At 63.5% G+C, this 57,109-nt stretch carries 57 protein-coding genes and 1 other RNA gene (2 of these 58 cut by a window edge); 17 read left to right on the top strand and 41 right to left on the bottom strand.

Annotated elements, in window-relative coordinates; all coding sequences use genetic code 11:
- The 6 genes from CKO35_RS04480 to zapD form a co-directional block, all read left to right on the top strand.
- Positions 1-633 carry the final stretch of a sigma-54-dependent transcriptional regulator gene (locus CKO35_RS04480; protein ID WP_200173055.1) on the top strand. Its footprint begins 726 nt before the window's first position, so the window shows 633 of its 1,359 coding nt (coding positions 727-1,359); its start codon lies off the left edge, out of view; it ends in the stop codon at positions 631-633.
- Between the two features lie 145 nt (positions 634-778).
- Positions 779-2,491 carry a type IV-A pilus assembly ATPase PilB gene (gene pilB / locus CKO35_RS04475; protein ID WP_200173053.1) on the top strand — a complete coding sequence of 571 codons (1,713 nt, stop codon included), beginning with the start codon at positions 779-781 and terminating at the stop codon, positions 2,489-2,491.
- A gap of 3 nt (positions 2,492-2,494) precedes the next feature.
- Positions 2,495-3,703 carry a type II secretion system F family protein gene (locus CKO35_RS04470; protein WP_200173051.1) on the top strand — a complete coding sequence of 403 codons (1,209 nt, stop codon included), beginning with the start codon at positions 2,495-2,497 and terminating at the stop codon, positions 3,701-3,703.
- Positions 3,700-4,578: a prepilin peptidase gene (locus CKO35_RS04465; protein ID WP_200173049.1), complete on the top strand. Its 879-nt coding sequence runs from the start codon at positions 3,700-3,702 to the stop codon at positions 4,576-4,578. The genes CKO35_RS04470 and CKO35_RS04465 overlap by 4 nt, the downstream gene beginning before the upstream one ends.
- A 6-nt stretch (positions 4,579-4,584) precedes the next feature.
- Positions 4,585-5,187 (top strand): dephospho-CoA kinase, encoded by a 603-nt coding sequence (gene coaE, locus CKO35_RS04460; RefSeq protein WP_200173047.1) that lies wholly within the window; start codon positions 4,585-4,587, stop codon positions 5,185-5,187.
- Between the two features lie 45 nt (positions 5,188-5,232).
- Positions 5,233-6,075 carry a cell division protein ZapD gene (gene zapD, locus CKO35_RS04455; protein WP_200173045.1) on the top strand — a complete coding sequence of 281 codons (843 nt, stop codon included), beginning with the start codon at positions 5,233-5,235 and terminating at the stop codon, positions 6,073-6,075.
- 61 nt (positions 6,076-6,136) lie between these two features.
- On the opposite strand, the gene CKO35_RS04450 is transcribed toward zapD, so the two are convergent.
- The 5 genes from CKO35_RS04450 to CKO35_RS04430 form a co-directional block, all read right to left on the bottom strand.
- Positions 6,137-6,601, bottom strand: a complete 465-nt coding sequence (locus CKO35_RS04450; protein WP_200173043.1) for a hypothetical protein — start codon at positions 6,599-6,601, stop codon at positions 6,137-6,139.
- Between the two features lie 22 nt (positions 6,602-6,623).
- The gene (locus tag CKO35_RS04445) at positions 6,624-7,622 is read right to left on the bottom strand and encodes a Nudix family hydrolase (RefSeq protein ID WP_200173041.1); all 999 of its coding nucleotides are present in this window, start codon (positions 7,620-7,622) and stop codon (positions 6,624-6,626) included.
- Positions 7,623-7,628: 6 nt separating this feature from the next.
- The gene (argJ, locus tag CKO35_RS04440; protein WP_200173039.1) at positions 7,629-8,843 is read right to left on the bottom strand and encodes a bifunctional glutamate N-acetyltransferase/amino-acid acetyltransferase ArgJ; all 1,215 of its coding nucleotides are present in this window, start codon (positions 8,841-8,843) and stop codon (positions 7,629-7,631) included.
- 6 nt (positions 8,844-8,849) lie between these two features.
- Complete coding sequence (gene secA, locus CKO35_RS04435) at positions 8,850-11,645, bottom strand: preprotein translocase subunit SecA (protein ID WP_200173037.1); 2,796 nt, start codon at positions 11,643-11,645, stop codon at positions 8,850-8,852.
- An 84-nt stretch (positions 11,646-11,729) separates the two neighbouring features.
- Positions 11,730-12,650, bottom strand: coding sequence for a M23 family metallopeptidase (locus CKO35_RS04430; protein ID WP_200173035.1), 921 nt, complete (start codon positions 12,648-12,650; stop codon positions 11,730-11,732).
- A gap of 187 nt (positions 12,651-12,837) precedes the next feature.
- On the opposite strand from CKO35_RS04430, the gene CKO35_RS04425 reads away from it, so the two are divergent.
- Complete coding sequence (locus CKO35_RS04425; protein WP_200173033.1) at positions 12,838-13,269, top strand: DciA family protein; 432 nt, start codon at positions 12,838-12,840, stop codon at positions 13,267-13,269.
- On the opposite strand, the gene lpxC is transcribed toward CKO35_RS04425, so the two are convergent.
- The 19 genes from lpxC to rsmI all read right to left on the bottom strand — a co-directional run bounded on the left by lpxC (position 13,259) and on the right by rsmI (position 33,915).
- Complete coding sequence (gene lpxC, locus CKO35_RS04420; protein ID WP_200173031.1) at positions 13,259-14,173, bottom strand: UDP-3-O-acyl-N-acetylglucosamine deacetylase; 915 nt, start codon at positions 14,171-14,173, stop codon at positions 13,259-13,261. The genes CKO35_RS04425 and lpxC overlap by 11 nt on opposite strands.
- A 231-nt stretch (positions 14,174-14,404) precedes the next feature.
- The gene (gene ftsZ, locus CKO35_RS04415; RefSeq protein WP_200173030.1) at positions 14,405-15,598 is read right to left on the bottom strand and encodes a cell division protein FtsZ; all 1,194 of its coding nucleotides are present in this window, start codon (positions 15,596-15,598) and stop codon (positions 14,405-14,407) included.
- Between the two features lie 130 nt (positions 15,599-15,728).
- Positions 15,729-16,964: a cell division protein FtsA gene (gene ftsA / locus CKO35_RS04410; RefSeq protein ID WP_200173028.1), complete on the bottom strand. Its 1,236-nt coding sequence runs from the start codon at positions 16,962-16,964 to the stop codon at positions 15,729-15,731.
- Positions 16,965-17,080: 116 nt separating this feature from the next.
- Positions 17,081-17,842 carry a cell division protein FtsQ/DivIB gene (locus CKO35_RS04405; protein ID WP_242467013.1) on the bottom strand — a complete coding sequence of 254 codons (762 nt, stop codon included), beginning with the start codon at positions 17,840-17,842 and terminating at the stop codon, positions 17,081-17,083.
- 22 nt (positions 17,843-17,864) lie between these two features.
- A complete protein-coding gene (locus CKO35_RS04400; RefSeq protein ID WP_200173026.1) occupies positions 17,865-18,800 on the bottom strand; it encodes a D-alanine--D-alanine ligase in 936 nt (311 codons plus the stop codon).
- Positions 18,797-19,711, bottom strand: coding sequence for a UDP-N-acetylmuramate dehydrogenase (murB, locus tag CKO35_RS04395; RefSeq protein ID WP_200173024.1), 915 nt, complete (start codon positions 19,709-19,711; stop codon positions 18,797-18,799). Before murB ends, CKO35_RS04400 begins: the two co-directional genes overlap by 4 nt.
- On the bottom strand, positions 19,708-21,138 hold the full coding sequence (murC, locus tag CKO35_RS04390; protein WP_200173023.1) for a UDP-N-acetylmuramate--L-alanine ligase: 1,431 nt from the start codon (positions 21,136-21,138) through the stop codon (positions 19,708-19,710). The genes murB and murC overlap by 4 nt, the downstream gene beginning before the upstream one ends.
- On the bottom strand, positions 21,135-22,223 hold the full coding sequence (murG, locus tag CKO35_RS04385) for an undecaprenyldiphospho-muramoylpentapeptide beta-N-acetylglucosaminyltransferase (RefSeq protein WP_200173021.1): 1,089 nt from the start codon (positions 22,221-22,223) through the stop codon (positions 21,135-21,137). Before murG ends, murC begins: the two co-directional genes overlap by 4 nt.
- A complete protein-coding gene (ftsW, locus tag CKO35_RS04380; protein WP_200173019.1) occupies positions 22,220-23,422 on the bottom strand; it encodes a putative lipid II flippase FtsW in 1,203 nt (400 codons plus the stop codon). The genes murG and ftsW overlap by 4 nt, the downstream gene beginning before the upstream one ends.
- Positions 23,419-24,750, bottom strand: coding sequence for a UDP-N-acetylmuramoyl-L-alanine--D-glutamate ligase (murD, locus tag CKO35_RS04375; RefSeq protein WP_200173017.1), 1,332 nt, complete (start codon positions 24,748-24,750; stop codon positions 23,419-23,421). The genes ftsW and murD overlap by 4 nt, the downstream gene beginning before the upstream one ends.
- Positions 24,751-24,764: 14 nt before the next feature.
- Positions 24,765-25,847 (bottom strand): phospho-N-acetylmuramoyl-pentapeptide-transferase, encoded by a 1,083-nt coding sequence (mraY, locus tag CKO35_RS04370; protein ID WP_200173015.1) that lies wholly within the window; start codon positions 25,845-25,847, stop codon positions 24,765-24,767.
- Positions 25,828-27,210: a UDP-N-acetylmuramoyl-tripeptide--D-alanyl-D-alanine ligase gene (locus CKO35_RS04365; RefSeq protein WP_200173013.1), complete on the bottom strand. Its 1,383-nt coding sequence runs from the start codon at positions 27,208-27,210 to the stop codon at positions 25,828-25,830. The genes mraY and CKO35_RS04365 overlap by 20 nt, the downstream gene beginning before the upstream one ends.
- Positions 27,207-28,715 carry a UDP-N-acetylmuramoyl-L-alanyl-D-glutamate--2,6-diaminopimelate ligase gene (locus CKO35_RS04360; RefSeq protein WP_200173012.1) on the bottom strand — a complete coding sequence of 503 codons (1,509 nt, stop codon included), beginning with the start codon at positions 28,713-28,715 and terminating at the stop codon, positions 27,207-27,209. Before CKO35_RS04360 ends, CKO35_RS04365 begins: the two co-directional genes overlap by 4 nt.
- On the bottom strand, positions 28,712-30,427 hold the full coding sequence (locus tag CKO35_RS04355; RefSeq protein ID WP_200173011.1) for a peptidoglycan D,D-transpeptidase FtsI family protein: 1,716 nt from the start codon (positions 30,425-30,427) through the stop codon (positions 28,712-28,714). The genes CKO35_RS04360 and CKO35_RS04355 overlap by 4 nt, the downstream gene beginning before the upstream one ends.
- Before the next feature lie 3 nt (positions 30,428-30,430).
- A complete protein-coding gene (gene ftsL / locus CKO35_RS04350; protein ID WP_200173010.1) occupies positions 30,431-30,700 on the bottom strand; it encodes a cell division protein FtsL in 270 nt (89 codons plus the stop codon).
- A complete protein-coding gene (rsmH, locus tag CKO35_RS04345) occupies positions 30,697-31,644 on the bottom strand; it encodes a 16S rRNA (cytosine(1402)-N(4))-methyltransferase RsmH (RefSeq protein WP_200173009.1) in 948 nt (315 codons plus the stop codon). The genes ftsL and rsmH overlap by 4 nt, the downstream gene beginning before the upstream one ends.
- A complete protein-coding gene (mraZ, locus tag CKO35_RS04340; protein WP_200173008.1) occupies positions 31,641-32,093 on the bottom strand; it encodes a division/cell wall cluster transcriptional repressor MraZ in 453 nt (150 codons plus the stop codon). The genes rsmH and mraZ overlap by 4 nt, the downstream gene beginning before the upstream one ends.
- 394 nt (positions 32,094-32,487) lie before the next feature.
- Positions 32,488-32,838, bottom strand: an RNA gene (gene rnpB, locus CKO35_RS04335) — RNase P RNA component class A.
- A 234-nt stretch (positions 32,839-33,072) separates the two neighbouring features.
- Positions 33,073-33,915 carry a 16S rRNA (cytidine(1402)-2'-O)-methyltransferase gene (rsmI, locus tag CKO35_RS04330; protein ID WP_200173007.1) on the bottom strand — a complete coding sequence of 281 codons (843 nt, stop codon included), beginning with the start codon at positions 33,913-33,915 and terminating at the stop codon, positions 33,073-33,075.
- A gap of 95 nt (positions 33,916-34,010) precedes the next feature.
- Here rsmI and CKO35_RS04325 point away from each other — a divergent pair, with 95 nt between their 5' ends.
- The 4 genes from CKO35_RS04325 to CKO35_RS04310 are packed head-to-tail and all read left to right on the top strand — an operon-like array spanning position 34,011 to position 38,275.
- Positions 34,011-35,867: a penicillin-binding protein activator gene (locus CKO35_RS04325; protein ID WP_200173006.1), complete on the top strand. Its 1,857-nt coding sequence runs from the start codon at positions 34,011-34,013 to the stop codon at positions 35,865-35,867.
- Positions 35,864-36,214, top strand: a complete 351-nt coding sequence (locus CKO35_RS04320) for a YraN family protein (RefSeq protein WP_200173005.1) — start codon at positions 35,864-35,866, stop codon at positions 36,212-36,214. Before CKO35_RS04325 ends, CKO35_RS04320 begins: the two co-directional genes overlap by 4 nt.
- 13 nt (positions 36,215-36,227) lie before the next feature.
- A complete protein-coding gene (locus tag CKO35_RS04315; RefSeq protein ID WP_200173004.1) occupies positions 36,228-36,818 on the top strand; it encodes a phosphoheptose isomerase in 591 nt (196 codons plus the stop codon).
- A 14-nt stretch (positions 36,819-36,832) separates the two neighbouring features.
- Positions 36,833-38,275, top strand: coding sequence for an FAD-binding oxidoreductase (locus CKO35_RS04310; RefSeq protein WP_200173003.1), 1,443 nt, complete (start codon positions 36,833-36,835; stop codon positions 38,273-38,275).
- On the opposite strand, the gene CKO35_RS04305 is transcribed toward CKO35_RS04310, so the two are convergent.
- The 6 genes from CKO35_RS04305 to CKO35_RS04280 form a co-directional block, all read right to left on the bottom strand.
- Entirely contained in the window at positions 38,268-38,672 is a 405-nt protein-coding gene (locus CKO35_RS04305) for a ClpXP protease specificity-enhancing factor (RefSeq protein ID WP_200173002.1), read from the bottom strand. The genes CKO35_RS04310 and CKO35_RS04305 overlap by 8 nt on opposite strands.
- Before the next feature lie 51 nt (positions 38,673-38,723).
- A complete protein-coding gene (locus CKO35_RS04300) occupies positions 38,724-39,347 on the bottom strand; it encodes a glutathione S-transferase N-terminal domain-containing protein (RefSeq protein WP_200173001.1) in 624 nt (207 codons plus the stop codon).
- Positions 39,348-39,432: 85 nt separating this feature from the next.
- Positions 39,433-40,167: a cytochrome c1 gene (locus CKO35_RS04295; RefSeq protein ID WP_200173000.1), complete on the bottom strand. Its 735-nt coding sequence runs from the start codon at positions 40,165-40,167 to the stop codon at positions 39,433-39,435.
- Entirely contained in the window at positions 40,167-41,549 is a 1,383-nt protein-coding gene (locus tag CKO35_RS04290) for a cytochrome b (RefSeq protein ID WP_200172999.1), read from the bottom strand. The genes CKO35_RS04295 and CKO35_RS04290 overlap by 1 nt, the downstream gene beginning before the upstream one ends.
- Positions 41,546-42,148 (bottom strand): ubiquinol-cytochrome c reductase iron-sulfur subunit, encoded by a 603-nt coding sequence (petA, locus tag CKO35_RS04285; RefSeq protein ID WP_200172998.1) that lies wholly within the window; start codon positions 42,146-42,148, stop codon positions 41,546-41,548. Before petA ends, CKO35_RS04290 begins: the two co-directional genes overlap by 4 nt.
- A gap of 189 nt (positions 42,149-42,337) precedes the next feature.
- Positions 42,338-43,087, bottom strand: a complete 750-nt coding sequence (locus CKO35_RS04280; protein WP_200172997.1) for a Nif3-like dinuclear metal center hexameric protein — start codon at positions 43,085-43,087, stop codon at positions 42,338-42,340.
- A gap of 65 nt (positions 43,088-43,152) precedes the next feature.
- Between CKO35_RS04280 and CKO35_RS04275 the strand changes: the two genes are divergently transcribed.
- Positions 43,153-44,313 (top strand): Do family serine endopeptidase, encoded by a 1,161-nt coding sequence (locus CKO35_RS04275; RefSeq protein WP_200172996.1) that lies wholly within the window; start codon positions 43,153-43,155, stop codon positions 44,311-44,313.
- Positions 44,314-44,357: 44 nt separating this feature from the next.
- On the opposite strand, the gene hisC is transcribed toward CKO35_RS04275, so the two are convergent.
- The 11 genes from hisC to CKO35_RS04220 form a co-directional block, all read right to left on the bottom strand.
- Positions 44,358-45,455 (bottom strand): histidinol-phosphate transaminase, encoded by a 1,098-nt coding sequence (gene hisC / locus CKO35_RS04270; RefSeq protein ID WP_200172995.1) that lies wholly within the window; start codon positions 45,453-45,455, stop codon positions 44,358-44,360.
- Positions 45,456-45,486: 31 nt separating this feature from the next.
- Positions 45,487-46,803, bottom strand: coding sequence for a histidinol dehydrogenase (gene hisD / locus CKO35_RS04265; protein ID WP_200172993.1), 1,317 nt, complete (start codon positions 46,801-46,803; stop codon positions 45,487-45,489).
- 99 nt (positions 46,804-46,902) lie between these two features.
- A complete protein-coding gene (locus tag CKO35_RS04260) occupies positions 46,903-47,958 on the bottom strand; it encodes a 3-deoxy-7-phosphoheptulonate synthase (RefSeq protein WP_200172991.1) in 1,056 nt (351 codons plus the stop codon).
- 140 nt (positions 47,959-48,098) lie between these two features.
- Positions 48,099-48,740, bottom strand: coding sequence for an ATP phosphoribosyltransferase (hisG, locus tag CKO35_RS04255; protein WP_200172989.1), 642 nt, complete (start codon positions 48,738-48,740; stop codon positions 48,099-48,101).
- 5 nt (positions 48,741-48,745) lie between these two features.
- Positions 48,746-50,005, bottom strand: a complete 1,260-nt coding sequence (gene murA / locus CKO35_RS04250; RefSeq protein ID WP_200172987.1) for a UDP-N-acetylglucosamine 1-carboxyvinyltransferase — start codon at positions 50,003-50,005, stop codon at positions 48,746-48,748.
- A 50-nt stretch (positions 50,006-50,055) separates the two neighbouring features.
- A complete protein-coding gene (locus CKO35_RS04245; RefSeq protein ID WP_200172985.1) occupies positions 50,056-50,358 on the bottom strand; it encodes an STAS domain-containing protein in 303 nt (100 codons plus the stop codon).
- Positions 50,355-51,008 (bottom strand): MlaC/ttg2D family ABC transporter substrate-binding protein, encoded by a 654-nt coding sequence (locus tag CKO35_RS04240; protein ID WP_242467012.1) that lies wholly within the window; start codon positions 51,006-51,008, stop codon positions 50,355-50,357. The genes CKO35_RS04245 and CKO35_RS04240 overlap by 4 nt, the downstream gene beginning before the upstream one ends.
- A gap of 17 nt (positions 51,009-51,025) precedes the next feature.
- Positions 51,026-51,484, bottom strand: coding sequence for an outer membrane lipid asymmetry maintenance protein MlaD (gene mlaD / locus CKO35_RS04235; RefSeq protein ID WP_200172980.1), 459 nt, complete (start codon positions 51,482-51,484; stop codon positions 51,026-51,028).
- A gap of 15 nt (positions 51,485-51,499) precedes the next feature.
- Positions 51,500-52,279 (bottom strand): lipid asymmetry maintenance ABC transporter permease subunit MlaE, encoded by a 780-nt coding sequence (gene mlaE, locus CKO35_RS04230; protein WP_200172978.1) that lies wholly within the window; start codon positions 52,277-52,279, stop codon positions 51,500-51,502.
- Positions 52,279-53,070, bottom strand: a complete 792-nt coding sequence (locus tag CKO35_RS04225; protein WP_200173127.1) for an ATP-binding cassette domain-containing protein — start codon at positions 53,068-53,070, stop codon at positions 52,279-52,281. The genes mlaE and CKO35_RS04225 overlap by 1 nt, the downstream gene beginning before the upstream one ends.
- A 104-nt stretch (positions 53,071-53,174) precedes the next feature.
- Positions 53,175-53,768 carry a DUF72 domain-containing protein gene (locus CKO35_RS04220; RefSeq protein WP_200172976.1) on the bottom strand — a complete coding sequence of 198 codons (594 nt, stop codon included), beginning with the start codon at positions 53,766-53,768 and terminating at the stop codon, positions 53,175-53,177.
- 38 nt (positions 53,769-53,806) lie between these two features.
- On the opposite strand from CKO35_RS04220, the gene CKO35_RS04215 reads away from it, so the two are divergent.
- The 5 genes from CKO35_RS04215 to lptA all read left to right on the top strand — a co-directional run.
- On the top strand, positions 53,807-54,799 hold the full coding sequence (locus CKO35_RS04215) for a calcium/sodium antiporter (protein WP_200172974.1): 993 nt from the start codon (positions 53,807-53,809) through the stop codon (positions 54,797-54,799).
- Positions 54,800-54,861: 62 nt separating this feature from the next.
- On the top strand, positions 54,862-55,839 hold the full coding sequence (locus CKO35_RS04210) for a KpsF/GutQ family sugar-phosphate isomerase (RefSeq protein ID WP_200172972.1): 978 nt from the start codon (positions 54,862-54,864) through the stop codon (positions 55,837-55,839).
- Between the two features lie 33 nt (positions 55,840-55,872).
- Positions 55,873-56,400 carry a KdsC family phosphatase gene (locus tag CKO35_RS04205; RefSeq protein WP_200172970.1) on the top strand — a complete coding sequence of 176 codons (528 nt, stop codon included), beginning with the start codon at positions 55,873-55,875 and terminating at the stop codon, positions 56,398-56,400.
- Positions 56,397-56,960, top strand: coding sequence for an LPS export ABC transporter periplasmic protein LptC (gene lptC, locus CKO35_RS04200; RefSeq protein WP_200172968.1), 564 nt, complete (start codon positions 56,397-56,399; stop codon positions 56,958-56,960). The genes CKO35_RS04205 and lptC overlap by 4 nt, the downstream gene beginning before the upstream one ends.
- Positions 56,947-57,109, top strand: partial view of a lipopolysaccharide transport periplasmic protein LptA gene (gene lptA, locus CKO35_RS04195; protein ID WP_242467010.1) — the 5' end (the start) only. The gene runs 356 nt beyond the window's last position; 163 of the gene's 519 nt are visible here — the first part of the coding sequence; its start codon is at positions 56,947-56,949; its stop codon lies off the right edge, out of view. Before lptC ends, lptA begins: the two co-directional genes overlap by 14 nt.

The raw sequence follows: 57,109 nt of genomic DNA, 5'->3' as shown, positions 1-57,109 counted from the left end.
GCGGAATTGCCCCTGCACATGCAGGTCAAACTGCTGCGCGCCATTCAGGAGCGGGCCATCAAACCCATCGGCGCCGCTCACGAGATCGCACTGGACGTCCGCATCCTGTCCGCGTCCCACAAGGATCTGAGCCGGGAAGTCAGGGCGGGACGTTTCCGCCAGGATCTTTTCTATCGTCTCAATGTGATCGAATTACGGGTCCCCCCCCTGAGGGAACGTCGGGCGGACCTGCCGCTGCTGGCGGAACACATCCTGTCCAGGCTGGCGGAACACTGGGGGGAAACGCCCAGGCGGATCAGTCCCGACGCCATGCAGGCCCTGATGAATTACGACTACCCGGGCAACGTCAGGGAACTGGAAAATATCCTGGAAAGGGCGACGACCCTTTGCGAAAGCGGCACCATCAGGACAGAGGACCTCCAGCTTCCCGTCTCCGCCGGCCCACCCACGCAACAGCCCCCCGCTCCCCTGGAGCAGCAACCCCTGGAGCAGCACCTGGAACATCAGGAAAAGCAGGCGATCCTGGCGGCACTGGAACAGGCCGGTGGCAACCGGACTGCCGCCGCCCGCCTGCTGGGGCTGAGCTTCAGGCAGATGCGTTACAGACTCAAGAAACTGGGGCTGGACAGCTGAACAGCGCCCGGGATTCGGAACCACACCACCTGCCCAGACACGGCAAACGGAACCACCCACCAAATCTGCCATACTCTCTGTTGACTTGGTTACCACACCAACTAACATGCGGTAGAAAGGCCCCATTCAAAACGCCAGAGCCCCCATGTCCACAACTGCCGCCACCATACCATTGAGCGGGCTTGCCCGACGTCTGGTTCAAGACGGATTGCTCAACGAAGCCGACGCCAACAAGGCGCTTGACCAGTCTCGCAAGAAACGTGTTCCCCTGGTTGCCTATCTGGTGACGGAAAAGATCGTGGATGCCAGAAGCCTGGCCCAGGCCGCGGCGGAGGAATTCGGTACACCGCTATTCGATCTGGACTTCCTGGACAAGGAATACCTGCCCACCAAGCTGGTGGATGAGAAACTCATCCGTCAACACCAGGCCCTGCCCATCTTCCGGCGGGGCAATCGCCTGTTTGTCGGCATGTCCGACCCCATGAACATCAGCGCCCTGGACGAGATCAAGTTCAACACCGGCATCCCCACCGAGGCGGTGTTGGTGGAGCATGACAAACTGTCCAGGCTGATTGAGGAACGCCTCAACGACAGCGCATCCATGATGGAAGGTCTCATGGACGCGGACCTGGACAACCTGGAGATCGCGGACACCGAGGATCGCGGCCAGGAGGTCTCGGAATCCGAGGTGGACGATACCCCGGTGGTTCGCTTCGTCAACAAGGTACTGCTGGACGCCATCAACCGCAAGGCCTCGGACATCCACTTCGAACCCTATGAAAAGGACTTCCGGGTCCGTTTCCGCATGGACGGAGTCCTGGACGAGATTGCCCATCCCCCGGTGAACCTGGCCCCCCGGATCATTGCCCGCATCAAGGTGATGTCCCGCATGGACATCTCCGAGCGCCGCGTCCCCCAGGACGGGCGTATCAAGATGCAGCTTTCCAAGAACCGGGCCATCGACTTTCGCGTGAATACCTGCCCGACCCTCTACGGTGAAAAGGTGGTGCTGCGGATTCTCGATCCCAGCAGCGCCTTTCTGGGCATTGATGCCCTTGGCTACGAAGAGCATCAGAAGGCGCTCTACCTCAACGCCCTGAGCAAACCCTACGGCATGATACTGGTCACCGGTCCCACCGGGTCCGGCAAGACCGTGTCCCTGTATACGGGGTTGGGCATCCTCAATACGCCGGACCGGAACATCTCCACTGCCGAAGATCCGGCCGAGATCAACATGCCGGGCATCAACCAGGTCAATGTGAATCCGCGGGTGGGTCTCACCTTCGCCTCCGCCCTGAGAGCCTTTCTCAGACAGGATCCGGACATCATCATGGTGGGAGAGATCCGCGACCTGGAAACGGCAGAAATCGCCATCAAGGCAGCCCAGACGGGCCACCTGGTGCTGTCCACCCTGCATACCAACGATGCCCCCCAGACCCTGACTCGCCTGGCCAACATGGGCGTACCACCCTATAACATTGCCTCGTCCATCCTGCTCATCATCGCCCAGCGCCTGGCCAGGCGTCTGTGCAATCACTGCAAATCGCCCGTGGACGTCCCCCGGGACGCACTGCTCCAGGAAGGATTCACTGAAGAAGAAGTCACAAAGGGCTTCAAGATCTTCAAGCCGGTCGGGTGCGACCAGTGCACCAACGGCTACCGGGGGCGGGTGGGCATCTACCAGGTTCTCCCCATCTCTGAAACCATGCAGCGAATCATCCTCGAGGGTGGCAACTCCATGCAACTGGCGGAGCAGGCCAGGACGGAAGGGGTCGATGACCTCAGAAGGGCCGGATTACTCAAGGTCAAGGCCGGCGTCACCAGCCTTGAAGAAGTCAATCGTGTCACAAAGGACTAAATCATGGCCGAAGTAACGACGGTGTTCGTCTGGGAAGGTGTGGACAAGAAAGGAGTCCGCGTCAAGGGAGAGACCACCGCAGCCAACGAAAACCTGGCCAAGGCCGATCTGCGCCGCCAGGGCATCAATCCCCTCAAGGTCCGGAAAAAACCCAAGCCCCTGTTTGGCGGCAAAAAAAAGATCGTGCCCAAGGACATCGCCATCTTCCTGCGCCAGATGTCCACCATGATGAGTGCCGGCGTACCCCTGGTACAGTCGTTCGAGATCGTCGGCCGGGGCCATGAAAACCCCTCCATGCAGGAACTGATCCTCAAGATCAAGGCGGATGTGGAAGGCGGATCCACCTTCGCCAATGCCCTGTCCAAGCATCCGCTCTATTTCGATGATCTTGTCGTCAACCTGGTTGGGGCCGGTGAACAGTCAGGGGCCCTCGAAACCCTGCTGGACCGGATCGCCACCTACAAGGAGAAGACCGAATCCCTCAAGGCCAAGATCAAGAAGGCCATGTTCTATCCCGCGGCCGTGATCGTGGTGGCCTTCATCGTCACTGCCATTCTGCTGATCTTCGTGGTACCCCAGTTTCAGGATCTTTTCCAGGGCTTTGGTGCCGACCTGCCGGTGTTCACCCAGTTCGTCATCAAGATTTCCGAGTTTTTCCAGGGCTACTGGTGGGCCATCTTCGGCGGCATCGGCGCATCAGTGGTCGGATTCACTCAGGCCAAGCGGCGCTTCCCCGCGTTTCGCCGACAACTGGACCTGCTCTCCCTGCGCATACCCGTGATCGGAGATCTGCTGCGCAAGGCTGCCATCGCCCGCTTTGCCCGCACCCTCTCCACCATGTTCTCCGCCGGCGTGCCCCTGGTGGAGGCCATGGACTCCGTGGCCGGCGCCACGGGCAATGCCCTCTTCTCCGAAGCCACCCTGCGCATGCGTGACGAAACCGCTGCCGGCACCCAGCTTCAGCAGGCCATGAGACACTCCGGCGTTTTTCCCAACATGGTGGTGCAGATGGTGGCCATTGGTGAAGAATCCGGCTCCCTGGACGAAATGCTGGGCAAGGTGGCCGATTTCTATGAAGAGGAAGTGGACAACATGGTCGACGGCCTCTCCAGCCTCATGGAGCCGATGATCATGGCCTTCCTGGGCATCGTGGTCGGTGGCCTGGTGATTGCCATGTACCTCCCCATCTTCCAGCTTGGAGCCGTGGTGTGACGGACCTTCTCTCATCGAGCCCGTCCCTGCTGCTCACCCTCACCGGGCTTTTCAGCCTCCTGGTGGGCAGCTTTCTCAACGTGGTCATCCACCGACTGCCGGTCATGATGGAACGTCAGTGGCAGAGCGAGGCCCGAGCCTGGCTGCAGTCACGAGACACAGGCATGGACGAGGATGAAGCCTCCAGGCAACCATACAACCTGGTGGTTCCACGTTCCGCCTGCCCTGCCTGCGGGCACCGGATCACGGCGCTGGAAAACATCCCCCTGATCAGTTACCTGTTCCTCAAGGGAAAATGCGCCCAATGCGGCACCCGCATCTCCATCCAGTACCCCCTGGTGGAAGCGGCGACGGCACTGTTATCCATGGCGGTGGTCTGGTATTTCGGCTTCACCTGGACGGCAGCGGCAGCCCTGCTGCTGACCTGGGCCCTGATTGCCCTGACCGTAATCGACCTGCGCACCACCCTGCTCCCGGACATGATCACCCTCCCCCTGCTCTGGCTGGGGCTGGTTCTCAACCTTGACGGCATGTTCACGGACACCACCAGCAGCCTGCTGGGGGCGGTCTTCGGGTACCTGAGCCTCTGGCTGATCTACCACGCCTTCAGGCTCCTCACGGGCAAGGAAGGCATGGGCTATGGTGATTTCAAGCTTTTTGCCGCACTGGGAGCCTGGCTTGGCTGGCAGATGCTGCCACTCATCATACTGCTGTCCTCCCTGGTTGGGGCCATTGTCGGCATCGCGCTCATAGCCCTGCTGGGGCGGGACCGCGACCTGCCCATTCCCTTTGGCCCCTATCTGGCCGCTGCGGGCTGGATTGCGCTGATCTGGGGAGATACCATCGTACAGACCTATCTTCGATTCCTCGGCTGACCTGCCATGCTCACCATCGGACTGACGGGCGGCATCGGCAGCGGAAAAAGCAGCGTATCGAGACTGTTTGAAGAACGGGGGGTCACGGTCATCGATTCGGATATCATTGCCAGGCATGTGGTGGCACCGGGGTCGCCCGGACTGACCGCCGTGGTGGAGGCTTTCGGTACCGGAATCCTGAGAAAGGACGGCACCCTGGACCGGGCCGCCATGCGCGACATGGTGTTCCGGAACAGCCAAACCCGTCACAGACTGGAAAGCCTGCTCCACCCTATGATCTGGGCTGAAATTGATCTCGAAAAATCAAAGGCCGGGACGCCCTATTGTATGCTGGTCATACCTTTACTGGTGGAATCAGGGGGGGCAAGGGGGCGTGTTGACCGCGTCCTTGTGGTGGACTGCGCCGCTTCCACCCAACTGGAACGGGCCGGTCGTCGGGACGGAGCATCCCCTCTGCAGATTCAGGCCATCATGGATGCCCAGGCCACCAGGGAACAGCGTCTGGCGGCGGCGGACGACGTCATCGACAACGAGGGGGCCATGGACACACTGCCTGCCCAGGTGGAGGCCCTGCACCAGCGTTATCTCCGGATGGCAATCCCATGCTGATGCCTGGCACCGAAGTCACCGGTATCATCCTACCAAGGTGGTAACATGTTCGTTCATTTCGGCCGCAGATCGGAAAATAATGAATACGTGGTTCACACTCCCCCGGCAACCGCATCGGTGAAGGGCGCCATCCATTATGAACAGCCCCTGCATGAGCGCATGCGTCTCTTCATGCGCCTTGAAGTACTCATGCAGCGCCTTGATCACAGCCTTCAGCACGATGAGGGGCCGGACACCCACTGCAGCCTGCTGACCCTGATCGAGATGATGAATCTCACCAATCGAGTCGACGTGAAACGCGAATTGATCAAGGAACTGGAACGGCAGATCACCAACCTGAACCGGCTAAGCACCGAGCCGGGAGTAGATCAACGACGACTGAACACGGTCATCGACAAGCATCGCGGACTCATCGACGGCATCCATGGCCTGAATGGCCAGCTTGATCAGCAGGTGAAAGGCAACGATTTCTTCAACAGCATTCGTCAACGGACGGCCATTCCGGGCGGAACCTGTGATTTTGATCTGCCCGCCTATCATTACTGGCTGGCCCGATCCGCCGGCGAACGTCGGCAACTGTTGCTGGAATGGTCCCAGCCATTCTCGGATATCCAGGAATCCGTCAGCGTCATCCTTCAACTTATCCGCAACGCGGGTGCTCCCCGCGCCCTGACGGCGAGCCGTGGCTTTTATGAACATAACCTGGATACCAGCCAACCCTGGCAGATGATCCGCATCACACTCCCCCTGAATGCCCCCTACTATCCGGAAATCAGCGCGGGACGCCAGCGTTTTTCCGTGAGATTCCTGCGCGCGGGTGATTTGAAGACCCGCTCGGTCCAGTGTGATGATGATGTTCAGTTCACACTCACCTGCTGTGCGCTATAAACCGCAGAGTGACCGCGGCCTCCCCGGTCACCCCCTGGCAAAATCAGGGGAGCAGGAAGATTCACCCTCTGCGCAACAGTACGGGGATCCGTAGCTCATAGGGCTGGCCCTGCAGACGAATACGCACCTTTGCAACCCAGTCCATACGGCCGGACATGCATACCGGCAATACCGACTCGGCCACCCACCCCCCTGTGGCCAGTGTTGTGAATTCAAACCGGTGCACCCCCATCTCCATCCCTGGCATGATATAGGACACATCCAGGGCTTCCATGGGCGCAGCGCCATCCAGGCGCAGATCAAAAGGCGCCAGGGGCGGAATGCGATCCGGCCCCCAGACACGGACCTGGGTTCCCGCCACCATCATCAGACATCCCTGGGCGTCCAGCTCGCAGCCGGCGGGCGCCTCGATCACCACCGCCTCTACGTCCATGGGGACCAGCAAGGGTCTGAGCCAGTGCTCGCCCAGCAGGTAACCAGCTCCCAGCATCACGGGGATCAGAAGCACACTCAGCCAACGCGCCATGACAAGCCCTTCCTTTCGGGTATCACCCGCCTTGAGTACGATCACCCCGGCCAGCCAGCGCGCCGGGCATCTCTCCACGCCAGAGTCCGCGGATCGAGGCAATTCCCTGCCCTCCATGGCGGAGGGCCATTGGAATGTCATCCAGTTTCATCCCGCCCAGAGCATAGGCAGGTCGGCCGACCTGCCGGGCAATTTCCGCGAAACGGTACCAGCCCAGCGTGGGCGCGCCGGGATGGGTTGGCGTCGACGCCACCGGAGAGATGACCACATAATCGGCGCCGATTCGGGCAGCCTTGCGGGCATCCCGCAGATCATGCACCGAAGCGCCCACCAGGGCATGGGAGCCCGCCCCTTCGGGACGCCGTTCGAGACTGGCCAGGCGATAGCCATTGAGGTGCACACCGTCGGCCCCCATGGACATGGCCAGTTCCGGCTCCCCATTCAGCACAACCCTGACACCATGGGAGCGACACAAGGGGACCGCCGAGGCGGCCAGAGAGGCAAAATCCCCTTGGCTCAGACGAGGTGCGCGTAACTGCAGCAGCTGAATTCCGCCGGCCAACAGGGTCTTTTCCAACCCCTTCAGCAAGGTTTCCGGGCATCGCAGGTCCGGGGTGATCAACAGGCGGTCCGGCAGGGTCAGGGCCTGGATGATGGCACGATTGGCGGCAGGGAATTCCAGGGTGTGCAGCAGACCGGACGGCATCCAGCGCAAAGGCTGCCCCTCCATGCCACGAGGTTCACCCTCGAAACGGTCCACTCTCATCACCTCAAGACAGACCCTCCTGTCCGGATATTGGTAAGACAGGGTGATCAGGGGGCGATAATCCAGGGGCGTGATATCCAGTTCCTCCCGGAGTTCACGATGCAACGCGGCCTCCAGGGTCTCTCCCGGCTCGATCTTGCCGCCAGGAAACTCCCAGAGACCGCCCTGATGCACGTGTTCGGGACGGCGGGCAATCAGATACTCGCCGCGATCATTGGCGATGGCGGCCACCGCCACCCGGAGCGGCCCGGTCATGCGCCCTCAGGATCGATATTCAGCGTTGATACGGACGTAATCGTAGGAAAAATCACAGGTATAGACCTCGGCCTCGGCATCGCCCCTTCCCCCCAGGTCGATATGGATGGGGATCTCGGCTTCCGCCATCACCCGGCGCCCCTGGGACTCTTCATATCCAGAGGCCCTGCCACCCGAGGCGACAATGCACACATCTCCCAGATGGATGCTCACCCGGTCCACATCAAGCCCCTCAACACCGGACCTGCCCACGGCCGCCAGAATCCTCCCCCAGTTGGGATCCGAGGCAAACAGGGCGGTCTTGACGAGTGGTGAGAGGGCGACGGTAAAACCCACGCTGCGGGCTTCTTCCATATCCCGTGCCCCGCTAACGCGCACCGTGATGAACTTGGTCGCGCCTTCCCCGTCACGGACGATGGCGTGGGCCAGGTGACGGCATATCCGCAGCAGCGCCTGCTCGAACAGGCGCTGGTCTTCCCCGGAATCCACTGCCACACCGGACGCACCGGTGGCGGCCAGTACGCAGGCATCATTGGTGGAAGTGTCTCCGTCCACGGTAATGGCATTGAAACTGGCCCGGCTGCAACGCAGCAGCATGGCTTGCAGCAATCCCTTGTCCACCTTGGCATCGGTGGCCAGGAAAGCCAGCATGGTGGCCATGTCGGGGTGGATCATGCCGGAGCCCTTGGCGATCCCGGTGATCGTCACCTCGCCACCGGAAAGACGCAGCCGTTCCGAAGCACCCTTGCCCACCGTGTCGGTGGTCATGATGGCCCGCATGGCCGCCATCCAGCCCTGCTCGTGCAAGGCTGCCACGGCCTCGGGCAGGGCTGCGGAGATGCGTTCCACCGGCAGGGGCTCCCCGATCACCCCGGTGGAAAACGGCAGTACCTGGGCAATTCTGACATTGGTGCAACCGGCCACCGCGCCGCAACTCAGATAGGCGGCCTCCATGCCCTGGGCGCCGGTACCCGCGTTGGCATTGCCCGCATTGATCAGCAGGTAGCGGGGGGGGCCCTGAAGCATGTGTTGCCGGGCCACCTGCACCGGTGCGGCACAGAAGGCGTTCCGGGTGAAGACGGCGGCGCAGGTACTTCCCGCGGCCAGTTCCATCAGCACAAGGTCATTGCGCCCCTTGTAACGGATACCGGCCGCCACGGCACTGAGTCGGACGCCTGAAACAGGGGTCAGTTCAACGGGTTCGGGCAGATTCACCGCCATTGATGATTACTCCAGTCTGCCGTGGCAGTGCTTGTACTTCTTGCCGGAACCACACCAGCAAGGATCATTTCGACCCAGCTTGGGACCTTCCCGGCGATAGGGCTCCTGATCCGAGTCCTCCGGCGTGGCCCGGGGGTCTTCCTCGCTGGACAGAGGGCTGTCCGGCTGATCATGCTTGAATTCCATACTGGCCGGCTTGGCGCTGCTGCGTGCCTGGGCCTCCAGCGTCTCCACATCATCGGGGGACTGTACCTGCAGGCGCATGAGCATGGAAATGACATCATGCTTGATGCGCTCCAGCAGACTCTCGAACATGGCGAAGGCTTCGCGCTTGTACTCCTGCTTGGGATTGCGCTGGGCATAACCCCGCAGGCCGATGCCTTGGCGCAGGTAGTCCATGGATGCCAGATGTTCTTTCCAGTGACTGTCCAGTACCTGCAGCATCACATCTTTTTCAATGCGCTGCATCAGCTCCGGACCGACCACGGCGCGCTTGGCATCCAGCGCCCCGCTCACTTCATTCTGCAGACGTTCGCGCAGGGATTCCTCGTGCAGGTCGTCGTCCTGGTCCAGCCAGCCGGCGATGTCCAGCTTCAGGCCGAACTCGGTCTCCATGGACTGGGTCAGGCCGGGGATATCCCACTGCTCGTCGATGGAGCCCGGGGGAATGTAGCGACTGATGGCCTGGTCCACCACATCCTCGCGCACGGCGCGAATGGTATCGGAAATCTCCTGGGAATCCAGCAGCTCGCGCCGCTGCTCATAGACCACCCGGCGCTGGTCATTGGCCACATCATCGTATTCCAGCAGATTCTTGCGGATATCGAAGTTGTGTCCTTCCACCTTGCGCTGGGCATTCTCGATGGCCTTGGTCACCCAGGCATTCTCGATCGCCTCTCCCTCCTGCATGCCCAGTTTCTGCATGATCATCTTCACCCGATCAGAGGCGAAGATGCGCATGAGATTGTCTTCAAGGGAGAGAAAGAACCGGCTCGAACCCGGGTCGCCCTGGCGACCGGCACGTCCACGGAGCTGGTTGTCGATCCGCCGGGATTCATGGCGCTCGGAACCTATGATGTGAAGCCCACCCATCTCAAGCACCTGAGCATGGCGCTGCTTCCACTCGGATCGGATCCTCTCCATCTGTACCGGGTCGGGATTCGGACCCAGGGCTTCCAGCTCCGCGTCCAGACTGCCGCCAAGCACGATGTCGGTACCACGGCCGGCCATGTTGGTGGCGATGGTTACGGCGCCGGGGCGGCCGGCCTGAGCGACGATATGGGCCTCCCGCTCATGCTGCTTGGCATTGAGGACTTCATGGCTGATCTTGGCCTTCTTGAGCATCTCGGAAAGGGTCTCCGAGGCTTCCACTGAGGCGGTGCCCACCAGGACCGGCTGCCCCCGTTCCCGGCAATGCTGGACGTCTTCCATGATGGCCTTGTACTTCTCCTTCTGGGTCATGTAGACCAGATCCTGCATGTCGTTGCGGACCATGGGCTTGTTGGTGGGAATCACCACCACCTCCAGGCCGTAGATATGCTGAAACTCGTAGGCTTCAGTATCGGCGGTCCCGGTCATGCCCGAGAGCTTGCGGTACAGCCGGAAGTAGTTCTGGAAGGTGATGGAGGCCAGGGTCTGGTTCTCGTTCTGGATCGGCACCCCCTCCTTGGCCTCCACGGCCTGATGCAGACCCTCCGACCACCGCCGTCCGGCCATCACGCGCCCGGTGAACTCATCAATGATCAGTACCTGCTTGTCCCGCACCAGGTAATGTACGTCGCGCTGGAAGATGGCGTGAGCCCGCAGGGCGGCGTTGAGATGGTGCAGCAGGGGGATGCTCGCGGCGTCATAGAGGGACTGACCTTCCTTGAGCAGACCGGCCTCCTGCAGCAACTGCTCGGCCCGTTCCTGTCCATCTTCGGACAGGAACACCTGCTTGACCTTTTCATCGACAAAATAATCGCCTTCACCCTCTTCTTCATCCTGGCGCTTCAGCTTGGGGACGATGTCCTTCATGCGCAGATAAAGATCGGAGTTTTCCCCGGTGGGACCGGAGATGATCAGGGGCGTGCGGGCCTCGTCAATGAGAATGGAATCCACCTCGTCCACAATGGCATAGGCCAGATCACGCTGAACCCGATCCTCGGCCCGGAAAGCCATGTTGTCGCGCAGGTAATCGAAACCGAATTCATTGTTGGTGCCATAGGTGATATCCGCGGCATAGGCCTCCCGCCGGGTGACCGGGCGAAGATGGGCATACCCTTCTCCGTCTCCATCAAACTCCGGGTCATAAAGAAAGGAGTGCTTGGCGCCCTTGGCACCCGAGGAATTGACCACCCCCACAGTCAGTCCCAGACCATGATACAGGCGCCCCATCCAGACGGCGTCGCGGCGGGCAAGATAGTCGTTGACCGTGATCACATGAACGCCTTTGGCGGGCAGGGCATTCAGATAGGCGGACAGGGTGGCTACCAGTGTCTTGCCCTCGCCGGTACGCATCTCCGCGATACGCCCGTCATTGAGCACCATGCCACCGATGAGCTGAACGTCGAAATGACGCATTCCCATGATCCGGCGTCCAGCCTCCCGTACAACCGCAAAGGCCTCCGGCAGCAGATCTTCCAGGGAATCTCCCTTGCCCAGGCGGTCGCGGAATTCGCCGGTCCGTGCACGAAGCCGGTCATCCGTGAGGGCCTGGAGATCGGCTTCCAGTTCGTTGATCCGTCCAACCTGCTTGCGGTATTGCTTGACCAGGCGATCGTTACGGCTACCGAAGATCTTTCTGACGAGGCTTGTGACCATGAAGGGTTCTGCGCTGGGTTGCTGAACTTGAGGGCTGTCATCATACCCCATCCAAGCCATGGGCGCAGTGGGGTACCACGACACCTAGCCGGAGGAGGATATGAATCGATGGGGGTTCACATGCCGGCCATCCTTGAGCACTTCAAAATGCACATGGGTTCCGGTGGCGCGCCCGGTGGAACCCATCCTGGCGATCACCTGCCCCTTGCGGACCGCTTCCCCAACGGAGACCAGCATCTCCTTATTGTGGGCGTAGCGGGTGACATAGCCGTTACCGTGATCGATCTCCACCAGCTTGCCGAAGGCATCCCGGCGATCCGCAAAAATGACGATCCCTCCGGCGACGGCGATGATGTCGGAACCCGGACGCCCGGCAAAATCCACTCCCCGGTGAAACACCTGACGCCCGGTGAAAGGATCGGTACGAGCACCGTAACCCGAGGACATCCAGCCAGTGACGACAGGACGTCCGGTCGGGGTCACCTCATCCGCCAGCTGACCGGAAAGGATGAGGCGGCTCAGCAGGCGCAACTGGGATTCGCGGTCATCCATCTGCCGTGCAAGCTCGTCAAGTCGCTCAAGCAGATGAAAGGAAGGCGCATCGACAAGCACTTCCTCGGGCCCCCCCACCCCCGGCAGAGTGCCGAAATCGAACTCACCATCTTCCAGGTCCGCCATCTTCACCAGCTTGTTCCCCAACGCATCCAGGCGCGTCATCTGCGCCTGCAGCTGGGCCACTCGCAGGGTCAGCGTCTGAATACCCGCTTCAGTGGCATCTCTTGCATACTCCAGCTGATCGCGCTGCTCCCTGAGCGCCTCACTCCAGTGGGCCAACCCCGGTGGCTCGCCAGGATCATGAAGATACCTTCCCGCCTGATAACCAGCGCCCATGAACAACCCACCGCAGACAGCAAAAACCGCCAGGGGAACGGCAAGGTGATACCAACGTGACACCTGGAGGCGCCGCGTCCCTCCCCCGTTGGAAGACAGGAAAATGATATTCATGCTGACCTGGCCTGTATTTTGTTATGATCCCGACCAGCGCCGGAAATCGCCGACGTCCAGTACCCGTCCTTCATGAGAAGCCGATCATAATCCAACCACAGGCCTTGTGGGAAATCCGTATATCCCGCCAATGTGGTTACAGGCAGTCTTGCAGCATGCCGTCCCCGGCCAGGAGACCTGTCCGTTCATGCGCCGCCCCAGAGTCCTGCTTGACCCCGCGCTCCTGACGCGGGCCCGAATGCTGGAAAACCTGACCTGGAGCGTCAGGAACCTGTTGCCCCCGGGACCACGGGAGCACTGCTGGGTCAGCGGCATGGAAGATGGTGCCCTCACCCTGGTGACGGACTCCGGGGCGTGGGCCACCCAACTGCGCTATCTGAAGCGGGAAATTCTCAAACAGATCCAGGCCCACCACGGCCTGCACCCCCGATCCATCCAGATCCGGGTATGTCCCGCCCTGAGCGACGCCCGCAAGGAAAACCGCCCACGGCAGGCAAACGCCCTCTCAAACCGGGCTCGTGAATCCCTGCTGAGCGCAGCCAACACCGTGGAAGACACAGAATTACGTCAGGCGCTGCGCCGCCTGGCGGCGCGAAGCAAGACCTCCCTCAGACAGTAGCCGCAGCGTGAGCATAGGAGATGGGCAGCAACTCGCCCTCATCCTCGAAAGTCACGATTTCAAAGGCATCTTCAAGGGTGATCAACTTGCGGATCAGCTTGTTGTTGAGCGCATGACCTGACTTATAGCCGGTAAAGGCACCGATAAGGCTATGACCAAGCTGGTAGACGTCACCGATGGCGTCCAGGATCTTGTGCTTGACGAACTCATCCTCATAGCGCAGACCATCTTCATTAAGGACCCGATAATCATCAAGAACCACCGCGTTATCCAGACTGCCGCCCAGGGCAAGCCGACGACTGCGCAGAGCCTCGATCTCGCGCATGAAACCGAAGGTACGGGCGCGGCTGACTTCCTTGACAAAGGACGTGGTGGAAAAGTCCAGTTCGGCGGACTGAACCCCGCCACTGAAAATGGGGTGTTTGAAATCGATGGAGAAACCCACCTTGAACCCATTGAAGGGTTCCAGCCTGGCCCACTTGTCATCCTCCCGGACTTCCACCGGCTGTCTGATGCGGATAAAACGCTTGGGGGCGTTCTGCTCGACGATTCCGGCGGACTGGATGAGAAACACGAAAGGCCCGGCGCTACCATCCATGATGGGCACTTCGGGCGCACTGACATCCACATACAGGTTATCGATCCCCAACCCCGCCACGGCCGAAAGCAGGTGTTCCACCGTGGACACCCGCACATCACCCTTCACCATGGTGGTGGACAGGCAGGTATCGCCCACATTTTCGGGATGGGCCTTGATCTCCACCACCGGATCCAGGTCCACGCGGCGAAAAACCACCCCGGCATTGACCGGTGCCGGACGCAACATCAGATAGATCTTTTCACCGGTATGGAGTCCGACGCCGGTAGCACGAATGGTGTTCTTGAGCGTGCGCTGCTTGATCAACTTGATAATCCTCTGAGCCGGTGACGCACCGGGATTGGGCATTATGCGTACCGTATCAGAACGGCCCCAGCCTCCCTGAAATGCCCGGCATGACAAAATAGCCGGTTATTATGCCACTGGATGCGTCAAGTTGCATGTCCTGACACCAGCCCCTCCTTCCGGACGGCATCTGACGATAAAGGGGCGAAGCACACACCAGTGCATGCGGCTCCGCCCTTCACCACCCCATGATCAGTCGGCCTGTTTGCGCAGGAATGCGGGGATATCCAGGTAATCCATATTGGGATTGCCGGACATATCGTAGGCCGCATTGCCCTGCTGTTTGCGCATCACCGCCGGCCGATCCAGCTTGTCGTAATCCACCATGTCCAGTTCGCTGCCGTGCCCATGATGGGCACCCAGGGCCGTCTGACGTGACTCCACCAGCTTCACCGCCGGCTTTTCACGGGTCGGACGGGCAGCCTGGCCGGGCGTTCCCAGACCTGTGGCCACCAGGGTCACGCGCAGTTCGTCGTTCATCTCCGGATCGATGACGGTACCCACCACCACAGTGGCATCCTCAGAGGCAAACTCCTTGACCGCCGCGCCCACTTCCTCGAACTCGCCGATGGACATGTCCATGCCGGCGGTCACATTCACCAGGATGCCCCGGGCACCGGCAATGTTCACATCCTCCAGCAACGGACTGGAAATGGCGGCCTCGGCGGCGACACGGGCCCTGTCACCACCGGAGGCGGAACCGGTACCCATCATGGCCATGCCCATCTCGGACATCACGGTGCGCACATCCGCAAAGTCAACGTTGATCAGGCCGGGGCGGGTGATGAGTTCGGCGATCCCCTGCACCGCCCCCAACAACACGTCGTTGGCGGCCTTGAAGGCATCCAGCAGGGTTACGTTCTTGCCCAGTACCGACAGGAGCTTGTCATTGGGAATGGTGATAAGAGAGTCCACATACTTGGCCAGGTTTTCCATCCCCGATTGCGCCACCTGCATACGCTTCTTGCCTTCGAAGGGAAAGGGCTTGGTGACCACGGCCACGGTGAGAATGCCCATTTCCTTGGCGATCTGGGCCACCACCGGCGCGGCCCCGGTACCCGTGCCGCCGCCCATGCCGGCGGTAATGAAGACCATGTCGGCACCGTCGATCACTTCCTGGATCCGCTCCCGGTCTTCCAGGGCGGCCTCACGCCCCACGGCAGGATCGGCCCCGGCACCGAGGCCCTTGGTGATATGGGAGCCCAGTTGCAGCAGGGTCTTGGCATCCACCCGCTTGAGGGCCTGGGCATCCGTGTTCGCCACCACGAAGTCCACGCCCTCAATGGAGGCATTGACCATGTGCTGAACGGCATTGCCGCCACCGCCACCGACACCGATGACCTTGATGACCGCGCTTTGCGGATAGGTATCCATCAGTTCAAACATATCCAATTCCTCCTAAAAACCACAATGTTCGTTAAAAAGACCGTAACCTTCCGAATTCAGATCACCCGATTCATCCACGCCCGCGTATTCTTTCTGTATCCATCGCCACGAAGTCCGACATGAGCCTGTCCTATAGATTGCCCTGAAACCAGCTCTTCATCCGCCCCCAGACGGATTTCATCCCCCCACCACGGACTCCTTCGGTCATGGCCTGATAACGACTTTGATGACCGAACAGCAACAGCCCCACTCCGGTGGAATGCATGGGGTTCCTGACCGCATCCACCAGACCGGTGACGTACTGGGGCAACCCCAGACGCACGGGCATGTGAAAGACCTCTTCCGCCAGTTCCGCCACGCCTTCCATCTTCGAAGACCCACCGGTCAGCACCACGCCCGCGGCCACCATTTCCTCACAACCGGACCGGCGCAGTTCCGCCTGGACCAGGGACATGAGTTCCTCGTAGCGGGGCTCCACCACCCCGGCCAGGATCTGCCGGGAGAGACGGCGGGGGGGACGGTCACCCACGCCAGGCACCTCGATGCTTTCCTCCGGATTGGCCAGCTGACGCAGGGCACAGGCATACTTGATCTTGATGTCCTCCGCGTACTGGGTGGGCGTCCGCAGGGCCACGGCGATATCATTGGTCACCTGATCACCGGCGATGGGAATCACCGCGGTGTGGCGGATCGCACCGTCGGTAAAGACGGCAATATCGGTGGTCCCGCCACCGATATCCACCAGACACACTCCCAATTCCTTCTCATCCTCGGTGAGTACGGCATAGCTGGAGGCCAGTTGCTCCAGGATGATGTCATCCACCTCCAGCCCACACCGTCTGACGCACTTGATGATGTTCTGGGCCGCGGACACCGCGCCTGTGACCAGGTGAACCTTGGCCTCAAGGCGTACGCCCGACATGCCGATGGGCTCGCGGATACCTTCCTGCTCATCAATGATGAACTCCTGGGGCAGCACATGAAGGATGCGCTGATCCGCCGGGATAGCCACCGCCCTGGCGGCATCAATCACCCGCTCCACATCCGCCGTATTGACTTCCTTGTCCTTGATGGCCACCACACCGGTGGAATTGAGGCTCTTCACATGACTGCCGGCAATCCCGGTGAAGACCGAGTGAATCTGGCAGCCGGCCATCAGCTCCGCTTCCTCGATGGCACGCTGGATGGATTGCACAGTGGATTCGATATTGACCACCACGCCCTTTTTCAACCCACGGGAAGGATGGGAACCGATACCGACAATCTCGATACCCCCCTCGTCATTCACTTCACCGACGATGGCCTCCACCTTGGAGGTGCCGATATCAAGGCCGACTATCATTCCCTTATCGGATCGCTTAGACATAACCCTTCATCTCCACCACGACGCAATCAGGGTGGTTTCACCACACTGCCGGTACCGGGAAAACAACGCCGGACTCATTACTTCTTTCATTTGCCTTGCCTGCATGACAGACCGTCTCATTTGACATCACCTTCGCCGGACTGCCAGGCCACGGCGATGCCGTTGGTGTAACGCATGTCGATTCGCCGGATGGGCTCGTCCCGATGCTCCTCCAGGCGCGGATACATGCGCACCAGCCGGTCCAGGCGATCCGCGTCCATCCCCCGGCCCATGAGGACCTGCCCCCCGTCCTCCAGCTGGATCACCCAGGAGCGCCGGGCATCCTCCTTGATGCCGGAAACTTCCAGGCCCACATCCGCCAGCCTGGCCTGTACCGCCAGGAATCGTTCCATGAGTTGCCGCTGACGGCCCTCCCGGCCCTCCAGGAACGGCAGACCCTCGGGGGCTTCCGACAACTCCGGGCGGAACAGTTCCCCATACTGGTTCACCAGGGCATCGCTGCCCCAGCGTGCCACCGGGACCTGCTCCTCGATCCGGATCACGATCCGGTCCGGCCATTCCCGGCGCACCCACACCCCACGTACCCAGGGAAGTGCCTTGACCGACCTCTCCACCTGACGCAGATCCAGGTTGAAGAAGCCCCCCCGCACATGGGGCGCGATGGCCGCGGACAGGGTCTCCGGCACCATATGACGCAACTCGCCCTCCACTTCCACGCTGCGGATGGGCAGGGTATCGGGCTCCATCAAATGGGCTACCCCTCCTTGGCCAGCGACGGCAAGCATCATGACAGCTGCCACCAGCAGCAGGGATCGCAGGGCGCGGCGCAAGCGTGCCTCCCGCCACCAGGGCGGCCGCTGCACCCTTCGCCTAGCCATCGCTCTGCCCATACGCACCCCATTACCGCGCCCCCGGAATCAGGGACGTGGCCAGAATCTTCATTACCAGGGCCTGAAAATCCAGCCCGGCGACACGGGCCGCCATGGGCACCAGACTGTGATCGGTCATGCCCGGCACCGTATTGACCTCAATCACCCAGGCCTTGCCCCCGGCATCCATCATCAGATCCACCCGGCCCCAGCCCCGCCCGGACACACCCTCGAAGGCGGCCAGGGCCAGGGCCTGCACGGCGGCCTCGGCCTCGGGGTCCAGTCCGCAGGGACAGTGATAGCGGGTATCCCCGGCTGCGTACTTGGCCTCGTAATCATAAAAGGACCGGGGAGTTTCCAGGCGGATCAGGGGCAACGGCTCACCGTCCAGAATGGCCGCGGTGAATTCCCTGCCCGTGATCCAGCGTTCGGCGAATACCGGCCCGCCACAGGCGGCGGCGACTTCAAAGGCAGCCGGCAGATCCTCCACCCGGTTGACCCGGGACATGCCGATGCTCGACCCCTCCAGGGCAGGCTTGACGATCAGGGGCAGACCCAGGGCTTCCACCACCGCCACCGGATCGAACCCGGATTCCAGCACCCGGTAATCCGGCGTCGGCAGACCGGCCCCGCGCCAGAGGCGCTTGCTCATGAGCTTGTTCATGCCCACGGCCGAACCGGCCACGCCGGTGCCCGTATAGGGGATGCCCAGCAGTTCCAGGGCGCCCTGGATGACGCCATCCTCGCCGCCCCGTCCGTGCAGGATGATGAACGCCCGGTCATAATCACCGCAGGCCAGGATCTCCAGCACATCCCGTCCCACATCGATGCCATGGGCATCCACGCCGGACGACAGCAATGCTCGCAGCACGGCCTGGCCGCTGCGCAGGGAAACCTCCCGCTCCGCGGACCCACCGCCCATGAGTACCGCCACCCTGCCGAAATCGGCCTGATTCGACTGCGTCATGACGCCACCTCGTTGAGGGTTTCACCCACGATGCGGACCTCGGGAACCAGCGTGACCCCGAAACGGGACTGGATTTCGGTCTGCACCCGGATCATCAGGGCCTCCATGTCCGCGGCCCGGGCATTCCCCGTATTGATGATGAAATTGGCATGTCTTTCCGAGATCATGGCTCCGCCGACCTGCATCCCCTTGAGACCCGCCAACTCGATCAACCGGGCCGCATGGTCCCCTTCAGGATTGCGAAATACCGAGCCACAGGATGGTTGCCCGATGGGCTGGGTCCGGTTGCGCCGGGACAGCAGGTCCTTGACCCGCCGGCGGGATTCTTCACCATCACCGGGGGCGAAAGCCAGGACCGCTTCCACAAACCAGCCTTCCCGGCTACCCTGCACATGGCGATAGCCCACCTCGTAATCCCCCCGTGTGTGAACATGCAGGCACCCCCGCCGGTCGACGGTGGTGACCTGTTCCACGTGAGACCAGGTATCGTCACCCCAGGCCCCGGCATTCATGGCCAGGGCCCCACCCAGGGCACCGGGGATACCGGCAAGAAATTCGCCGCCGGCAAGATCGTGCTCGGCACAGAAACGGGACAGTTTGGCGCAACTCACGCCCGCCCCGACCCGCGCCCGGTATCCCGACAGACCGTGCAGGGTATCCAGCACACCCGCATAGGCAATCACCGTCCCGCGGATACCACCATCGCGCACCAGGATATTGCTGCCCAGACCAAGCCAGAACAGGGGCTCGTCCGCCCGCAGGCCGGACAGGAACAGCACCAGGTCATCCAGATCCGCCGGACGATACCAACGGTCCGCCGGACCACCCACCCGCCAGGAGGTATGCCTGGCCATGGCTTCATTGATGCGCAGTTCCCCGCGCAGATGACCGGGACGACGGGCAACGATCATGGCCCCTCCCCGACACCGGCCAGTGCCGTCGGCAGACTGGCCGCCAATGCCCCCACATTACCCGCGCCCTGGGTCAGCAGGACATCCCCCTCCCGCAAGACACCCCGCAGGGCGTCCACCAGACGCTCGGGGGCATCCACGAACACGGGATCCACCCTTCCCCGGGTACGGATCGCCCGGGCCAGGGTACGGCCATCGGCGCCGGGAATGGGGTCCTCGCCCGCCGCATAGACATCCAGTAGCACCAGCACATCGGGCTCGGACAGTACCTCGGCAAAATCCTCGAACAGATCCCGGGTACGGGTGTAGCGGTGGGGCTGAAAGGCCAGCACCAGACGCCGGCCCGGCCAGGCGGATCGGGCCGCAGCAATGGTGGCAGCCACTTCAGTGGGATGGTGGCCATAGTCATCCACCAGCATCACCTCGCCCGCCGGGGCGGGCAGACGGCCGTAAACCTGGAAACGCCGGCCGATGCCCTGAAATGCCTGCAACCCCCGCTGTATGGCACCGTCGTCCACCCCCAGCTCGTGGGCCACGGCCACCGCCGCCAGGGCATTGAGTACATTGTGGCGTCCCGGCAGGTTCAGGGTCACCGGCAAGGCCCGATCACGGCCCGGCAGGTACAGGTCGAAGTGGGTGAGGGTGCCGTCGGGGCGTAGCTCACGGGCCTTGACGTCGGCCGGATGATCGATGCCGTAAGTGAGCATGGGGCGGCCGATGCGAGTGATCAGATCGCGGATTTCCGGGTCATCCGCGCACAGCACCGCCAGGCCGTAGAAAGGCAAGTGGTGCAAAAACTCCAGGAACGTATCCCGCAACCGGGAAAAATCCCCTTCATAGGTGGCCAGGTGGTCCGCATCGATGTTGGTCACCACCGAGATCATCGGCTGCAGACACAGGAAGGAGGCGTCGCTCTCGTCCGCCTCGGCCACCAGGTAGTTGCCCTGCCCAAGCCGGGAATGGCTGGCGGTGCTGTTGAGCCGGCCGCCGATGACGAAGGTGGGGTCAAGCCCGCCCTCCGCCAACAGACTGGCCACCAGGCTGGTGGTGGTGGTCTTGCCGTGGGTCCCGGCCACGGCGATGCCATAACGGAAACGCATCAGCTCGGCCAGCATCTCGGCCCGGGGCACGACGGGAATGCGACGTTCCTGTGCCGCCCGCAACTCCGGGTTATCGGGACGGATGGCGCTGGACACCACGAGCACGTCGGCCTGCCACACATGGGCGGCATCGTGCCCCAGGCGAACTTCCACGCCCAGCCCCTCCAGGCGCCGGGTCACGGCATTTTCGGCAATATCCGAACCACTGACCTGGTAGCCCAGGTTGGCCAGCACTTCGGCGATGCCGCCCATGCCCGAACCGCCGATACCCACAAAGTGAATCCGGCGGATGCGACGCATGCCGATCAGGGCGTTGGGCGCATTCATGAACAATCTCCTTTCCCAGCCAGGGCCAGACAGGCCTCGGCCACGCGATGGGTGGCATCGGGACGTGCCAGGGAACGGGCCTGGCGGGCCATTTCCAGCAATCGGGGGCGGTCCAGGGACTCCAGCCATGTCGCCAGGGCTTCGGGGTCCAGTTCATCCTGAAGCACGAGCCGGGCCGCCCCGGCTTCGGACAGATGGCGGGCATTGGCACGCTGATGATCATCCACCGCGTGGGGATAAGGCACCAGCAGGGCGGCCACGCCGGCAGCCGCCAGTTCCGAGACCGTCAGCGCCCCTGCCCGGCAGATCACCAGATCTGCCCAGTCATAGGCCTCGGCCATGTCATCGATAAAGGCCGTCACCTCGGCCTCCACCCCGGCCCGGGCATACGACCGGCGGGCCTCATCCAGCGTGCGCTCCCCCGCCTGATGACGGATCAGGGGTCGGCGCACCTCGGGCAGACGTGCCACCGCTTCAGGCACACGGGTATTCAGGGCCAGGGCACCCAGGCTGCCGCCGACCACCAGCAGACGCAGGGGGCCTTCCCGCCCGGCCAGGCGCACTTCGGGCTCCGGCAACGCACGGATGCTCTCACGCACCGGATTGCCGACAGCCACCGCCTGGCGGCCCGCAGGAAACGTGCCCGGAAAGGCTTCCAGCACCAGGTCCGCGCGACCGGCCAGCCAGCGATTGGTCATGCCGGCAATGGCGTTCTGCTCGTGGATCACCAGGGGATGGCCCAGGGCGGCGGCCATGAGACCACCAGGGCCGGAGGCAAATCCGCCCAGGCCCAGCACGGCCCTGGGCTTGAGCCGCAGCATCAGGCCCAAAGCCGCCCACAGGGCCACCCCCAGTCGCCAGGGGGCCAGCAACCAGGCGGTCGCCCCCTTGCCCCGCAGACCGCTCACCGGCAGGGTATGGAACTCGATCCCCGCCGCCGGCACCAGCCGGGCCTCCAGGCCGTTGGCCGTGCCCAGCCAGCACACGGTCTCGCCGCGGGCACGCAGGCAGTCGGCCACGGCCAGCCCGGGGAAAACGTGTCCCCCGGTGCCACCGGCCATGATCAGGATGGGACGACGACTCATGCTCCACCTCCCGAGGCACGACGCCGCGGCCTGAAACCACCGCTCTCCACCGTTTCCCTATGCACCCTGGCCAGCAATCCCATGGCCGCGCAGGTCACCAGCATGGAGCTGCCGCCATAGCTCATCAGGGGCAGGGTCAGCCCCTTGGTAGGCAGCATGCCCATGTTCACAGCCATGTTGATGAAGGCCTGCAGACTGATCCAGATGCCGATGCCGTAGGCCAGATGCGCGCCGAACAGATGTCCCACCCGCTCGGCGGCCTGACCGATGGCAAAGCTGCGCCAGAGCAGGAAGCCGTAGAGGGCCACCAGCACCACGATACCCACCAGCCCCAGTTCCTCGGCCAGCACGGCAAACAGGAAATCGTTGTGGGCTTCCGGCAGGTAAAAGAGTTTCTGCACGCTGCCACCCAGCCCCACGCCGAACCAGGAACCACTGCCGATGGCAATGAGAGACTGGGTGAGCTGGAATCCTGTGTTGAAGGGGTCGGTCCAGGGATCCATGAAGCCGGTGAGACGGGCCACCCGATAAGGGGTCTGGATGGCCAGCCAGGCCATCGCCATGCCTACGGCACCCAACAGCATGAAGAACTGCCACAGCCTCGCGCCACCCAGGAACAGCATTCCCAGAGCGATGGCCATCAGCACCACCGCGGCCCCGAAATCCGGCTGCATGAGAAGAGGCGCTGTGGCCAGCATCAGCAGGATCAAGGGCTTGGCAAAACCCATCAGGGTCTCGCGTACCTGGCGGGCATGGCGCACCAGATAACCGGCCAGATAGATGGTCATGAGCAGTTTCACCACCTCGGAGACCTGCAGATTGAACAACCCCACGGAAATCCAGCGGGTGGAGCCGTTCACCGTCTTGCCGATACCGGGCACCAGCACCAGCAGCAACAGCACGTAGACGGACAGGAGCAGCCAGGGCCCCATGGCCTGCCACCAGGCCAGGCGCAGGTTGTAGAACATGACGGCCGCCAACAGACCGAGACTGACAAAAAACACCTGGCGTTGCAGGAAATAGAAAGGATCGCCCAGGTTCCGGTCAGCGATCCCGATGGAGGCGGATCCCACCATCACCAGTCCCAGTCCCAGCAGGGCCATGACCGTGACCGCCAGTCCCAGATCCACCTTCTGATGCAGTTCCACCGCCAGACGGCTGTCCATGTCCCGGGTGGCCTGAAGATCAAGACCCTTCATGGCGCCAGCCTCCGTACTTCGGACTCGAATACCTCGCCCCGATGTGCGTAGTTACGGAACATGTCCAGGCTGGCACAGGCTGGGGAAAGCAGCACGCTGTCCTGGCGACAGGCCAGACGGGCAGCCTCGGTCACGGCCTGCTCCATATCATGGACCCGTACCACCGGCACCACGCCCCCCAGGGCCTGTTCGATCACGGCTGCATCCTGCCCCAGCAGCACCACGGCCCGTGCCTTGTCGGCAGCCACGGCCTGGAGGGGCGTGAAATCCTGCCCCTTGCCCTGCCCACCGGCGATGAGCACGACCTTGCCCGGCAACCCCGCCAGGGCGGCCAGAGTGGAACCCAGGTTGGTGCCCTTGGAATCGTTGTACCAGTCAACACCACCCATGTTCGCCACCCACCGGCAACGATGGGGTAGCCCGGCGAAGCGGCGCAACACCGCCAGCATGTCGTCCATGGGCAGGCCGACGGCTTCCCCCAGGGCCAGGGCGGCCAGGGCATTGGCCGTGTTATGTCGGCCAGCCATGCGCAATTCCGCCTCGGGCATCAGCGGGCCGTCACCCTGGTACAACCAGGGCTCCCCACCCCGATCCCTCAGGCCGTATTGACCCGCCTCGGGGATATCCAGACCAAAACCCACGCGCACCTGCCTCCCGGCCATGTCCTGAACCAGGGGGTCATTGCGGTTGATCACCGCTACCCGGGCATGTAGGAAGATGCGAGCCTTGGCCTGGGCATAGTCATCCAGCCCCTGATAGCGGTCCAGGTGATCCGCAGACACGTTGAGCACGGCGGCCGCATCACATCGAAGCCCGGAGGTGGTCTCAAGCTGGAAGCTGGACAGCTCCAGCACATACAGCTCAGGCGCCGGCCGGGATGTCAGGAGATCCAGCGCCGGAGTCCCCAGATTACCACCGACCGCCACCTGCAGGCCGGCGGCCCGGGCCATCTCGCCCACCAGCGTGGTGACCGTGCTTTTGCCGTTGGAGCCTGTGATGGCCAGTACCGGGGCATCGACCAGCCCGGCGAAAAGCTCGATATCCCCCATCACCCGAGCGCCACGGGCCCGGGCGGCCTGGATGGCCGGTTCACGGACACTCACACCGGGGCTCACGATCAGGCGATCAAAGCGGGCAAACAGGTCCGGGGCGAACGGCCCGGTAAAGACACGGACTTCGGGCACCCGTTCCCGCAGCGCATCCAGGCCGGGTGGCAATTCGCGGGTATCGGCCACGCAAAAGGGCTCCCCGCGGGCGGCCAGATGCCGCGCCACGGAAAGCCCGGTGGTGCCCAGTCCCACGATCAGTGTCGTTGCCTGCACTGTCACGTCACTCGCCGTCCTCAACGGATCTTCAGGGTTGCCAGACCGATCAGTACCAACACCACGGTGATGATCCAGAAACGCACGATCACCCGCGGTTCGGGCCAGCCCTTGAGTTCAAAATGATGATGCAGTGGCGCCATGCGGAAGATGCGCCGCCCGGTCAGCTTGTAGGAAGCCACCTGCAGGATCACAGACAGGGTTTCGATCACGAACACCCCTCCCATGATCACCAGCACGATTTCCTGACGGGTGGTCACCGCCAGCAGGCCCAGGGCGGCCCCCAGGGCCAACGCGCCCACATCACCCATGAACACCTGGGCAGGATAGGCGTTGAACCACAGAAACCCCATGCCCGCGCCCACCAGCGCGGCGGCAAACACCGTCAGATCCCCCACCCCAGGCACATAGGGAATCCCCAGATAATTGGCGAAGATGGCGTGCCCGGAAACATAGGCAAACACACCCAGGGCCCCGGCCACCAGTACGCAGGGCATGATGGCCAGGCCATCCAGACCATCGGTGAGGTTCACCGCGTTGCTCGAACCCACGATCACCAGCCAGGTCAACGGTATGAACCAAAGCCCCAGATCAACGGCCACATCCTTGAAGACGGGCACGATCAGGGTGGTTTCGATGGGCGTCTGGGCGGTATAGAACAGGAACACGGCGGTCAGGAAGGCCACCACGCTCTGCCAGAAAAACTTGCTGCGCGCCGACAGGCCACGGCTGTTGCCGTAACGCAGCTTCAAGTAATCGTCCACTCCGCCGATAAGACCGAATAACAGGGTGACCAGCAGCACCACCCAGACAAAGCGGTTGCTCAGATCACTCCACAGCAGGGTGCTGACGGCCACCGCCACCAGGATCAGGGCACCGCCCATGGTGGGGGTCCCCGCCTTGCTGAAGTGGGTCTGGGGACCATCACTGCGCACCTGCTGACCGATCTTGTACCGGGCAAGCCGCCGGATCATGGCCGGCCCCACCATGAAGGCGATCAGCAGTGCCGTGAGCACGCCCATGATGGCGCGCAGGGTCAGGTACTGGAACACATTGAAGGCCGTATAGTACTGGCTCAGATAATCAAACAGAATGAGCAGCATGCCCACTGTCTCCCGATCGTTCTTGTTGCTGCCCTTGTTCGCTTGCCAGCGCCGAGATCACCCGATCCATGCGTTGCCCCCGGGAACCCTTGACCAGAACCACCACACCGGGCCCCAGGTAATCCACCAACGCCGCCAGAAGTCCGGACTGATCCTCGAAATGTTCGGCGCCCTCACCGAAGGCAAGTACCGCATGTCGGCTCAGCGGCCCCACCGCCAGCAGTTGTTCCACCCCCATTTCCCGGGCCAAGGCACCAATTTCACGGTGCATGCCGGAGGCGTCCTCTCCCAACTCGCCCATGTCGCCGAGCACGAAAATACGATGCCCGGACTGCTCCACCAGCACCTGGAGGGCTGCCCGGGACGAAGCAGGGTTCGCATTATAGCTGTCGTCGATGAGGCGGCTGCCCGATGGCCCCCGTCGGGACACCAGACGCCCCGGTACCGGTTGCATCGACGCCAACCCCTCACCAATGGCCGCAGCATCCGCCCCCAGGGCATGAGCCGCGGCAGCGGCCGCCAGGGCATTGAGCCGGTTATGGCGACCGGCCAGGGCCAGTGACACCTGAATCTGCCGATCCGGCAGATGGATCAGCAGATCCTCGCCACGCAATTCTCCACGGACCCCGGCCCGGGCCGACAGTCCAAACAGCACGACACGCCGTTCCGGGTTCATGGCCCGCCACAGATCGGTATAGGGATCGTCGGCGTTGATCACCGCCACGCCCTCATCCCCCAGCCCCTGGAAGATCTCGCCCTTGGCATGGGCAACCCCCTCGATACTGCCGAAACCTTCCAGATGGGCCGGTCCGGCATTGGTGATCAAGGCCACATCAGGCCGGGTGATGCGCGTCAGCAAGGCGATCTCGCCCGCGTGATTCGCCCCCATCTCGATGACACCGAAATCATGCCCCTCGGACAGGCTCAGCAACGTCAGGGGAACACCGATCTCATTGTTCAGATTGCCGCGGGTCGCCCAGGTCTCGCCGCAATGGCCAAGGATCGCCGCCAGCATCTCCTTGACCGTGGTTTTGCCGTTGCTACCCGTCAACGCCACGACCCTGGCTTTACAGCGGCATCGCCAACCGGCGGCCAGATCCGCCAGAGCCTGACGGGTGTCCCCCACCAGCACCCGGGGCCGGGCATCCACCGGTTCCAGATCGTGATTGACCAGCAGACCGGAAGCCGGAAGCCGGCCATCGATAAAATCATGGGCGTCGTAACGTGGTCCCTTGAGGGCCACGAACAGCTGTCCCGCGGTGACACTGCGGCTATCCGTGGACACCCCGCGCACGACCACGTCAGGGCCTTGCAACCGGCCACCGGACAGGAGCGCCACCTGACTCATGGGCAACTGCATCATGTCTCGCCCTCCGTCAGTCGCAGGACCAGATCCCGATCACTGAAGGGCAGGTATTCATCGCCGAAGATCTGCCAGGTCTCATGTCCCTTGCCGGCCACCAGCACCACATCCTCCCGCGCCGCCCGGCTGAAGGCATGACGTATGGCGGTCTCCCGATCGATTTCCACATGCACCCCGGGAGCATCGGTGAATCCCGCACAAATCCCGTCGATGATGGCCTGGGGCGCTTCGTGACGGGGATTGTCACTGGTCACCACCACCTGATCCGCGTAGCGTTGTGCCATGGCCGCCATCAAAGGGCGCTTGCCCGGATCCCTGTCGCCGCCACAACCGAACACGCACCAGAGACGCCCGCCACAATGCACCCGAAGGGCCTGCAGCACCTGGGCCAACGCCTCGTGGGTATGGGCATAATCCACCACCACCAGTGGCCCACGGGGTCCACGGAAACGCTCCATGCGACCGGGTACGGACGGGCCATGCCGCAACCGCTCCAGGGCATCGGTGAGGGTGACGTCCATCGTCAGCAATGCGGCCAGAACCGCCAGCAGATTCTGAAGGTTGAAGCGGCCGAGCCAGGGGCTTTCCAACTCACCGTGCCCCCATGGGGTCAACACGCGGGCCCTGACGCCATCGGCATGGAATTCCAGGTTGGTTGCCAGCACCTGCTCACGACCATCGGGAGCCACCCGCAGCCCATAGCCCAGCACGCCGACATGGGACTCCACCCGCCCGGCCAGCATGACGCCGAAGGGATCGTCCAGATTCAGCACCGCCGTCTTCAGGCCCGGCCACGCAAAAAGCCGCGCCTTGGCCTCCCCGTACGCAGCCACCGTACCGTGATAATCCAGATGATCCCGCCCCAGATTGGTAAGGATGGCCAGGTCAAAATCCACCCCGGCCACCCTGGACTGATCCAGGGCATGGGATGACACCTCCATGACCACCTGACGGATGGATTGCTGATTCATGGCGGCCAGCATGGCCTGGAGTGCAAGGGGGTCCGGCGTGGTCAGACCCGGTTCGGCCAGTTCCCCGTAACGGCCGCTACCCAGGGTGCCTATCACGCCGCAGGGACGGCTGTCGCTGTCCAGGGCACGGGCCAGGCACTGGGAAACGGAAGTCTTGCCGTCGGTACCCGTGACACCCACCACGCGCATATTACGGGAAGGATGGGCATGGAAACGAGCCGCGATTTCACCCATGCGCTCACGCAGCCGCGGGACCGACAGATAGGGCACGTCTCCCCGGGGATGGGGATCCCCCGCCAGCGGGATGGGTTCCCAGAGTACCGCCACGACACCACGCCGTATCGCCTCCACCGCATGGGTCAGGCCATGGTGATGACATCCGGCCACGGCCAGAAAGATATCGCCGGGCATTGCCCGCCGACTGTCCAGACACAGCCCCCCCACCGCCCGGTCATCACCGGCCGGCACCGGCGCCAGCCCGGCCAGCAGCTCTGACAGCAGGCACCGCCCATGCAGAAGGTCGGGATGCCTCATGTCGGCGCCTCCTGGGGAGCGCGCGACGCGGACCTCAATCCGGGGAGATTATCGGGGGGGATATCCATGAGCCTCAGGGCACCGCGCATCACGCCACTGAAGATCGGAGCGGCCACCTGGCCGCCATAGTACTGGTCACCGCCGGGTTCATCGATGATCACCACCATGACCAGACGGGGATCACTGGCCGGCGCCATCCCCGCAAACAGCGAGAGATATCGGCCCCTGGCGTACCCGCCATCCACCAGCTTGCGTGCCGTACCGGTCTTCCCGGCCACCCGATACCCCTCCACCGCGGCGCGGATGCCGGTGCCCTCCCTGGAGACGGCCACTTCCAGCATGTGCACCAGATCCCGAGCGGCATCGGCGCTCATCACCCGGTAAGCTTCGCGGGGCGCGTCCGAAACCACCAGACGGGGGGTGTACATGATCCCTTCATTGGCAATGGCGGCATAGGCCTGGGCCAACTGGAGCGGCGTCACCGACAATCCATAGCCAAACCCCATGGTGGCCCGCTCCACATCGCGCCAGTGGAAGAAATCCCGCAGGTTGCCACCGGCCTCACCAGGAAAGCCACTGCCCGTGCCACGACCGAAACCCGCCCGGTAAAAGGTCTCCCAAAGCTGCTGGGGCTCGATGGCCAGAGCCAGCTGGCTCGCCCCCACGTTGGATGACTTGCTGATCAGGGTGGTGAGATCTATCAGGCCGTAGTTACGGATATCCGTCACGGTGTGGCGTCCGACCCTCATGCGTCCCGGGCTGGTCTGCAACAGGGATTCCTTCTGGAACTGTCCGGATTCCAGAGCTGCGGCCACGGTAAAGGGCTTGATGGTGGATCCCGGCTCGATCAGGTCCGTCACGGCCCGGTTGCGTGCGCTCTCGCCCCGCAAGGTGCCACGGTTATTCGGGTTGTAGGATGGCTGGTTGACCATCGCCAGGATATCGCCATTACGGGCATCCATGATCACGGCGGACCCCGCCAGTGCCCCATGGGCCTGCACGGCGGCCTTGAGTTCCCGATACGCCAGATATTGCAGACGCTGGTCGATGGTCAGGACCAGATCCTGTCCGGGACGGGCAGGCCGGATGTTTTCAACATCCCTGATCACGCGCCCGAGACGATCACGTACCACCCGCTTGGCACCCGGCTCCCCGGTCAGCCAGGTGTTATAGGCCAGTTCCAGGCCTTCCTGTCCACGATCATCAATGTTGGTAAAGCCCAGCACATGGGCCGATACCTCCCCCATGGGATAGTACCGCCGATACTCCCGCTGCAGGGCGACTCCGGGAATACCCATGGCCATCACCTGTCGCCCCACATCCGGGGTGACATGACGACGCAGGTAGACGAATTCACGCTCCGCGCGCTCCAGCAGTCTCTGGTGCAGTTCACGGGGATTCATGTCCAGCAGGCGGGCAAGATCCAGCAGCTGGTGATCCGGGTACTGCAGGGTTTCCCGCGGATTGGCCCAGACGCTGTCCACGGGGGTACTGACCGCCATGGGTTCACCGTGGCGGTCGAGGATCATGCCCCGATGGGCCGGCAGGGAAACCACCCGGAGGTGGCGCGCATCCCCTTGTCCCTGCAAAAAATCCTGCTGCAGCACCTGCAGATCCACGGCACGCGCCAGCACCGCGACGAAGGCGAGGACGAAAGCCCCCAGCACCACGCCAAGCCGCCAGCGAGGAACCGTTGTCATTGGAACCGACATCAATCACTCCAGCAGAATAATGGTGGAACGGGTATCGGGCAGGCGCATGTTGAGGCGCTGAGCAGCCTCCTCTTCAATCCGCCCGTGCGTCGCCCATGTGCTTTGCTCCAACTGCAATTGGCCCCACTCGATATTCAGTTCATCACGCAATCTCAGCTCTACCTGCAGCTCCATGAACAACATTCTGCTCTGATGCTTGCTGCTCACCACCGCCAGTGCGCTGACCACCACACCCATGAACAACAGGCCTGGCAATATCAGGCGCCAGCTCATGGCAATCGTTCTGCCACCCGCAACACGGCACTGCGCGCGCGCGGGTTCGATTCGACCTCCGCCAGACCCGGGCGGCAGGCCTTGCCGATCCGGAGCAGGGTCCGCCCCGGAGGCGGCTCGGTGATCGGCAACCCTCTCGGCACCGGCACCCCCTCGGACTGACGCCGGATGAAACGCTTCACGGCCCGATCCTCCAGGGAATGGAAACTGATGACCGCCAATCGCCCGCCTGGCGCCAGGGCCGTCGGGATCTGCGCCAGACATTCATCCAGAGATTCCAGTTCCCGATTCACATGCAGACGGATGGCCTGAAAACTGCGCGTAGCCGGGTGCTTGTGCCGTTCATGACGGGGTATGGCCTCAGCGATCAGGGCCGCAAGCTGGCCGGTTCTCAGGATGGGCGTCTCTGCCCGTTGCGTCACAAGATGCCGCGCAATGCGCCTGGCGTGACGCTCCTCGCCAAGGGATTTCAGGACAGCTGCAATTTCACTCTCATCCGCCCGTGCAAGCCACTGAGCCGCTGATTCACCCTGCATCGGATCCATACGCATATCCAGGGGACCATCCCGCATGAAGCTGAACCCCCTGTCGGGACTGTCCAGCTGCGGCGACGACACCCCCAGGTCCAGCAGCACCCCGTCCACCCGCCCGACCAGATCCCGCGCCTCAAGCACCTCCAGCAACCGCGTGAACGAGGTTCGGACAAACTCGAAACGCTCATCCCCCGAAAAACGGCGACAGGCTTCGGCCTGTGCCTCGGGATCCTGATCCAGGGCGATCAGACGTCCCGCCGCGCCCAGGCACCCGAGGATGGCCCCGCTGTGCCCACCCCTGCCGAAGGTACCGTCCACATAGATACCCTCGGGACGCAGACGCAGTGCTTCCAGAGACTCATCCAACAGCACGGGGCGATGGTGTAAAACCTTCCGATCTTCATGGCTCACAGTGTCAGGGACTCCAGAATTCCACTCAGGTCATTCTCCTTCGAATCCTGACTGAACCAGTCTTCACGGCAGAGGTTCCACGCGTCCTCATCCCACAGTTCGAACTTGTTGCCCTGCCCCACCAGTACCGCCTGTTTTCTCAAATTTGCAAATTCACGCAGTGGCGCAGGCAGAAGAATCCGGCCATTGCCATCCATCTCACAGTCGCAGGCATGCCCCACCAGCAGGCGCTGCAGATCCCGAACCTGACGGTTGATGTTGGGCCGGGACATCACCTGCTGCTCCAGAATCTCCCAGTCCGGCAAAGGGTAGAGCAGCAGGCATCTGTCCAGGTGCACGGTGATGACGAGATGACCCTGGGCACTTTCCATCAGGCGATCACGATACCGGGAGGGCATCGCCATGCGTCCCTTGGAGTCCAGATTCAAGTTGGTAATGCCTCTGAACACGGCCGCCCCGGGCATTGCCTGCCGATCACATTGCCTGTCCCGCCGGACTCAGGAGGAGCCCCCACCTTTCATCCCCGAAAGGCATCAGGATATCGGGCAGCTCCACCCGCCCCCACATAAATCCACTTTTTTACACTATAGGTAGCGGCTGAGCGGAGTGTCAAGGGAAATGCCCCTCCATCAACCAAGATTTATGCTTGTGTCACAAATACTTACAAAACCTGCTTGCAGCAACACATCCGCCGCGAACCCTGCAAAACAGGGTTCCCTGACGAATCAGTGGGTTGCAAAAAAAAGGCGACAATTCGCTCAAGCAAGCCTGAGCGATTCGATGGGGGTATGGGGAGTTCTCTCGTAAAGGCGCCCGCGAACCGGCGGGAAAGGACACAAAGCAGGTTGGAGCCGGCCGATAAGCCGGGTTCTGTCGGGGACAGTCATTCATCTGGGACGCATGTCACCATGCGCCTCAAGCAGCCTACCCGGGTGCAGTGCGGGCCGCACCAATGCACCCCTATTTGGCCTTGCTCCGGACGGGGTTTACCCTGCCGCGGCGTGTTGCCACCCGCGCGGTGCGCTCTTACCGCACCATTTCACCCTTACCTGTGCCCGAAGGCCATCGGCGGTATCATTTCTGTGGCACTTTCCGTCGGCTTGCGCCGCCCAGGCGTTACCTGGCGCCCTGCCCTGTGGAGCCCGGACTTTCCTCCACGGCCGTTGAAACCGCAGCGACTGTCTGGCCGGCTCCGTCGTCATTGTATGTAAGTTCAGCACCCAAGCACAAGACGGGCGAAACCGTTCAGCGAGCTCCGAAGACGCCATCCCCGCACAGACGAGGCATTATCCCGCACATAACCGACGTCATTCCCGCGAAGGCGGGAATCCAGTCAAAAGACTGAAAAAGTCTGCTCCCCCGCCTTCGCGGGAGTCACACAAGGAGGCCTGTTCAGCCCACCCCGGCGCGGCCCAAGCCGGTGTTTTCTCAACGCAGTTCAAGCCCCCGTTGATAGAGGGCGTTTCTGGAGACACCGGTAATCTCCGCCGCCAGCCGCGCCGCCGCCTTCAACGGCAACTCTCCCAGCAACAAACGCAACACCCGCTCCGCCTCCATCGTCAGTTCACCCGCCTCCTGCCGTGGCGCACCGGACACCAGCACCACGAACTCGCCGCGCCCGTGATTGGCATCTTCCACCAACCATTGCACCAGCCCCGCCAGGGTATCCCCCTGCAGCTGCTCGAAGGTCTTGGTCAGCTCCCGCGCCACCACCGCCCGACGATCCCCCCCAAACACCTCGGCCATATCCGCGAGGGAGTCGCCGATACGGTGACTGGATTCATAGAAGATCAGGGTACAGGGGGTTTCCCGCAGGGCCTGAAGACGCTTTCGCCGTCCCTGCCCCCTGGCGGGCAGAAAACCTTCAAAAAGGAACCGGTCCGAAGGCAGGCCGCTGGCGGAGAGGGCAGCGATCAGGGCGCAGGAGCCGGGGATGGGTGAGACACGAATCCCGGCCTCGCGGGCTGCGGCCACCAGGCGAAAGCCGGGATCACTGATCAGTGGTGTACCGGCATCACTGACCAGGGCAATGGACTCACCCCCGGCCAGTCGGGACACCAGCGCCGGCACCTGCTGCTCCTCGTTGTGCTCATGCAGACTGACGCGTGGCGTGGCCAGGCCGAAATGGGTCAGCAACCTGCCCGTATGACGGGTATCCTCAGCCGCGATCAGATCCACCTCCCCCAGCACCTGCAACGCACGGCGGGACATATCGGAAAGATTACCGATCGGTGTCGCCACCACATATAAAATACCCGCCTCAATTGACACACCGCACCCCGGCCAAGATACTGGAAACCCCACAAAACGGTTCGCCAGTCTAACCCGCCCCGCCGGGCGGGAGAACCCATGACCCCGTGTGCGCCATGCGACATATCGTCCTGTCCCTGCTGATTGCCCTGTTCCTGTCGGCCTGCGCCGGCATGCCCCGACCCGCGGACCCGCCCACGGACACCCTGGCCCGGGCCGCCCAGCTGGAACAGGAGGGTGCACACCGGGCGGCAGCCTCTGAATACCTGGTGGCGGCCGAGCGGCTGCGGGGAGCGGACAGGGCGCGCGCCCAGCTCAATGCGGTCGACCTGTTGCTGCGTCCTCCGGTTGAGCCGGACACCCTTGGCGAGGCCTCCCGGGTCCTGGGCCAGATGGAAGACCGGCACCTGGACACGGTCGGCAAGGCCCGGCGTGCCGAACTCAATGCCCGCATCACCTGGATGGAGGGAGACCCGCAGACCGCGATGGGCCACCTGCCCCCCTCCCTGGACCACCTTCCCATCGGCCTAGCGGCACGCATCCTGGAAACCCGTGCCAGCGCCCTCGCCGACATGGGACGCTGGCACGAAGCCCTGGAAACCCGCATCCGGCAGGGGGCCCTGTATCAGAACCCCGAAGACCGCCTGGTCAGCCAGGAAGCCCTATGGGCCATGCTGCAACAAATCCCCGCCCGTCAATTGCCGGACCTGGCGGCACGTGCCACCCGTTCCGAGGCCCGCGGCTGGCTGAGCCTGGCGGAACTGGCCCACGATACCCCGCCGCGACTGGCGGCCCTGGAGACAAGCCTGGAGGCGTGGCAAAGGCAGTTTGACGGCCACCCGGCGGCCCCCCGCTTCCTCGACCGGCTACGGGAACAATGGGCGGCCTACGGACACTTCCCGGAACATGTGGCAGTGATGCTGCCGCTGACCGGACGCTTTTCCACTGCGGCCCAGGCCATTCTTGAAGGCATCCTCGCCGCCTATTACGACACTCCTGCCGACAACCGGCCGGAGCTGCGCATCCACGATACCGGTGAGCAGGCGGAATCCGCCTGGACCCATTATCAGCAGGCCATCGCCGATGGCGCCCGCGGTGTCATCGGCCCCCTGGACCGTCAGGCCGTGACCCTGTTTGCCCAGCGCGAATCCCTGCCCATACCGGTACTGGCACTCAACCATGCCGAGCCCAGGCCCAGCTATCCCGGCAGCCTCTACCAGTTCGGCCTCAACCCCGAGGCGGAGGCCATCCAGGCAGCCGAGCGGGCCATCCTGGACGGACGTCAGCGCGCCGTCATCCTGATGCCTCGCACCGACCTGGGTGAGCGCCTGCAACGCGCCTTCCGCGACCGCTTCGAAACCCTGGGCGGCCAGGTGATCAGCACCCAGTTCTTTGCGCCGGAGGCATCGGACTACGGCGCCTCCATCATCGCAGCCCTCGACATCCGCGATCGCAGCGGTCGTACCGGGCGGGATGCGGTGCCCGTACCGCGGGAAGATGTGGACCTGATCTTCCTGTCGGGGAGCCCCCGCCAGGCCAGACTTCTCTGGCCCCAGCTGCGCTTCCATCGCGCCGGACAGATCCCGGTACTGACCACCTCCCACGTGTATTCCGGACGCCCCGATCCCCGTCACGACCAGGATCTGGACGGCCTGGTCTTCGCCGATATCCCCTGGCTGCTGGAAGGCGCCAATCCCCGCCCGGAATTGCGCGCACGCCTGGACACCCAGCTCTCCGGAAACACCCTCCAGCTCCCTCGTCTGGTGGCCCTGGGCTTTGATGCCCTCCAGATCTTTCCCTTGCTGGAGCGGCTCGCGGATCGCCCCAATGAACGCTACCAGGGCGTGACCGGCGGATTGCGCATGGATGCCACCGGGCACATTACCCGGGACATGAACTGGGCCCGCTTCATCAGTGGCCAACCACGGCTGATCGGGCAGTCCGACCGGCCCGTGGCGGACCTGAGCCGATGAACCGCAAGGCTCAGGGTGACGCAGCGGAAGCCCGAGCCCGCGCCTTTCTGGAAAGCCAGGGGCTGCGCTTTGTCACCGCCCAGTTCCGCTGCAAGACCGGGGAAATCGATCTGGTGATGGATGATCGGGGCACCCTGGTCTTTGTCGAAGTGCGCCAGCGCCGCTCCGCCCGCTTCGGTGGCGCCGCCGCCAGCGTCAACGGGCGCAAACAGCGCCGCATCCTGGCGGCGGCGGCCTTTTATCTTCAGATTCATGGCTGCAATCGTCCGGCCCGGCTGGACGTGGTGGCCATCGAACCCGATAACCGTCTGAACTGGATTCCCAACGCCTTTGAGGCCAGCCCCTGAGTAGCCTGCCTGCATGAGCCTGCAAGACATCATTCGCCGGACCTTTGCCGAAACCGTAGAAACCCAGCAATGTGCCGCTCTGGCCCTGTCCGACACCATCGAACAGGCGGCCCAGTGCATCCTGGAAGCCTTCCTCGGCGGACACAAGCTGCTGATCTGCGGCAACGGCGGTTCCGCGGCCGACGCCCAGCATTTCGCCTCGGAACTGGTCAACCGGTTCGAACACGAACGCCCCGGCCTGCCAGCGGTGGCCCTCACCACCGACACCTCCACCCTCACCTCCATCGCCAATGACTATGCCTATGATCAGGTCTTCGCACGGCAGGTCCGGGTCCTGGGACAGGGCGGAGACATCCTGGTGGCCATCACCACCTCCGGCCATTCCCCCAATGTGCTTGAGGCCATCAAGGCGGCGCGGGAACGGGATCTGCGGGTGGTGGCCTTCACCGGCCGTGACGGCGGTGCCCTGGCGGGCCTGCTGTCGGATCGGGACATCGAGATTCGCGCCCCGGCGGACCGCACCGCCCGTATTCAGGAGGTTCATCTGGTGGTGATCCATGTCCTGTGCGATCTCATCGACCGGCAGTTGCTGGGCATCCGCTAGGGACCTCTCCGGCCATGACACTGCCGCGCGGATCGAACACACAATCACCACTGCCCACCGCCCTGCTCAGGTCGCTGGAAGCGGCGGTGGGCGCGGATGGCCTGCTCACCCAAGCCGCCGACCGCTGGCCCTACGGTGGCGACAACTCCCGTCTGCATGCCCCACCCCAGGCCGTGGTCTTCGCCACCCTCACCGAACAGATTCAGGCCGTGGTGCGCTGCTGCCGGGAACACGGGGTGCCCCTGATCGCCCGCGGGCGCGGCACCGGCACCACCGGCGCCACCGTCCCGGACCAGGGCGGCGTGGTACTGAGCCTGGAACGCATGAGCCGTATCCTGGAACTGGACCCGGACAATCGCCTCGCGGTGGTCCAGCCCGGCGTCACCAATCAGGCCCTGCAGGAAGCGGCGGGTCACCACGGATTCTTCTGGCCCCCGGACCCCACCAGCGCCGCCTATTGCACCATCGGCGGCAACCTCGCCTACAACTCCGCCGGTCCCCGTGCGGTCAAGTACGGCACCCCCCGGGACAACACTCTGGGGCTGACTGTCGTCACCGGCCGCGGACAACTGCTGCGTACCGGCGTTTACACCACCAAGGGCGTGGTCGGCTACGACCTCACCCGTCTGCTGATCGGCTCCGAGGGCACCTTGGGCGTCATCACCGAGGCCATCCTCAAACTCACCCCGCTGCCGGAAGCCAAACGCACCCTGCAGGCGGTCTATGAATCCATGGATGCCGCCGCCCGGGCCGTCTCACGCATCATGGCGCAACCGGTGGTGCCCTGTGCCCTGGAATTCATGGACGGGCGCGCCATCGAGATGATCCGCCACTATTCAGAGGCGGAGCTGCCCGAAAGGGCCGGCGGACTGCTGATGATCGAGGTGGACGGCCTGGCGGCGGGACTGGATGCCGCGGCGGAAAGGGTTGCGGCGGCAGCCCGGGGCACGGGATGCCTTGCGGTGGAACTGGCCCGCACCGAGGCCGAGGTCAAGGCGCTGTGGGCCACCCGCAAGGCCCTGTCACCGGCCCTGCGCACCATCGCACCCAAGAAGATCAACGAAGACGTGGTGGTACCGGTGTCGAAGATTCCCGCCCTCATCAACGGGCTGGAACACCTGGGCACAGACCATGGCATCACCATCGTCAGTTTCGGTCACGCCGGCAACGGCAACATCCATGTCAATCTGCTGGTGGATCCGGACGACGCGGCGCAGATGAAGGCGGCGGATGCCTGTCTGGACGGGGTGTTCGACCTGGTGCTGGGCCTGCGGGGCAGCATCTCCGGAGAACACGGCATCGGGCTGGTGAAGCGACCCTTCGTGGCCAGGGAACTGGGGGAAGAAGCCCTGTCAATGATGCATGCCGTCAGGCAGTGCTTTGATCCCGACGGGATCCTCAATCCGGGCAAGGGGCTCCCTCCCCCGGACAAGACTGACGAACAGAGACCTACTTGACCACCCGCAGACTGGGCCCCTTACGGTGTCCACCCTCTCCCTTGTCACCGGGGCCATCATCCCCGCCGGAAGGCGGCGGCTCATCACCATCCTCAGATTCGGCGAACATCATGCCCTGACCGTTCTCTCGCGTATAGATGGCCAGCACCCGGTCGATGGGGATCATCACATTCATGGGACGGCCGCCAAAACGGGCATTGAAGGTCACGGCTTCGTTGCTGATCAGCAATCCGCTCACCGCCAGAGGGGCCACGTTGAGCACGATACGCCCGTTTTCCACATAGTCACGGGGCACCATGACTTCAGCGGCGGCATCCACCAGAAGGTGGGGGGTCATGTCGTTATCCACGATCCATTCATAAATGGCACGAATCAGGTAAGGTCGACTGGAAGTCATGGCAGGGCTCGATTGCTGAACGGAAACTCGGAACACATTTCCGGGCCGGGATCAGTGCATGTCCTTCTCGGCTTCGGTCAGGCTCTGCCGGAAGGCATCACGCGCGAACATGCGACGGGCGTAATCCCGGATGGACGCAGGCATTTTTTCCAGGGAAATCCCGTAACAGGGCAGACGCCACATGACGGGGGCAATGGCCGCATCCACAAGACTGAACTCGTCACTGAGAAAATAGGGCTTGATGGCAAAAATTTCGCTGGATGCCACCAGACTTTCCTGGAGAATCTTGCGGGCCTTGGCGGCCTGCTTGTCCTGTGCGGCATCAATGCCCTCCAGGCCACGATACCAGTCCATTTCCACCCGGTACAGGGCAAGTCGCGCCGTGGCACGGGATACCGGATCCACCGGCATCAGGGGAGGATGGGGAAAACGCTCGTCCAGATACTCATGGATGACCTGAGTGCCGTACAGCACCAACTCCCGATCCACCAGCGTGGGGACGGAGTTATAGGGATTCAGGTCGGAAAGGTCCTCGGACTTGTCGCCTGCTTCAACCTGGTGGATGTCCACCGTGATGTCCTTCTCAGCCAGCACGATCCTGACCGAATGACATCTTGGGCAGGTGGGTGCTGAAAAGAGCGTCATGACGGATCTACGATTGGCGATTAACGCCATGGAAGCTCTCCGGTCGGTCGGCCGACAGGATCCAGCGGCCGGCTGGAAAAAAAGGGGCATCCCTGCCCCTTCGCTGGAAGGACGATCAGTGCACGTCTCTCCAGTATTCCTTCTTCAGCAGATAGGCCACGAAGGTGAAGAAGGCCAGGAACAGCAGCACCCACTTGCCCAGTTCGTGACGCTCCACCTTCACCGGATCCGCCGCATAAGTCAGGAAGTTGGTGATGTCACGGACCACTTCGTTGTACTCCTCGGTGGTCAGCTTGCCTTCGGCAACCTTCTCCAGCTTGATGTGACCCTCTTCGCCCACATTGGCCTGCCAGCCCTGCAGTTCCCACAGAACATGGGGCATGCTCATGGCCTCGAAGATGGCATTGTTCACGCCCATGGGACGGCTGTCATCCAGATAGAAGCTGCGCAGCACGGTATAGATCCAGTCCGGGCCCCGCAGACGCGCCGTCAGGCTCAGATCGGGAGCGGGCTGACCAAACCAGGATTCCGCGTCATCGGGCTTCATGGCGATCTTGATCAGTTCGCCGACCCCTGTCTGGTCGCCGGCTGCGTCGCGGGTATGGATGAAACGCTCCCGCAACTGGTCTTCACTCAGGCCCAGATCATTGCCCATGCGGTTGTAGCGCTTGTACTGGATCGAATGACAGCCGATGCAGTACTGGAAGAAATATTCCGCGCCACGCTGCAGGGAGGCCGTATCGGTCATGTCGATATTGGCCCGATCCAGAGGCTTGGCAGGTCCGGCAGCCAGCGCCACGGCGGGCGCTGCGCAGGCCATCATGAATACTAGCGTAATTATCTTTTTCATCACGAAGTCACCCTCGCCGGAACCGGCTTTTCCTCATTGAGCTGGGTGTACAGGGGCAGCAGCAGGCAGATCACCAGGTACACGGTGGGAATGAACCACATGGCCACCAGCAGGGTCTGGTCTACACCGGCCTCAAGGCGCAGGTAGTCCCAGTAGGTGTAACCACCCACCAGCACCAGGAATGACAGCCAGCTGAACAGGGAAGACCGGGGCTTGCTATGGAACCAGAGCACGAAGAAGAACAGCAGGTAGACGGCCGTCAGGCGCAGACCCAGTTCGGCATAGAAGGGCTCCACCGGCTTAAGGCCCAGATAACCCAGCACCACGAAGGTCAGACCGAAAAACACGATGTTGAACTTGTGGATGGTGCCGCGATAGCGCCAGGACTTGATCGGGTTGCGGTCGATCCAGGGCAGGAAGAACAGGATCAGCACTGCACCGAACATGAGCAGCACGCCCAGGAAAGGATCGGGCACGGCACGCAGGACGGTGTAGAAGGTGCCGAAATACCAAACCGGGTGGATCTGATCCGGTGTCACCATCGGGTTGGCCATCTGGAAGTTGGCCTTTTCGATGAAGTAGCCGCCGGCCTCGGGGGCGAAGAACACCACCGCGAAGAACAGGATCAGGAACACGCCGAAGCCGAACAGGTCCTTGACGGTGTAGTAGGGGTGGAAGGGAATGCCGTCAGCGGGATGGCCGTTGCTGCCGGTGAACTTCTTGATTTCCACGCCGTCGGGGTTGTTGGAACCCACTGCGTGCAGGGCCACGATGTGCACGAACACCAGCATCACCAGCACCAGCGGCAGGGCCACCACGTGCAGGGCAAAGAAGCGATTGAGGGTAGCATCGGAGATCAGGAAGTCACCCCGGATCCAGGTCACCAGATCGCCGCCCACCACCGGAATGGTGTTGAACAGGTTCACAATTACCTGGGCACCCCAGTAGGACATCTGACCCCAGGGCAGCATGTAGCCGGCGAAGGCTTCCGCCATGAGCACCAGGTAGATGGCCACGCCGATGATCCAGATCAGTTCACGGGGTCGCTTGTAGGAGCCGTACAACAGGGCCCTGAACATGTGCAGATAGACCACAATGAAGAAGGCCGAAGCCCCCGTGGTGTGCATGTAGCGGATGAACCAGCCCCACTCCACGTCGCGCATGATGTACTCGACGGAGGCGAACGCCAGCTGGGCGTCCGGCTTGTAGAACATGGTCAGGAAGATGCCGGAGACGAGCTGAATCACCAGGACCAGGACGGCCAGGGATCCGAAGTAATACCAGAAATTGAAATTCTTGGGGGCGTAGTACTCGGCCAGATGCTCATTCCAGGTCTTGGTGAGCGGGTATCTGGCATCGATCCAGTCTACTAGGGCTCTCATGCGGCAACTCCTCCGTCATCCTCGCCGATCAGGACGAGGGTCTCCGACAGGTACTTGTGGGGCGGCACCACCAGGTTGGTCGGGGCGGGCACGTTGCGCCATACCCGGCCGGCCAGATCAAAGCGTGAGCCGTGGCACACACAGAAATAGCCGCCGCGCCATTCGCTGCCCAGATCCGGAGGAGCCAGTTCCGGGCGATAGCTGGGAGAGCAGCCCAAGTGGGTGCAGATACCGATCAGAATGGAATATTCCGGCTTGATGGATCGGGTTTCGTTCTGGCAGTAGACCGGCTGCTGGGAGACAACCGTGGAATCCGGGTCCGACAGACGGGGACGGTTCTCGGGCAGCAGATCAAGCATCTGCGGGGTTCTGTGGGTAATCCAGATGGGCTTGCCGCGCCACTCCACACGAATGAGCTGTCCCGGCTCCACCTGGGAAACATCCACTTCAACCGGTGCACCCGCCGCCTGGGCACGGGCACTGGGCGCCCAGGATGCCAGGTAGGGATAGGCCACCGCGACGACACCTGCACCGCCGACCACGCTGGTGGCCGCGACCAGGAATCGCCGTCGACTCTGGTTCACGCCTTCGTTAGCCATCAAAAAGATCTCCAATTGAGTTCCAAAAAAACCGCTGGTCGTTGGGCACCCGGAATCGGCCGAGCGCCGAATGTCCGCTCGCCGAAAAAAGACCCCTTGACCCGTCGGGGCACTCAAAACGCAGTAGGATTCCCGAAGATGCCCACAACGTCAAGAGGAAACACCCCCCACATCCAACAAACAACTGATTCAGATAGGGTTTTCTATATCCACGAATTCATGAGAAAGCGCTAATGTTTTCGCCAGACACTCCCCCAGCGCCTTGGGTCCGTAACGCTCGGTGGCATGATGCCCCGCGGCAAAGTAGTGAATGCCCGCTTCACGGGCCACATGCACGGTCCGCTCCGAAATCTCACCGCTGATGTAGGCATCCAGACCCAGCTCCGCAGCCTTCTCGATCATGTCCTGGGCACCTCCGGTGCACCAGCCCAGGCGAAGGATCACATCCGGCCCACCGGGAATCCAGAGCGCCTCACGCCCCAGCCGACGTGACAGACGCTCCTTGAGCGCTTCCGCGGACAGGGGCGCGTCCGGCACACCGATGCAGCCCACGCCATCCCGCCGCAGGGACTCCTGCACCCGGAAATCCAGCAACCGGGCCAACTGGGCATTGTTTCCCAACTCCGGGTGGGCATCCAGAGGAAGATGATAGGCCAGAAGACTGATATCATGTTCCAGCAGCAGACGCAGGCGATCCCGCTTCATGCCGACGATCCGGGCATCCTCACCCTTCCAGAAATAGCCATGGTGAACCAGCAGGGCATCCGCCCCCCGCTCGATGGCAGCCTCGATCAATGCCCGGCTGGCGGTGACGCCGGTCACGAGGCGGGAAACATGCGGCCTGCCCTGTACTTGCAGCCCGTTGGGGCTATAGTCTGAGAAATCGCCCACATTGAGCAAAGTGTCGACATGGCTGACCAGGTCACGCAAGGCAACCATAAGCTTATCTCCATATTGCAATGTTGGCGGGCCATGACCCTACACCATCATGATACGGTATTGCCATGACACCGATCAGTCGTTTCCTGCTTCAGGTGGTAGGCGTCGGCCTTGCCGTGGCCGCCCTCATGCTTCTGTTTTTTCCCGACCTATTGCGGGAACCACGGCCCGTGGTGGAAGTGCGCCAGAGCGAGCCCGGCACCCAGCACGGCCCCATGTCGGGCCCGGTATCCTATGCCGATGCCGTGAGCCAGGCGGCGCCAGCCGTGGTCAATATCCACACGCGCAAGACGGTGATCCAGCGCAGTCACCCCTTCATGGATGACCCCCTGTTCCGGCAGTTCTTCGGTGACCGCTTCGACAACCCCCAGCAACGCACCCAGACCAGTCTGGGCTCCGGGGTCATCATCAGTCCCCAGGGATTCATCCTCACCAACAACCATGTCATCGAGGGCGCCGACGAGATCGAGGCCCTGCTGGCGGATGGCCGCAGCGTGGCCGCCACCGTGGTCGGTACCGATCCGGAAACGGACCTGGCCATCCTCAGGGTCGATGCGGCCGGTCGCGCCCTGCCCAGCATCGTGGTCGGTGCCTCCGCCAACCTGCGGGTGGGCGATGTGGTCCTGGCCATCGGCAACCCCTTCGGCGTGGGCCAGACCGTGACCCTGGGCATTGTCAGCGCCACCGGACGCAGCCGCCTGGGCATCAACACCTATGAAGATTTCATCCAGACCGATGCCGCCATCAATCCCGGCAACTCCGGCGGCGCCCTGGTGAACGCCCATGGGGAGCTGGTGGGCATCAATACCGCCATCTTCACCCGCTCCGGCGGCTCCCAGGGCATCGGCTTTGCCATCCCGGTGGATCTGGCCCGGGACGTCATGACCCAGATCATCGAGAAAGGCACCGTGGTGCGTGGCTGGCTGGGCATCGAGGTCCAAGAGATCACTCCGCAACTGGCCCAGTCCTTCGGCCTGCCGGACGCCCGAGGCGTCCTCATCGCCGGAGTGCTCTCCGGCGGTCCGGCAGCCCGGGCCGGGATCCGTCCCGGGGATGTCATCACGCACCTGGACGGCGACCGGGTGAATGACGCCCAGGACGCCCTGAACTTCATCGCCCGCCGCAAGCCCGGCGAAACCCTGGCCATCCAGGGGGTGCGAGAGGGTCGGCCGGTACAGATCCGGGCCGAGGTGGGGCAGCGGCCGGCCGTTCGCAGGGCCTCCTGACCGCGGCCCCTGGAGGCCCTCCGGGGCGCCCCCCAGCAAGGAGGCTAGAGCGCTGCCTCGAGGGCCTTCAGGAAGCGGGCATTCTCTTCCGGCGTCCCCACCGTCACCCGCAGGCAGTCGGCCAGCAGTCCGCCCTGCCCCGACAGGTCCTTGATCAGCACGCCGCCGGCGCGGATCCCTTCAAAGATCTCCCGCCCCCGGCCGGACGAAACCCGGAACAGGATGAAGTTCGCCTCGCTGGGAAAGGGGTCCACGCCCGGCATGGCCACCAGGGCCTGAAACAGCGTCTCCCGGTCCCGACGAATCCAGGCCGCCTGCTCATCCAGCACCCCGTGATGGGCCAGCGCAAATTCCGCCGCCGCCTGGGTCAGGACATTGATGTTGTAAGGCAGGCGAACCTTGTCCAGTTCCCCGATCCAGTCGGGCATCCCGCACAGATAACCCAGCCGCAGACCGGCCAGTCCCAGCTTGGAGACGGTACGCATCACCAGCAGGCGCCCGTCGCTGCCCACGTCCGGCAGGAAGCTGTCCCGGGCAAAGGGACCATAGGCCTCGTCCACCACCACCAGTCCGGGCGCCGCCCGGATCAGCGTTTCCATCTCGGCCCGTGGCCAGAGATTACCGGTGGGGTTGTTGGGCCAGGCGAGGAACACCACGGCCGGCCGGTGTCGCTCCAGGGCCGCCAGCATGGCCGGCATGTCCAGGGAAAAATCCGGCTTGAGGGGGATGCCGACAAACTCCATCCCCAGCCAGCGGGCCACCATCCGGTACACGACGAAACCGGGCTCCGGCGCCATCACCACCCGCCCGGGACCGGCCACGGCCATGAGCAGGATCTGGATCAGTTCGTCGGAACCGTTGCCCAGCAGCAGCGCCGCCTCGTCGGGCACCCCCATCACCGTGCGCAGGCGGGCCACCAGCTCGGTGCCCTTCGGGTCCGGATAGCGGTTGACCGGCAACCGGCTCAGGGTATCAGCCCAGGCATTGCGCATATCCTGCGGCCACTCATAGGGATTTTCCATGGCATCCAGCTTGATCAGGCCCTGTGCCGAAGGCACGGGATAGGCGGACAGTTCACGGATCTCGGCCCGGATCAGGTGTTCCGGGCAAGGTGCCTTCACGGCATGGGCGTCTTTGGGCATCGTATCGTGGACACAGGCAATGGAAACAGGCTCAGCGATCACCGACCCCGGGGTCGATGCGGTACTCCGCCGAACAGGCATGGGCGACCAGACCCTCTCCCCGGGCCAGCACGGAGGCGGTCCGGCCCAGATCGGAAGCCCCGGCGGCGGAGCAATGAATCAGGCTGGAACGTTTCTGGAAGTCATAGACCCCCAGGGGCGAGGAAAAGCGCGCCGTGCGGGAAGTGGGCAATACGTGATTGGGACCGGCACAGTAGTCGCCCACGGCCTCGGCCGTGTGGCGCCCCAGGAAGATGGCCCCGGCATGGCGAATACGCCTGGCCATGGCCTCGGGCTCGGCCACGGACAACTCCAGATGCTCCGGTGCCACGTGATTGGCCACGTCCACGGCCTCGTCCAGATCCCGCACCCGGATCAGGGCGCCCCGGGCGGCCAGGGACGTGCGAATGATCCCGGCCCGGGGCATGCGTTCGAGCAGGGCATCCATGGCGGTCGACACCGATTCCAGGAAGTCTTCGTCGGGACTGACCAGGATGGCCTGGGCATCCTCGTCATGCTCAGCCTGGGAAAACAGGTCGGCGGCGATCCAGTCGGGGTCGGTCCGGCCGTCACAGACCACCAGGATCTCGGACGGCCCCGCCACCATGTCGATCCCCACGGTACCGAAAACCATGCGCTTGGCGGTGGCCACATAGATGTTGCCGGGACCCACGATCTTGTCCACCTGCGGGATGGTCCCGGTGCCGTAGGCCAGTGCGGCCACCGCCTGGGCCCCGCCGATGGCAAATACCCGGTCCACCCCGGCCACGGCCGCCGCCGCCAGCACCAGGTCGTTCACCTGGCCGTCCGGTGTGGGTACCACCATGATCACCTCGGGTACCCCGGCCACCTTGGCCGGGATCGCATTCATGATCACCGAGGAGGGATAGGCCGCCTTGCCGCCGGGCACATAGAGTCCGACCCGATCCAGGGGACTCACCTGCTGACCCAGCACGGTGCCGTCGGGCTCGGTGTATTGCCAGTCGGACAGTTTCTGGTGCTCGGCATAGCGGCGCACTCGCTCCGCGGCCCGTTCCAGGGCCTGCCGGTGCTCCGGGACGATGCGGGTCAGGGCCTGATCGAGCCGGTCCCGGGGGATCTCCAGCTCGGCCACGGCGGTCTTTTCCAGGCGATCGAACCGGGCCGTGTATTCCAGCACGGCCGCATCACCCCGATGTCGCACATCGGCCAGGATGTCGCGCACGGTGTTGAACACGGCTTCGTCGGACACGCTCTCCCAGGCCAGCAACTGATCCAGTCGTGCGCGGAAATCGGCTTGCCGGGAGTCCAGGCGATTGATCTGCGGCATGGGGGCGCCTCGAAACGGAATGGATTGACTAGTGTAGCGTGCCCTTCTCCCCTTGGGGGAGAAGGGCGGAGGCAGACAGAAGAATGGCGACCGGGGCCTTCAACGGCCGCGACGGGCCCTGACCGCGGCGGCCAGCTCCCGCAACAGGGGGGCGGTGTCATCCCAGCTCATGCAGGCATCGGTGATGCTCTGCCCATAGACGGGAGGCTTGCCCGCCACCAGGTCCTGACGGCCCGCCACCAGATGACTTTCCAGCATCACGCCGATGATGCGACGATCGCCGCCATGGACCTGTGCCGCCACGGAACGGGTGACCTCCACCTGACGGGCAGGGTCCTTGCGACTGTTGGCATGGCTGCAGTCGATCATGAGCTGGGGCGGCAGACCGGCATCCTGCAGGGCCTCGGCGGCCTCGTCCAGGCTCTTGGGGTCGTAATTGGGTGTCTTGCCGCCCCGCAGGATGATGTGGCAGTCCTCGTTGCCCGCCGTGGAGAAGATGGCCGAGCGCCCCGCCTTGGTCACGGACAGGAAATGATGGGGTTTCGAGCTGGAACGGATGGCATCGACAGCCACCTGCAGGCTGCCGTCGGTGCTGTTCTTGAAGCCCACCGGGCAGGACAGCCCGGAGGCCAGCTCGCGATGTACCTGGCTTTCGGTGGTACGGGCGCCGATGGCACCCCAGGCCACCAGGTCCGCCACGTACTGAGGGCTGATCAGGTCGAGATATTCGGTGGCGGCCGGTACGCCCTGCCGGGCCAGGTCCAGCAAAAGGCTACGGGCCAGACGCAAGCCCTTGTTGATCTCAAAACTGTTGTCCAGACCCGGGTCGTTGATGAGCCCTTTCCAGCCGACGATGGTCCGGGGCTTTTCGAAATAGACCCGCATCACCACTTCCAGGTCGGCCGCCAGTTCATCCCGCAGCCCTTTCAGGCGGGCTGCGTAGTCCCTGGCCGCCTCCACGTCATGGATGGAACAGGGGCCGGCGATCACCAGCAGACGATCATCCTCGCCCTTGAGTATCCGGTGAACGGCGCGACGGGTTTCATAGACGGTCCGGGCGGCATCATCGCTGACGGGGTACTCCTGGTGGAGCTGTTCCGGGGAAGACACTTCCTGGATACCCAGGATTCTCAGATCATCGGTCTGGTATGGCATCGAAGTTCACGATCCTCTCGGGAAACGGTCGGGGCAATCACAAGTCACTGCGGGAGCCGGCCATCATTTGCGGCAGGCCGGCTCACAAAGACATGCCCACCGCGGGAGCGGGCCTGAGCGCGAAGGCGATGCCAGGCGGCCTAGGCCCGCCGGGCCACCGCGGCCTCAAGATCCTTGACCAGACGCTTGACGCGGGCAGACTTCATCTTCATGGCGGCCTTGTTCACCACCAGACGGGAGCTGATGTCGGCGATGTGCTCCAGGGGGACCAGGCCATTGGCCTTAAGGGTATTGCCGGTGTCCACCAGATCCACGATGCAGTCGGCCAGACCCACCAGCGGGGCCAGCTCCATGGAACCATAAAGCTTGATGATTTCCACCTGCTTGCCCTGCTCGGCATAGTAACGACGGGTGATGTTGACGAACTTGGTAGCGACCCGCAGGCGAACACCCCGCGCCGCAACCTCCGGATGACCCGCCACCATCAGGCGGCAACGGGCTATGTTCAGATCCAGGGGTTCGTACAGCCCGTCCCCGCCGTGCTCCATCAGCACGTCCTTTCCGGAAACCCCCACATCGGCGGCTCCGTACTGCACATAGGTGGGCACATCGGTGGCACGGATCACCACCAGCTTTACATCGTCACGGTTGGTATCCAGGATCAGCTTGCGACTGGTTTCCGGATCATCCTTCGGCTCGATCCCGGCCTCCGCCAGCAACGGCAGGGTATCCCGGTAGATCCGCCCCTTGGACAGTGCGATGGTCAGTGTCTGTTCAGGCATGGGGGTTATCCGGGCACACGGCGAATGACGGCACCGAGCTGGGAAAGCTTCTCCTCGATGCATTCATAGCCACGATCAATATGATAGATGCGATCCACCAGCGTCTCACCCTCGCTCACCAGGCCGGCCAGGATCAGGCTGGCCGAAGCGCGCAGGTCAGTGGCCATCACCGGCGCCGCCTTGAGCCTTGGCACACCGCGAATGATGGCAGTGTTGCCCTCGATACGGATATCGGCACCCATGCGCTGCATTTCCAGGGCATGCATGAAGCGGTTCTCGAATACGGTTTCCGTGATGGTGGAAGTCCCCTCCGCCACGGCATTCAGGGCCACGAACTGGGCCTGCATGTCGGTGGGGAAGGCGGGATAAGGGGCCGTGCGCAGACTCACCGCCCGGGGTCGGCGCCCCCGCATGTCCAGTTCGATCCAGTCCTCTCCCACATTGATGTGGGCACCGGCCTCTTCCAGCTTGACCAGCACGGCATCAAGGGTCTTGGGGGCGGTATCGCGGGTACGCACCCGGCCACCGGTCATGGCACCCGCCACCAGGAAGGTACCGGTCTCGATGCGGTCGGCCAGCACGGTGTACTCACAGCCGCTCAGATTCGGCACGCCCTCCACGGTGATGGTGTCGGTCCCGGCTCCCGAGACCCTGGCCCCCATGGCCTTGAGGCAGTTGGCCAGATCCACCACTTCCGGTTCCCGGGCGGCATTCTCGATGATGGTAACGCCTTCGGCCAGGGTCGCGGCCATCAGCAGGTTCTCGGTGCCGGTCACGGTCACCGTGTCCAGCACCAGGCGCGCCCCCTTGAGGCGGTTGGCGCGGGCACGGATGTATCCCCCTTCCACCTGGATGTCCGCGCCCATGGCGGCCAGGCCCTCAAGGTGAATATTGACCGGACGGGAACCAATGGCACAGCCGCCGGGCAGGGACACCTCGGCCTCCCCGTAACGGGCCAGCAGGGGGCCGAGCACCAGGATGGAGGCGCGCATGGTACGCACCAGCTCATAGGGCGCCACGCACTGGTTGAGGGTGGTGGGATCCACCTCGATGCGCATGCGCTCGTCCACCGTGAGGGAAACCCCCATGCGTCCGAGCAGCTCCATGGTGGTGGTCACGTCCTGCAGGTGCGGGACGTTGGCAACAGTCATGGGGCCATCGGCGAGCAACGTGGCCGCCAGTATGGGAAGGACCGCATTCTTGGCGCCGGAGATGCGAACATCGCCCTCCAGCGGGCGGCCACCGCTGATGATCAGTTTATCCATAGGGTGAGGGATGATAGCGGAAAAGGCGCCCCGGGGGGGAGTCCCCGCAGTCAGACATCACATCGCAACACCCCATCCAGGTCGCTGACGGCGACCAGGGCCTTCATCCGTTCGGGCATCCCGGAAAACATCATGCCCCCGCCGGGGCCACCACGGCACTTCATCCATGCCACCAGCAGGGCCACGCCGGCGCTGTCGCTGCGGGTCACTCCCGACAGATCCACCCGACAATCGCCGGGAGCGGACTCGAACAGGGACTGTGACGCCTTCCACAGGCCGGGTACCGTAACCAGGGTCAGCTCACCCGTGACCCTGATTCCGGAAGGTGTCCGTTCAAGCCGTGTCTCGCTCACTGTTCCTGCCCTGCCCCGGCCTGGACGGCGTCCTCAATCAGGGATTCATCCCCGGCCTCAAGGCGCTCGATCAGGGATTCCAGGCCATGACGATCCACTTCGGCGCCGAAGTTGGTACGAAAATTGGTGACAAAACTCAAGCCTTCCACCGTCAGGTCGAAGACTTTCCATTCTCCATCCACGGGACGCAGGCTGTAGATGACGGGAATGTTCGAGCGCCCCTGCCCCATCACGATCTCGGTGGCCACCGAAGCCATGCGCTCATCCTGACGGCTGCGATGGGGCAGCACCCGGATATCCTTGTCCATGTGCTCGGCCATCTGCAGGGCGTAGGTACGCATGAGCATGCTCTGGAAGGCGTTTGTGAACCGCTCCCGCTGCACGGGGGTGGCGGTACGCCAGTGGCGGGCCAGAATCAGCCTGGACATGCCCTGAACATCCACCACCGGCAGGATGATGTCGTCCACCAGGCCGTAGATAAAGTCCGGATCATTACGGGTCCGCTCCGGATCTTCCCGCAGCATGTTCAGGACCTGAGTTGAGGTCTGCTCCACCAGTTTCACCGGATCCTGGGTGGCGGCCACCACCGGCACCAGACTGAGGGCAAGCACCAGGCAGGCCGTGAAGGTCAGACGGACAATGGCATTCATCACAAGGGGACTCCGCATCAGTTTCCGGTAAGGTTGACCAGCACCCGGCCGATCAGTTCCTCCAGCACCAGGGCCGACTGGGTGAACAGGATCGCGTCGCCATCCCGCAGCACCTCATCCTCGCCGCCGGGCTCCAGGGCGATGTACTGCTCCCCCAGAAGACCCGCGGTGTAAATGCTGGCCTGGGTATCCGTGGGCAGTTGGTCATAGCGCGCGGAGATGGTGAAGCTGACCCGGGCCTGATAACGTTCGGCGTCATAGGTGATGGCGCTCACCCGCCCGACCCGCACACCGGCCATGGTCACCGGGGCCCTGACCTTCAGGCCGCCGATGTTGTTGAAATAGGCATGCACTTCATAGCCGTCACCGCCCCGGTACTCACCCAGGTTGCTCACCTGGATGGCGAGCATGAACAGGGCCGCCAGGCCCAGAGCCACGAAGATGCCCACGGTGATCTCGATCCTGCGCGTCGTCATCTTGCCGTCCCGTTATCAGATATCACCGAACATGAGTCCGGTCAGAATGAAGTCCAGGGCCAGAATGGCCAGTGCCGTGTGCACCACGGTACGTGTGGTGGCCCGGCTCACCCCTTCCGAGGTGGGCGTGGCGTCGTAACCTTCAAATACGGCGATCCAGGCGGCCACCACGCCAAAGACCATGCTCTTGATCACGCCGTTCATGATGTCTTCATGGAAATCCACGCTGGCCTGCATCTGTGACCAGTAGGCGCCAGCATCCACCCCGAGCACGCCCACGCCGATGAAATAGCCCCCGGCCACGCCGACGGCACTGAAGATGGCCGCCAGCAACGGCAGGGAGATCACGCCGGCCAGAAAACGCGGTGCAATCACCCGCTTGTACGGGTCCACTGCCATCATTTCCATGCTGGAGAGCTGTTCCGTCGCCTTCATCAAGCCGATCTCCGCCGTCAGCGCGGAACCGGCCCGGCCGGCGAACAGCAGCGCGGTCACCACCGGCCCCAGTTCACGCACCAGGGACAGGGCGACGACGGTGCCCAGCGCCTCGGCGGCACCGAAGTCCACCAGCGTGATGTAACCCTGATAGCCCAGCACCATGCCCACGAACAGGCCGGACACGGCAATGATCAGCAGGGACAACACCCCCACCGAGTAGAGTTCCCGCACCAGCAGCCCCGGGCGCCGCACCAGCGTCCCCATGGCCAGCAGGGTGCGCAGCAGGAACAGGTGGCCCCGCCCCAGGCGTTCCAGCACTCCCAGTGCCGAGCGCCCCAGCCGTTGGAAAGGTCCCATCACCGTGTATCGCCTCCCATGAGGTCATCCAGATAATCCGGCGCCGGATAATGGAAGGGAACCGGGCCGTCCGGCAAGCCTTCCAGAAACTGACGGGACCAGTCCGAGGCCTCCCGGCGCAATTGCTCCGGCGGGCCGGCATCCACCACCCTGCCCTCGGAAATGAGGTAGACCCAGTCGGCGATGGAGCAGGCCTCGGCCACATCGTGGGACACCACGATGCTGGTCATGCCCAAGGCGTCGTTGAGGCGGCGGATCAGGGACACGATCACCCCCATGGTGATGGGGTCCAGGCCGGTAAAAGGCTCGTCGTACATCATCAGATGGGGGTCCAGGGCAATGGCCCGGGCCAGCGCCACCCGCCGGGCCATGCCGCCGGAAAGCTCGCTGGGCATGAGGGACACCGCGCCGCGCAGGCCCACCGCCTCCAGCTTCATGAGCACCAGGTTGCGTACCAGCGGCTCCGGCAGACGGGTGTTCTCGCGAATGGGAAAGGCCACGTTGTCAAAGACGTTCAGATCCGTGAGCAACGCTCCGCTCTGAAACAGCATGCCCATGCGCCGGCGCAGACGGTACAGCTCCCGGCGCGGCAGACGGTGCACGTCCTGCCCCTCCACCAGCACCTGGCCGTGATCGGGACGCAACTGACCACCGATCAGCCGCAACAACGTGGTCTTGCCGGTGCCGCTGGGGCCCATGATGGCCGTCACCTGCCCCTGGGGAATGGTGATGTTCAGGCCGTCGAAGATCTTGCGATCGCCGCGGGCAAAATGCAGATCACGGATCTCGATCCAGGGAGTCTTGTCGGGAGAGGCGTCGATGGTCCGGGTCCTGGGTTTGGGTGGGAGCGGTCAGTGAGCAGGAACCTGAATGTTCCCGGGCAGCCCGGGTCCTGTCAAGCCACCCCCAGAAGCGCCGCGATGGTCATGGCCTGATCCACCGTACCAGGCTCTGCATCCATGAACAGCAGCCCCGATCCGCTCGGGCTGTCGCGGATGAAACACTCCAGCTGTCCACGCAGGCCCCGCGGGTCCGGCGGGCCTTCCAGCCTCAGCAGGCCCAGGCCACCGCAGGCGCCCGGGGCAGAGATGCCGGTCCAGAGCCTTGCCGGACCAGGCACGGCAAGGGGTGCAAACCAGGGCCGGCCCGTGTCGAACGGAGGCCGGGCCATGCCATGCGCCATCACATAGCCGGCCAGATGATCGCCCAGGGCGGCCAAGGCCCTTTCAGGCACGGTCGCATCGTCCTCCCGCGACAGTTCCAGATAGAACCGGAATCCCGGGGACACATCATCCCGCCAGACACCCATGCCGGCCTCGCCGGCGGCCAGGCGCCGCTCCCTGGGCACCAGCACGGCACGAAATTCATTGGCATAGTAGGGCAAACGCCAGGACGCCGGCAGATCATCCGGGTAGAATTGTCCCACCCAGGCCGGGTGTTCCCAGTCACAAACCCCGAACTCCAGGGTGAAATCCGCCCGCTCAGCCATGGCGCCCCGTCCCCCTCAGCCCTGTCGCAAACACCTGTATGCTCACTTCCATCACCGTCGTCCTGCTGGGTCTCGTCATTCTGGTCTGGAGTGCAGACCGGTTCATCTTCGGTGCCGCCGCCCTGGCGCGCAACCTGGGCATCCCCACCATGATCATCGGCCTGACCATCGTCGGCTTCGGCACCTCGGCGCCGGAGCTGCTGGTTTCCGGCATTGCCGCCTGGCAGGGCAACTCCGGCCTGGCCATCGGCAACGCGGTGGGTTCCAACATCGCCAACATCGGCCTGATCCTGGGCATGACGGCCCTGATCGCCCCCCTGGCCATCACCTCCGCCACCCTGCGCAAGGAAATGCCCCTGGTCCTTGGGGTCAGCGTGCTGGCCTACCTGCTGGTACTCAACGGCACCCTGGGCAGGATGGATGGCCTGATCCTGCTGGGCGGCCTGATCCTGGTCATGGCCTGGATGGTGCGGGACGGCCTCAAGGGACGCAACAACGGCCCCGACCCGATCCAGGGCGAATTCGAGGCGGAGATTCCGCAGGCGGTCTCCACCGGCAGGGCCGTTCTCTGGCTGCTGATCGGCCTGGTGCTGCTGCTGATCAGCGCCCGCGCCCTGGTCTGGGGAGCGGTGAACATCGCCACCGCCCTGGGCGTGAGCGACCTGGTGATCGGACTGACCATCGTCGCCATCGGCACCAGCCTGCCGGAACTGGCGGCGGCCCTGATGAGTGCACGTCGTAACGAGCCGGATCTGGTGCTGGGCAACATCCTGGGCTCCAATCTGTTCAATCTGCTGGGCGTGCTGGCCATCCCGGGTCTGATCCGCCCCGCCGGCGTACCGGCCGATGCCCTGTGGCGGGATTTTCCGGTCATGCTGGGTCTGACCCTGCTGATCATCGTCATGGCCTTCAGTTTCAGGGGGCGTCCAAGGCGCATCAACCGGGTGGAGGGCGGAGTGCTGCTGGCGCTCTTCATCGGCTACATGACCTGGGTGTATCTGAGCCTGAGTCCTGCCGGGGGGGCGGCGTAAGCGATGAAGACCGAAAATGATCTTGCTCAACCCACCTGAAGCATTGGTAGCGTGACGGCATCATGAAACTCAATCCGGAAAAGACCCGCGAACTTGCCCTGGCGGTACTGGACACGGAGGCCGAGGGCATCCGGGGCCTGATGGCCCGCATTGACGCCCGGTTCATCCGCGCCTGCGAACACCTGCTCGCCTGCACCGGCCGCGTGGTGGTCACGGGCATGGGCAAGTCCGGCCATGTCGGCAACAAGATCGCAGCCACCCTGGCCAGCACCGGCACCCCCTCCTTCTTCGTCCATCCGGGTGAAGCCAGCCACGGAGACCTGGGCATGATCACACCGGGTGACACGGTCATCGCCCTGTCCAACTCCGGCGAGACCGATGAACTGCTCACCATCCTGCCCCTGATCCGCCGCCTGGGCGTGCCGATGATCGCCCTCACCGGCAATCCCCGTTCGACCCTGGCGCGGGAGGCCACCGTGAACCTGGACGTGAGCGTGGCCCGGGAGGCCTGCCCCCTGGGCCTGGCCCCCACGGCCAGCACCACGGCCGCCCTGGCCATGGGCGATGCCCTGGCCGTGGCCCTGCTGGAAGCCCGCGGCTTTACCGCCGACGACTTTGCCCGGTCACACCCGGGCGGTCGACTGGGTCGCCGGCTGCTCCTGCATGTGGCGGACATCATGCATACCGGCGAACGCATCCCCGTGGTGCGGGCCGATGCCCCCCTGGGTGATGCCCTGCTGGAAATCAGCCGCCAGGGCCTGGGCATGACGACGGTGGTGGATGAACAGCGACGACTCATCGGTGTCTTCACCGACGGCGACCTGCGCCGCACGCTCGACCGGGGCGTGGACGTGCATGCCACCACCATCGGTGAAGTGATGACCCGTCAGTTCAAGACCGCCGCCGCCACCATGCTGGCCGCCGAGGCCCTGAAGATCATGGAAGATCACAAGATCAGCGCCCTGCCGGTACTGGACGAGGGCCAGCGTCTGGTGGGCGCCCTCAACATGCACGACCTGCTCCGCGCCGGCGTGGTCTGACCGTTCCTGCCCGGCGCGTGGTATCGTTGCCCCATGAACGAAACGCTCACTGAACGCGCCCGACGGGTGCGCCTCGCCATCTTCGATGTGGATGGCGTACTCACCGACGGCAGCCTGTTCCTGGACGATGAGGGACGCCAGTACAAGGCCTTCAACAGCAAGGATGGGCAGGGCCTGCGCATGCTCGCTGACAGCGGGGTGCGGGTGGGCATCCTCACCGGACGCCGTTCGGGGGTGGTGGAACACCGCATGAAGGAACTCGGGATAGATCTCGTGATCCAGGGCCGTCGGGACAAGCTTGAAGCCCTGGACGGGCTGCTGACCGCCGCCGGCGTCACACGGGATGAAACCGCCTATGTGGGGGATGACGTGGTGGACCTGCCGGTGATGCGCCGCGTGACCCTGTCCATCGCCGTGGCCGACGCCCACCCCCTGGTTCGGGAACATGCCCACCACATCACCCGACAACCGGGCGGCCGGGGAGCGGCCCGGGAAGCCTGCGAATTCATCATGGAGTCCCAGGGAACCCTGGCGGCAGCCATGGCGCCCTATCTGAAATGAAATTCCCCACCCTGCTCATGATCCTGCTGCTGAGCCTGGTCGCCGCCATCGGCTTCTGGCTGGCCCGTGACGCGGATGAACGCCGCCGCGCGCCGGAAAATGCGGACGCCGATGGCACGGACTTCTTTCTGGAACAGTACAGGGCCATCCATATGGACAGACACGGAGAACCCCGCTATCACCTGAGCGGTCTGCGCATGGAACAGCGCCAGGCCGATGGCTCCCGCTGGCTGGAGGCACCGGTTCTGACCACGCATCAAGGCGACGACTCCGAATGGACCCTGAGATCGGAGCAGGGATGGGTATCCCCCTCCGGCGCCGAAATCAGGCTGCTGGGAGATGTCCTGATCCACCGCCCGGGTGACGAAACCCGTTCCCCCGTGACCATCACCACCCGGGACACCACCCTCTGGCCTGATCCCAGGCAGGCTGAAACGGATGCCTTCACCCACCTGAAGACATCCCACCAGGAAGCCGAAGGCATTGGCATGTTTCTTGACATGAATCGCGAGATACTGGAACTGAAACGTGATGCACGGGGGACCTATGTTCCCCATTAAACCTTTCTGCATCCTGGCGGTGGCCATCATGATGCTGTCCATCGACCCGGCCCAGGCCCGGGACGAACGGACGCTGCCCATCCGTATCGAGGCGGATAGCGCCACCCTGGACGACAACAGGGGTATCAGCATCTACCGGGGCAATGTCC

Source organism: Ectothiorhodospira shaposhnikovii (genome assembly GCF_016584105.1).
Classification (GTDB): Bacteria; Pseudomonadota; Gammaproteobacteria; order Ectothiorhodospirales; family Ectothiorhodospiraceae; genus Ectothiorhodospira; species Ectothiorhodospira shaposhnikovii.
This window is presented reverse-complemented; position numbering and strand designations above follow the sequence as displayed.

Coding starts and splice junctions, on each gene's coding strand:
- pilB (WP_200173053.1), top strand. CDS start 779: ATGTCCACAACTGCCGCCACCATACCATTGAGCGGGCTTGCCCGACGT.
- CKO35_RS04470 (WP_200173051.1), top strand. CDS start 2,495: ATGGCCGAAGTAACGACGGTGTTCGTCTGGGAAGGTGTGGACAAGAAA.
- coaE (WP_200173047.1), top strand. CDS start 4,585: ATGCTCACCATCGGACTGACGGGCGGCATCGGCAGCGGAAAAAGCAGC.
- zapD (WP_200173045.1), top strand. CDS start 5,233: ATGTTCGTTCATTTCGGCCGCAGATCGGAAAATAATGAATACGTGGTT.
- CKO35_RS04450 (WP_200173043.1), bottom strand. CDS start 6,601: ATGGCGCGTTGGCTGAGTGTGCTTCTGATCCCCGTGATGCTGGGAGCT.
- CKO35_RS04445 (WP_200173041.1), bottom strand. CDS start 7,622: ATGACCGGGCCGCTCCGGGTGGCGGTGGCCGCCATCGCCAATGATCGC.
- argJ (WP_200173039.1), bottom strand. CDS start 8,843: ATGGCGGTGAATCTGCCCGAACCCGTTGAACTGACCCCTGTTTCAGGC.
- secA (WP_200173037.1), bottom strand. CDS start 11,645: ATGGTCACAAGCCTCGTCAGAAAGATCTTCGGTAGCCGTAACGATCGC.
- CKO35_RS04430 (WP_200173035.1), bottom strand. CDS start 12,650: ATGAATATCATTTTCCTGTCTTCCAACGGGGGAGGGACGCGGCGCCTC.
- CKO35_RS04425 (WP_200173033.1), top strand. CDS start 12,838: ATGCGCCGCCCCAGAGTCCTGCTTGACCCCGCGCTCCTGACGCGGGCC.
- ftsZ (WP_200173030.1), bottom strand. CDS start 15,598: ATGTTTGAACTGATGGATACCTATCCGCAAAGCGCGGTCATCAAGGTC.
- ftsA (WP_200173028.1), bottom strand. CDS start 16,964: ATGTCTAAGCGATCCGATAAGGGAATGATAGTCGGCCTTGATATCGGC.
- CKO35_RS04405 (WP_242467013.1), bottom strand. CDS start 17,842: ATGGCTAGGCGAAGGGTGCAGCGGCCGCCCTGGTGGCGGGAGGCACGC.
- CKO35_RS04400 (WP_200173026.1), bottom strand. CDS start 18,800: ATGACGCAGTCGAATCAGGCCGATTTCGGCAGGGTGGCGGTACTCATG.
- murB (WP_200173024.1), bottom strand. CDS start 19,711: ATGATCGTTGCCCGTCGTCCCGGTCATCTGCGCGGGGAACTGCGCATC.
- murC (WP_200173023.1), bottom strand. CDS start 21,138: ATGAATGCGCCCAACGCCCTGATCGGCATGCGTCGCATCCGCCGGATT.
- murG (WP_200173021.1), bottom strand. CDS start 22,223: ATGAGTCGTCGTCCCATCCTGATCATGGCCGGTGGCACCGGGGGACAC.
- ftsW (WP_200173019.1), bottom strand. CDS start 23,422: ATGAAGGGTCTTGATCTTCAGGCCACCCGGGACATGGACAGCCGTCTG.
- mraY (WP_200173015.1), bottom strand. CDS start 25,847: ATGCTGCTCATTCTGTTTGATTATCTGAGCCAGTACTATACGGCCTTC.
- CKO35_RS04365 (WP_200173013.1), bottom strand. CDS start 27,210: ATGATGCAGTTGCCCATGAGTCAGGTGGCGCTCCTGTCCGGTGGCCGG.
- CKO35_RS04360 (WP_200173012.1), bottom strand. CDS start 28,715: ATGAGGCATCCCGACCTTCTGCATGGGCGGTGCCTGCTGTCAGAGCTG.
- CKO35_RS04355 (WP_200173011.1), bottom strand. CDS start 30,427: ATGTCGGTTCCAATGACAACGGTTCCTCGCTGGCGGCTTGGCGTGGTG.
- ftsL (WP_200173010.1), bottom strand. CDS start 30,700: ATGAGCTGGCGCCTGATATTGCCAGGCCTGTTGTTCATGGGTGTGGTG.
- CKO35_RS04325 (WP_200173006.1), top strand. CDS start 34,011: ATGCGACATATCGTCCTGTCCCTGCTGATTGCCCTGTTCCTGTCGGCC.
- CKO35_RS04320 (WP_200173005.1), top strand. CDS start 35,864: ATGAACCGCAAGGCTCAGGGTGACGCAGCGGAAGCCCGAGCCCGCGCC.
- CKO35_RS04315 (WP_200173004.1), top strand. CDS start 36,228: ATGAGCCTGCAAGACATCATTCGCCGGACCTTTGCCGAAACCGTAGAA.
- CKO35_RS04310 (WP_200173003.1), top strand. CDS start 36,833: ATGACACTGCCGCGCGGATCGAACACACAATCACCACTGCCCACCGCC.
- CKO35_RS04305 (WP_200173002.1), bottom strand. CDS start 38,672: ATGACTTCCAGTCGACCTTACCTGATTCGTGCCATTTATGAATGGATC.
- CKO35_RS04300 (WP_200173001.1), bottom strand. CDS start 39,347: ATGGCGTTAATCGCCAATCGTAGATCCGTCATGACGCTCTTTTCAGCA.
- CKO35_RS04295 (WP_200173000.1), bottom strand. CDS start 40,167: ATGAAAAAGATAATTACGCTAGTATTCATGATGGCCTGCGCAGCGCCC.
- CKO35_RS04290 (WP_200172999.1), bottom strand. CDS start 41,549: ATGAGAGCCCTAGTAGACTGGATCGATGCCAGATACCCGCTCACCAAG.
- petA (WP_200172998.1), bottom strand. CDS start 42,148: ATGGCTAACGAAGGCGTGAACCAGAGTCGACGGCGATTCCTGGTCGCG.
- CKO35_RS04280 (WP_200172997.1), bottom strand. CDS start 43,087: ATGGTTGCCTTGCGTGACCTGGTCAGCCATGTCGACACTTTGCTCAAT.
- CKO35_RS04275 (WP_200172996.1), top strand. CDS start 43,153: ATGACACCGATCAGTCGTTTCCTGCTTCAGGTGGTAGGCGTCGGCCTT.
- hisC (WP_200172995.1), bottom strand. CDS start 45,455: ATGCCCAAAGACGCCCATGCCGTGAAGGCACCTTGCCCGGAACACCTG.
- hisD (WP_200172993.1), bottom strand. CDS start 46,803: ATGCCGCAGATCAATCGCCTGGACTCCCGGCAAGCCGATTTCCGCGCA.
- CKO35_RS04260 (WP_200172991.1), bottom strand. CDS start 47,958: ATGCCATACCAGACCGATGATCTGAGAATCCTGGGTATCCAGGAAGTG.
- hisG (WP_200172989.1), bottom strand. CDS start 48,740: ATGCCTGAACAGACACTGACCATCGCACTGTCCAAGGGGCGGATCTAC.
- murA (WP_200172987.1), bottom strand. CDS start 50,005: ATGGATAAACTGATCATCAGCGGTGGCCGCCCGCTGGAGGGCGATGTT.
- CKO35_RS04240 (WP_242467012.1), bottom strand. CDS start 51,008: ATGAATGCCATTGTCCGTCTGACCTTCACGGCCTGCCTGGTGCTTGCC.
- mlaD (WP_200172980.1), bottom strand. CDS start 51,484: ATGACGACGCGCAGGATCGAGATCACCGTGGGCATCTTCGTGGCTCTG.
- mlaE (WP_200172978.1), bottom strand. CDS start 52,279: ATGGGACCTTTCCAACGGCTGGGGCGCTCGGCACTGGGAGTGCTGGAA.
- CKO35_RS04220 (WP_200172976.1), bottom strand. CDS start 53,768: ATGGCTGAGCGGGCGGATTTCACCCTGGAGTTCGGGGTTTGTGACTGG.
- CKO35_RS04215 (WP_200172974.1), top strand. CDS start 53,807: ATGCTCACTTCCATCACCGTCGTCCTGCTGGGTCTCGTCATTCTGGTC.
- CKO35_RS04210 (WP_200172972.1), top strand. CDS start 54,862: ATGAAACTCAATCCGGAAAAGACCCGCGAACTTGCCCTGGCGGTACTG.
- CKO35_RS04205 (WP_200172970.1), top strand. CDS start 55,873: ATGAACGAAACGCTCACTGAACGCGCCCGACGGGTGCGCCTCGCCATC.
- lptC (WP_200172968.1), top strand. CDS start 56,397: ATGAAATTCCCCACCCTGCTCATGATCCTGCTGCTGAGCCTGGTCGCC.